A 56293-nucleotide genomic window follows, 5' to 3' on the forward strand; every position below is an offset into this window, starting at 1 on the left:
TTATTACCCTGTTCTCAAACTTTGCTGCAATCGGCGGATTGCTGTATGGCGGTTTATACGCAGTACTCGTTATTACCGGCATGCATCATACTTTCCTTGCGGTTGACCTGCAGCTTGCAGCAGCGGGCGGAACATTTCTATGGCCAATGCTTGCACTTTCTAACATTGCACAAGGCTCTTCGGCTCTTGCCATGATGCTGGTTGCTAAAGATGAAAAGCAAAAAGGACTCGCCGGCACGGCAGCTTTATCTGCCTATCTCGGCGTAACGGAACCGGCTATGTTCGGAGTGAACTTACGATACCGTTATCCGTTTATCGCAGCGATTATTGCTTCTGCTATCGGCGGTTTAGTCATCAGCCTCAGCGGAGTAAAAGCCTTTTCAATCGGCATTGGCGGTCTTCCGGCTTTCCTTTCCATTTCAAAAGAATACTGGCTATCATTCGGAATCGGTGTACTCATCGCGCTCGTCGTTCCTTTTGTGCTAACCTATATTATGGCGAAAACGAAAAAAGCGAAGTAAAGTGAACCATCCATCAGAGGGGATTTCCTTATACCTGATGGATGGTTGAACGAATCCTGCTCAGTTTAGCCCAATCTATCCTGGGACAAGCAATTGTCCCTTTCCCTTTTTTAAATGCTTGGCCCAGTCAGGCGGGAACGTCCGATGGCATAAAGATAAAAATTACTTAATGGTGGTGCATGCAAATTGAAACATCCATGGTGGAAAAAATCAACGGTCTATCAAATTTATCCGAAAAGCTTCAATGATACATCAGGCAGCGGGACAGGCGACATCCAGGGGATTATTGAAAAATTGGATTATTTGAAGGAGCTTGGAGTGGATGTCGTTTGGCTGACCCCGATCTATTCATCTCCTCAAAAGGACAACGGCTACGATATTAGCGACTACTATAATATTCATCACGAGTACGGCACAATGGAAGATTTCGACCGCCTGCTTGCGGAAGCACATAAGCGGGGCTTAAAAATCATTATGGATATTGTTGTAAACCATACATCAACTGAGCATGAATGGTTCAAACAGGCATCCCAGTCTAAAGATAATCCATACCGTGATTATTATATTTGGAAAGAATCAAAAGAAGACGGAAGTTCTCCAACAAACTGGGTCTCCAAATTTGGGGGATCTGCATGGCAGCTGGACCAAAAAACAGGCGAAAACTATCTTCATCTTTTCGATGTTACACAGGCTGACCTGAACTGGGAAAATGAAAAACTTCGCAAAGATGTATACGACATGATGAACTTCTGGTTTGAAAAAGGAGTAGATGGCTTCCGTCTGGATGTCATCAATCTTATATCGAAAAATCAGGAATTCCCAGATGACGACGGCTCCATAGCACCGGGAGACGGCCGCAAATACTACACAGACGGACCGCGCGTTCATGAATTTATGCAGGAAATGAACCGTGAAGTTTTCTCAAAATATGACGCCATGACCGTTGGAGAAATGTCGTCTACGACGATTGACCACTGCGTCCGCTACTCTAACGATGAAGGAACAGAGCTCAGCATGACGTTTAACTTCCACCATCTAAAGGTTGATTATCCGAACGGAGAAAAATGGGCGCTGGCTGACTTTGATTTTCTAAAACTAAAAGACATCCTTTCTACGTGGCAGGTCAAAATGAACGAAGGCCGCGGCTGGAACGCACTGTTCTGGTGCAATCACGATCAGCCGAGAATCGTCTCGCGCTACGGAAATGATGGAGAGTATCGGAACGAATCCGCCAAGATGCTCGCCACCGTCATCCACATGATGCAGGGGACCCCGTATATTTACCAGGGGGAAGAATTCGGCATGACCAATCCGAAGTTTGATCACATCAGCCAATACCGAGACGTAGAGTCGCTGAACATGTACAAAATCATGCAGCAGGAAGGCCGGAGCGAAGAAGAGATTCTCGAAATCCTGAAAAGTAAATCAAGAGACAATTCCCGTACACCGGTACAATGGAATTCGGAGCAGCATTCAGGATTTACAACAGGCACCCCATGGATCCCTGTCGCCTCCAACTACAAGGAAATCAATGCAGACGCCGCTGTAAAAGATAAGGATTCCGTATTTTATCATTACAAAAAGCTAAACCAGCTGCGCAAGGAAACAGAAATTGTGACAGACGGAGACTATCAGCTGATCCTCGAAGATCATCCTGAAATTTTCGCTTATATCCGTAATGGAGAAGGCGAAAAACTGCTGAGCGTGAACAATTTCTACGCAAAAGAAACACAATTCGAATTGCCGGCCGATCTTTCTTTTGAGGGGTTTAAAGCGGAAATACTGATCAGCAACTATGAAGACAGTCCCGAAACGGCGGAGAAAATTTCATTGCGGCCATACGAATCCATCGTATATCATCTAACCAAACAGTAAAAAACAGAAAATGGTGAAGAGGATGGCAAAGACCAAATACCAAGTGGTATACCAGGAACTGCTGGAAACCATTCAAGAGGGCAGGCTCACCCCCGGTGACGTGCTCCCTTCCGAAAACGTCCTGTCCGACAAATACGCAGCATCGCGGGAAACAATCCGCAAAGCACTCAACCTTCTTGCCCAAAACGGCCACATTCAAAAAATAAAAGGGAAAGGCTCAGTCGTACTGGACACCCAGCGAATGAGCTTTCCCGTATCAGGCCTGGTCAGCTTCAAAGAACTCTCGAAAACATTTGATTCGCAAACCGTAACAAATGTCCATCAGCTCGCACTCATTAAAGCCGACGAACGAGTTTCAAAGCATCTGACATGCGGAGCAGACGGTGAAGTATGGAAAATCGTCCGCTCCAGAGAGATTCAAAGCGAAAAAATCATTTTGGACAAAGACTTTCTAGACAAGCGCATCGTCCCGACCCTAACAGAAGAAATTTGTGAAAACAGCATCTATGAATACCTTGAAGGCGAACTCGGCCTGAAAATCGGCTACGCCGAAAAAGAAATCACCGTAGAAGAGTGCACAAGTGAAGACCGTGCCTACCTCGATCTCCACGACTTCACCCACGTCGTCGTCGTGAAAAACTATGTATATCTGGAAGACACAACCCTATTCCAATACACAGAATCCCGTCACCGGCTCGATAAATTCCGGTTCGTTGATTTTGCCAGGCGGGGGCAGGTTTAAACGGGAAAAAGCCGGCAGATGCGCCGGCTTTTTTTGTTGGGCTGAAATGTTGACGCGGAACGGGGAAAGGGGTTTGTCAGACAAAGCAGGGAAATTGGGGAGAAAAACGAGGCTTGTCAGACAAAATCTTCAGGCGGGTAGCGGAAAAAACGAGGTTTGTCAGACAAAATAGTCAGACAAGAGTGAAGGAGCACCGAAAAAACTGGTTTTGTCAGACAAAATAGTCAGACAAAACCGTTCCCCTCCACTCCCCCTACAAGTACCTCCGGCCCAACGCTCGCATAATTGATCGATACACATGATACCCGCTCACTGATACTCCTGCTGTTCCTGCTCCCGGAAAGATGCTGTCGCCGCAAACCCATAGTCCTTTAACACCTGTCCGGTGGGATAGACTGTTGAACAGAGCGTGATTGAGGGTTTGGGGGAGGCCGCCGACCATGCCGTCCTTGCGTTTGGTGAATCGTTCCCATGCTTTGGGGGCGCCGAGTTCTTCTTTTACGATGCCTTTCCCGATTAGCGGGAGGGCTTTTTTTACGCCATCGATCATCTTGCTGCGGAGCTGCTCCTTATAGGCGTCGTATTTTTCCTTTGTATCCCACAAGGCCAAATCAGTGTGGGTGCTGACGTTCAGGGTGCGGTAGCCTTCGGGTGCGCGGAGCCGGTCTTCTTTGGAAGAAAGAGAGAGAAAGAGATGGGCTCCTTCTGCCATCTGTCCGTGTTCGTCGGTTAGGACCTGCTGGAAGAGCGGTGTTCCGTTTGGTATGATGTCCTCCTTTACCGCCAAGTACAGTGTCATCGTCCCCCATTGCCGGTCCTGTGCTTTTTTCTCATAGCGGCGGCCGATTTTCTTTTTAAGAGGTCCGTCCAGGAGATCCAGCAAATTTTGTACAGGCACGGTGGAAATGAAGTGAGGGGCAGTCCATTTTTCCCCTTTTTGATCCGTGGCTATGAACTGTCCGTCTTCACTTTGAGTAACCGACTGGATCCAAGTGCGTTTTTCCAAAATGGCTCCGGAGTTCTTCGCTGCGGAACTCAACACCTCAGCGAGCTGGTTCAATCCTCCCTCTACATAAAAAGCTCCTTCATGGTAAATCGTCAGGGCGTAGGCTCCCATGATGGCTGAGCAATTTGCGGTATCGGTTTGCATAGAGTCGATTAGCTGTGCGTCCAGGAGGTGGACAAACCCGATTACTTCATTGAGTTTGTGTTTTTTTAAGAGATCTCCCACGGTTTTGTAAAAGTAGGGAAGGACGTTAACACTGCTTGGTTTAAGTGAAAACAGCAAATCTCCAATATCCTTCAAGGAAGCAGGGGGCAATACCGGAAGTGTCCCGAGCAGCTTTTTTACCTCTGAACCGATTTTCCAGATTTCCTGATAAAAAGAATGGATTCGTCCGGAAGCTTCCGGGAATGCGGTCCTTAATTCCTCAAGGTGACGTACGCGGTCCTGCTTGTACTCGAGGTACCTGTCAGGAGTATGAATTCCCATTACAGTCTCGAGCGGCTGTGCGTTCGGGAAGGAGATTCCGAGTTTTTCAAACAGGCGGTGATGGATGCCGCCTTGTTCAAATCCCATTCCGAGTGTTGCTCCGGCAGGAAAGAGAAAGGGTCCGCGCTGAAATTTCCCGGCACATCCTCCCCATTCATTGGAGGCTTCCGCCACGGTAACTTCAAGTCCTCTTTCTGCTAAAAAGGCGGCTGCGGTCAAGCCGCTTATGCCTCCGCCTGCAATTAGTACGTCACATTTCATTGCGTCCGCCTCCGTTCAATCATCATACTTGCATTTTAGGTGGCTTCGCGCACTTAATCCACTATCCGCTCTCTTGGAAACTTATGAAAAATTAACAAGGACTCACATTTGGATTAACAATCCTCACATATAATTCAGTTGGTTAATAAGATATAAAAATTGTTTGAAAAGAGGGTGGGGGCATGGTGTGGATTGCTGTTTCGTCAGCTTTTTTCGTCCTGTGCTTAGCCGCGGTTTCGATTCCGTTTTATTTTAGCAACCTTATCATTTTCCCCCGCAAAGTGGAATATCATGAAACCTTTGCAATGGGAGTTAAAAGCGGAGAAATTAATGCGGTTCACTTTGAACAGATCGTGAAGGAAGAGCTGTTTATCGATTCAAAGCATGGATATCAAATCCACGGGATGTTTTTTCCTGTAGAGAATAGCAAGAAAGCGGTGATCATTGCACACGGTATTACCTGGTCTCTGTTTGGCAGCTTCAAATATGTCGAGATGTTTCATAAACGGGGATATCACGTGCTTTTATGCGATCACCGCTATCATGGCTTAAGCGGCGGAAATCATACGTCCTTCGGATTTTTTGAGAAGGATGATCTATGTGCATGGGTGGACTATCTCTATGAAAAGATTGGGAGCCATGCGTTTATCGGCCTGCTTGGTGAATCTCTTGGCGCCGCATCTTCCCTGCAGTATATAAAAGAGGACAGCCGGGTCGGGTTCTGTATTGCTGATTGCCCGTTCAGCGATCTGACTGCGCTTATGCGGCTCCGGCTTGCCCTGGATTTTAAAATCCGTTTTTCACCGCTCATTCTTTTAACGAGTTTTGTCACGAAGATTCGTTACGGCTGGGGATTTCGTGAGATTTCTCCGATTCGTGAGCTTGAGCAGGTGGAGACACCAATTCTCTTCATTCATGGAAAAGAAGACCGGTTCATCCCGCTTCAAATGTCGCTTGATCTTTTCAGGAAAAAAAAGAGGGGGAAAAAACATTTGTACCTGGTTCCAAAAGCCGGCCATGCCCAAGCATTTTTAACGGACCGAAAAAAGTATGAAGAACGGGTTTTTCATTTTTTAAAGGAAATTGAAATCATGCATTTAAAAAGGGATCCAGCTCAATAATTTTCCGATGCTTAAAAATGTAAACGTATACAAATAGCGGGCCGAATTATATCAATCCTCGTTTGTGCAGGGTTTGAATAGAACTTAATCAGGACGAGGAGATTTTTCTATGTATGATATAGGGATCGGTCTTTTAATTTAGGCTCTGTTAAAGTCTAATGTTGATTTTTAACACCTGTTGATTGGAGTGGAAGAGACTCCTGCGGGAGCAGCGGGACAGGTGAGACCCCGCATGCGCAAAGCGGCGAGGAGGCTCAAGCAGCCCGCCCCGCGGAAAGCAAGCGCCTGCTAACTGCAATCAACAACCAAGTTTAACAGAGCCTTAATTTAAGGATGGCGGGCATGCTTGAAGAGGTCAGGCCTCCGGGAATGTTGATTGAAGGAACGGATTTGCAGGTTCCCTTTCTCGCTGTTTTGGTCACCTTTTGGAATCCAATGAGCCCGTATACGTTTCTAAATTAAGGATGAATATCATCTGGGAGGATGAAGAACGGTTTAAGATGCATGATGATTGGCGAATCGCATTTAAGGAAGGACGAGAGGGAAAATCACCTTTTTTTTGACGAATATTGCCCATTTCTATGGAACAGGGGCCACCAATCTCGGTCATTCCGTTTACCGCGATAAAAAAATCATCAGCCGCATTCTTGGGGAGGAAAGGTACAAGCCTCCTTCTGCACAGCCAATATTCCAGCAGTTTATGCCGGATGGCACATCTTAATGTTTGGCTGCAGGTGAAAAGGGTAAATTTACTATAGAGCATAATCACTATGAAAACTTTGGAGGTTTTTATCAATGGGTAAAAAAGTTGCTGTATTACTGACAAATGATTTTGAAGATGTAGAGTACACAGATCCTGCGAAAGCCTTTAAAGAGGCAGGACATGAATTAACCGTTATCGAAATGGAAAAAGGAAAAACGCTTAAAGGGAAACAGGGAGAGGCGACTGTGACATCGGATGCATCCATCGACGACGTGAAGCCTGAAGACTTCGATGCATTGCTTCTGCCGGGAGGATTCTCTCCGGACCAGCTTCGTGCGGATGACCGTTTCGTTCAATTCTCCAAATCGTTTATGGACGATAAAAAACCGGTGTTTGCGATTTGCCACGGACCGCAGCTTCTAATCACAGCAAAATCGCTGGAAGGACGCGATGCCACAGGCTTCAAATCCATTCGAGTGGATATGGAGTACGCAGGAGTAAACTTCCATGACAAGGAAGTAGTTGTATGCGGCAATCAATTGGTAACTAGCCGTACACCTGATGATCTCCCTGCATTCAATCGCGAGGCATTGAACCTTTTAAAATAAGCCTTGTTGAGCTTGACAGAAAATTATCGCTGAAGGAGTTCAAATAGAGCGGATTCTTTCTGATCGCTGAATGAACAAATAAAAAGGCTTCCCGTTATTAACCGGGAAGCCTATTTTTGTGCATCCGTTTCTTTTTCATCCGCCTCATCGGCAAGTGGGTCGATGTGCTCGGAATCTTCAGGACGGATACCGGTTTTTAGGGCAAAAAAGATAAAGAAAATAGCGGCTATGAGAAACAAAAACAGGGCAGCTGTCAGAAGCCACCAGCTTGTAATCATCACCAATTCCCCCTTTGCCCTACTTATATGCAGGAAAAGAGTAGGTGATGCCAAAAGCCTATTTTTTCAGCTTGCCAAGCTCCTCAGTAATGGACTGCATTTCACTTGGGCTGAAGTTGTCTTTTTTCATTACATATTCATATAGCTCTTTCAGTTCTTCATACATTTCCCCGTCAAAGTGGTCGGGCTTGATTGCGCCAATGTTGATCATTCTTAATTTTGTTGTTATTTGATCGATCATATATTGTACATTTTCCGTTGATTTTTCAGTTAAATTCAAAGGTCTCTTCCTTTCTGGTTCACAGTTTTTCTTATTGTACCATGTGAGAAGGAAAAAGGAGATGGCTTGTCAAAATTTTAAAGAAGCTTATTATAGCGAGGAGAATCATAATGAAGATATCAAAAGCCTCTATAAAGGATGCAGCCGCAATAGCCACCCTGTTCAACGCCTACCGGATGTTCTACAGCCAGCCATCCGATTTGGAAGGGGCCTTCCAATTTCTAAAGGATCGGCTTGAAAAAGAGGAGTCGGTTATTTATTTAGCGGAAGATGACCATGGTGCGGCTGGTTTTGTTCAGCTGTATCCGTCCTTCACATCTGTTGGAATGAGAAGAATATGGATATTAAATGATTTGTACGTGGCGGAGCACGCCCGCAGTAAGGGAGTTGGGCAGAAGCTGATTGATCACGCAGTCGAGCTGTGCCGCGAGACTGGTGCCAAGGCAATGAACCTTGAGACCGCGGTTACGAATAGGAGCGCGCAAAGGCTGTATGAAAAAAATTCTTTCGTTAAGACAGAGGATTGTTTTTTCTATTCGTTAAAGATTTAACAGTAAAATTGGATTCTTTCTAAAAGTTGAGGTAAAGTTTTGAGTAGCGAAATACTTTGTAAAGGAGGCTGCTCATTGATACATGTTCTGTTTGTTTGCCTGGGGAACATTTGCCGTTCGCCAATGGCGGAGGCTGTGTTCAGAGGGCTGGTAAAGGAAGAAGGACTGGAAAGTAAAATATCGGTGGACTCAGCCGGTACAGGAGACTGGCATATCGGAAAGGCGCCGCACGAAGGAACGCAGGAAATCCTGAATCGGAATTCTATCTCTTTTGATGGGATGGCAGCGAGACAAGTGGTAAAAGAGGATTTATCCAAGTTTGATTACATCATCTGCATGGATGCCGAAAACCTGGGGAATGTACGCAGAATGGCAGGATATGATCAGACCGGACATATTGGCCGCTTGCTTGATTATGTAGAGGATGCGGAAGTGCTGGATGTACCGGATCCTTATTTTACAGGGAATTTTGATGAAGTGTATGAGCTTGTTGGAAAAGGCTGCAGGGGTCTGCTTGAGGAAATCAAGGAGAACAAGAAACTTTCATAATAGAAAAGGGGCATGCTAAATGGGAGAGAAGAATATACTTTTGCGTAACGTATGTATTGGGGCAGCAGCAGGTTTTGTGTTATCGATGTTTCACAAACCGACTAGGGAATCCATGATTGAAGAGGCGAGGGAAATCAGCGAAAAGGCGAGCTATTACTACCATAATCCATCCCTTTTATCTGAGGATCTGAAAGCGAAACTAAACGATGCAAAAGACATGGTTCAAAATGTTACAGATGATTTGCGTTTTGTGAATGAAAAAGTAAACGAATTGAAGGAAACCACTCCTGTCGTGATTGAAGCGATTAAAGAGGCAAAGGAGCGGATCATTTCCAGTAAAACAGACTGAAGCAGGTGATTTATGTGAGAGGCAGAAAAAATCCTACAATCATCACTGAACTCATCAGAAGATTCTCAAGGGATGAGGTGGCCGGACTGTCCGCAGAGCTGGCCTATTTTTTTCTGCTATCCTTATTTCCTTTCATGATCGCCTTAATTACCTTAATTGCGTTTGTCCCGTTGTCAGTTGAAGACTTGCTGAAATTCATCCGGCAGTACGCCCCTGCTGATACCATTCTGGTGATGGAAAGTGCCTTGTACCAGCTTTTGAATCAGGAAAGCGGGCTGCTTTTTACGTTCGGAATCCTGGCTGCCATCTGGTCGGCCTCGAACGGAATTGATTCCATCATGAGAGCATTCAATCGGGCGTTTGACGTTAGAGAGAACCGCTCTTACTTAAAATCAAGAGCCATTGCGATTCTGCTTGCTGTTGTCATGATGGCGGTCATTGTCATTGCGTTGCTTTTTCCTGTTTTTGGACAAGAAATCGGCTTGTTTATCTTTAAAGCATTTGGAATACCAGGGCTGTTTTTTACCGTGTGGAATATCATTCGCTGGGTCGTAAGTGCCATTATCATCTTTTTCATTTTTATCCTTCTTCATAAGCTCGCCCCGAACAAAAAAATGATGTGGAGACAGGCGTTTCCGGGTGCTCTATTTTCAACGGTGGGGTGGATTGGCGTTTCCTATTTGTTCTCAAATTATGTGAGCAATTTCGGCAATTACAGTGCCACATACGGGAGCATTGGCGGCATCATCGTTTTCATGATTTGGTTTTACCTTACCGGCATGATCATCATTATGAGCGGCGAATTGAATGCCATTTTGGTAAATAGAGACGGGAATAGGTGAAGCCCATCATGGCCACCTTATAAGGGAAGCAACCATGCTTCTTCAACCATGCACAGGGGGGATTTACAATGGCAAAGCAAACAAAATCAGGCGGAAGCCACACGAAGCAAAACTCCAAAAGCAAGCCGTCCAACAAAACGAGCTCCAGTGCAAACGGCCAGAATGGTTACCATTAAATGCAAGACAAGCTGATCCTAAGGGGTCGGCTTTTTTAATTTTTTGGCTATGTTGAAGCAGATGCTGATTTTTTAACACCTGAAGATTGGACCGGAAAGCGAACGCCTGCAGCGGAAATCAACAGGACCCTATTTTTTAGAAAAAAACTCCCTTTACATAAAGAGAACAAATGTTCTATAATAAAAGAACACATTAAATTTGCAATTTGGGTCTTAAAATATAAATAAAGCGGGTATACGTAGAGTAGAGTTAAAAACAAGGAGCTTGCCGTCAATCCCTATAGGTCATCATAACGTCGGGTTTTGTGAAAAAAGTTCAGTCTAAGGTAGCTGGACAAGATTGGAATTTAAAAGTATGGTAAGGATAGATGAACAAGCCTGCATTGCGGGAACGGCATTCCTTGTCAGATCAGCATAGTCTTCCGCTAAATGTCACGGAAATTTGTGAAATGGAGAGGCGATCGATAATGAAAACAGGGACTAGATTAAAAAGACTAGAAGCATTCGTTGAAAAGTATAAAAAGCTGGGCATGCGAATTGAAATCGCGAAGTCTCGAACGGAATGGTCGGATGAGACGAAAAGTTTAGTTGCCTTAAAGCCATAAAAAATCACCCTCCAACTGCCGGGTGATTTTTTTTTTTGCCTTTTATTCGCCCATTTCAATGTTCCGGCTGTAAACGTTCGAGTAAATATGCTCAACTTCTTCATCCGTCATGTACATAAACATTTCCCGGTCCATTTCTTTCATCGCTGCAATATACTCCACCATGTTTTTCCGTTCTTGTCTGCTCATTATCATCCGCTCCTTTTTTGTTATGATACAGATTATTATTTATATTTGTATTATATAACAGACAATTCAGAATGTTCAACTGTTTTTTTAAAAAAAGGCATTTTTCTTTGCTCATCGCAGTCTAAGCTGTCCGTATGGAAAGAAAGTTCTAAGAGCCTCTTTAATTGGATTTGTTTTAGCTGAATTCCACTGCAGATTGCTCCCTTTACGCGGGGCGGGCGTTGAGCCTCCGCGGCGCAAGCGCCTGTGGGGTCTCACCTGTCCCGCTGTTCCCGCAGGAGTCTCGCATCTTCCACTCCATTCAGCCTAACTCATACTTTTCGAAGTACTTATGAAAAGCATCAAACCCCCGGGAGGTTAGTACACAATGATGAATTTTATGGCGCAACTAATTTGTCCGACCGGCATACTAATTTAGCCGTTCCAGCCTGGAATTTATCGAAACAGGAATTATATCCCGCCAACCTCATAAAAAAACAGCCGCCTACTGTTTGCAGGCGACTGTTTTTTCCTCTTCATTTCTGTTGAACGCATAAACCGCAAAAACGATGAGCAGCAGGAAGGCAACGATATAAAAGAAGTTGCTGCCGGGGACGTATTCCATGTAGAGTCCTCCGATAACGGGTCCGCTGATGCTCCCAATGCTGAAGCAAATTCCGCATAGCAGATTTCCTGCAGGCAGGAGATGCTTGGGCAGCAGGTCAGCCATATAGGTGAGTCCTAGGGAGAATGTTGAACCGAGCACCATACCGGCAATAAAAAAACAGATGAGCAGCAGGATGAAGGATTCGGCAAAGCTGGCGGCAGCAAAGGATACAAATCCTAGGAACAAGACAATTGGAATTGTCCGCTTTCGTCCGAACTTATCACTGATAATTCCGAGCGGGAGCTGAAAGATGATGCCTCCTATCGCAAACGCCGGAAGAAGGATCGCCACATCTTCAGGGGAGAACCCCTGCCTCAATGCATAAACGGGATAGTTTCCGTTTAGCGAGGACTCAAGGAATCCGTATATGAACGGAGGAAAAAAGGCAATCCATGAAAGCTTCCATGCATCCTTGAAGCGTGCAGTGCTTCCGGAAGCGCCTGAAACCTGATGCTCCGGGAAGTCGTTTCTTAACAGAAAGGCAAGGCCCCAGATTATGAGACTGATGAATCCGCTGATTATAAAAGGCAGGTTTGGATTTACTGCCGCTGTACTGGTCAGGATAGGACCGGCGGCAAAACCGAGTCCAAAGCAAATTCCATACAGGGAAATGTTCTTCCCCCTGTTTTGATCAGAAGAAATGGATGTAATCCATGTTTGGGTTGAGAAGTGAAGCATATGATCACCGATTCCAACAAGCAGCCTCAGCACAAACCAAATCCAGAAGGATTGCAAAACCGGGAAGGCAAAAAGACTGGCCATTACCAGAAATCCGCCGATGATAATCATTTTTTTATAGCCGAGTTTTTGCAGAGGCTTTTCCATAAAAGGAGATGCCAGCAAGACTCCAATATAAAGTCCGGTCGCATGCAATCCGTTTAAAGAAGAGGGATAACCCTGCTGTTCAAAAAGGATGGCGATGACAGGAAGGAGCATGCCTTGAGAAAAACCGGAGACGGTCACGATGCTGATCAGAATGGCGAAACGCAATTTATTCATAAGTTAAACCCCGCTGTTGTAAATTTCTCACTTTTTTTAGCGTATCACCACCAATGGCTGCAGGCAACAAATTTCAGCATATTGGAGAAAAAGGATAAGATAAGAAAAAAGGAGGAATCGACCATGAATTTTAAAATGACGGAAAAAGGATTTGCATCGGATGTAGAGTTCGGGAATCTGCAGGTTTCAGGAGATGAGCAGCATGGTTTCAGGCCCTATCAGCTGATGATGGCATCCATAGCCGTATGCAGCGGAGGAGTGCTGCGGAAGATCCTGGAGAAGAAGCGGCTTAAAATTGAGGATATCCAGATTGAAGCGAACGCAGAAAGAAACGAAGCAGAAGCGAATAGGATTGAGAAGATCCACGTCCACTTTACGATTAAAGGGAAGAACCTGAAGGAGGACGCCATGACAAAAGCGATGGAGCTTACCCGTAAAAACTGTTCGATGGTCCGATCTGTGGAGGACAGCATTGAGATTAAGGAAACGTTTGAAATCGTTGAGTAGAAGAACGGTTTAATGTGGGACCGTTCTTTTTTTGGGTATTAACCAAACTGTTCAAGGCTAAATTGAAAAAGAACGGTCAAAGATGACCGTCCTCCTCAATCCATAGTAAGTGTTTCCGGATCTTCGCCGGCTTTTGAGAAATAGCAGAATTTTTCAGGTTCGAGCTTTAACAGCATAAAATCAGGGTCATCAGGGCTTTTGATCCAATCCTTTAGCTTCTCGTTCCAAAACTTTTCTTTGAGTGAAGAGGACTCTTCAACCGATGCATTTGCTTCAACCTCTGCGTACTCATCCCGGAAGCCTTTTCCTTCAAGCCCGAGCAATAGATGAACAGACGGATTTTCACGGATGTCCTCCGCTTTATGGGCTTTTTTGCTTGTAGCTGTGTAAAGGGTTAAACCATCATGGAAAAATAGCATAAAACGGGAGTATGGCTTGCCATTCCGAACCGTTGCCATCGATCCGATCTGATGGTTATCGAGCAGTTTAATAATTTTTTCTTCGAGCTGAGCAGACATTTTTTCATTCCTCCTTGCTTTCAAGGTTAATTTGCAACAAAAGCGGGGAAACATACATGAGGGTCAGCATTTGGAAATACATATTAACGAAAATAGAAAGTAAGGTGACGGTATGGTAAATCGTATATTTCTTATTGCAGTAATAGCTGGAATTCCGCTGTCCGTTCTTGGCAGTTTGCTCCACTGGCCTTCATTGATCATGTTCGCCGTCTATTGTTTGACGATCATAGCTCTTGCTGGCTATATGGGAAGAGCGACTGAAAGCCTGGCCATAGTAGCTGGTCCGAGAATTGGGGGGCTATTAAATGCGACATTCGGGAACGCAGTTGAGCTGATCATCTCAATATTTGCCCTGCAGGCAGGTTTAAACGGAGTCGTTCTCGCTTCACTAACTGGTTCCGTTATTGGAAACCTTCTTCTCGTTGGAGGGCTCTCATTCCTTGTAGGCGGACTAAAGTATAAGAGGCAGGAGTTCAACGTCTACGATGCGAGACACAACTCAGGGCTGCTGATTTTCTCAATCATTGTCGCCTTCGTTATTCCGGAGGTTTTCTCAATGGACATGGATGAGGGCAAAACTTTGACGTTCAGTGTCGGGATTTCCATCATTCTGATTTTACTTTATCTTTTTGCTCTGTTCTTCAAACTGGTGACACACCGCGGGGTGTATAGGCATAAAACAGACGAACAGGGTGAACACGAGGAACCGGAGTGGAGTGCGAAGAAAGCGACCATCGTCCTTCTTCTTGCAACCATCGCTGTTGCTTATGTTTCTGAAAATCTCGTGCACACATTTGAAGAAGTAGGAGAAACGCTAGGCTGGAGCGAGCTGTTTATCGGGATCATCATCGTTGCCATCGTCGGGAATGCAGCGGAGCACGCATCCGCAATTGTTATGGCTTATAAAAACAAGATGAACGTTGCCGTGGAAATTGCCGTAGGATCCACGCTTCAAATCGCCATGTTTGTAGCGCCGCTGCTTGTCTTGCTTTCACTTATGTTTGAAAATAGCTTAACACTTGTCTTTACGATGCCAGAGCTCATTTCTATGGTTACAGCCGTCTTTTTAACGATTATCCTGACTAATGACGGGGATACAAACTGGTTTGAAGGAGCGACCCTTCTCGCCGCGTACTTCATTATGGGGATTGGGTTTTACTTGTTATAAGGATGAGAGAACTCCTGGGTTTGGGAGTTCTCTTTTTTTAATACACAAGTCCAAATGTTCTTTATAAAAAAGCGCTGTTAAACTTAGCTGTTGGTTGCAGCTAGCAGGCGTTCGCTTTCCGCGGGGCGGGCTGCTTGAGCCTCCTCGCCGCTTTGCGCCTGGGGTCTCACCTGTCCCGCTGCTCCCGCAGGGTCTCACGCCTTCCGCTCCAATCAACAAACAGGTGTCAAAAAATCAACACCATGCTTTAACATAGCCTATAAAAAAAGCGGCTGACTCGATTTAGAGTCAGCCAAAAATTTTTAGGACGAAACCACAATCACACTTTAGGTTGCTTACTAACATCATATAATTTTAGATTAAATTTGTAAATATTCAGAAAAATTTTTTTTGAAAGAGGGCGACGCTTGTCCTCTTTAAATGCTTGTCATGATAAATAGATAAGAAGAGATGGTAAACAGCAGCCCCATAATTAAAACGTATACCGCAGGTGCATTTTTCCTGAACTGCAGGATGAGCATCGTCATAAAAGCAATAGCCAGCAGACCGAATAATAAACTGGATCCTCCGAATGCAAATCCAATCTCTGAGTCAGGCGAAAACAGCTTAAATAATGGGGAAATCCCATCGCTCGCTTTCGTAACCTCAATATTATGCGGCGGCTCCTGCTGCCCGAGGAGTCCCGTAACAGGAAATACGATCAGCAGAAACAGGCTCTCTGTTTTCGTCCATCTGCGAGGATCCCCATCGCTTCCCCTCTGAAGCCGTCTCTTCATATAAAAACCATTCAAAAATCCAAATACGAGAACCGGAATAACGATTAAATGTTTAATCAGTAAATACTGTCCGTAATTGAGTGCCCAAGTTTGCGGGTATTCAGCGACATTCATAAGCAGCGTCATCAGGAGAAATCCTGTGAAAATAACAAGGACAACCAGAATCATCGCTACTGGGTTAAACCATTTTAAGAAGGACAGCCAATTTCGGCTGTTTTTTGAGAACCAGCTGACCTGCAGCAAAATTCCGATCCATACACTCATCGTCAAAAAGTGAATGGCATGGTACAGGATCCCGTATCCGCTCAGTGAAGCGGTATGGCTGTTAACACTAATTGAAAAGATAAGAGAAATCACGAAAAATAAAGAAATGGTCCGATACTGGACATCATCAAAAATCGGTGCAAATGTAATAAATAAATAAAACATGATGATTAGGACAAGCGCTAGCGCCCACATCTGTCCAATCTGAAAATCCTTGATCACCTGAACAATCGCTCCGAAAAATCCTTTCGTTTCATAAAAGCGGGAAGCAAGCTCGAGCACAGGAGAAAATGAAAAAACAGCGACTCCAAGCGTCGCGAGCTGCATCCAGCGTTTCGGCACATGAATGTCCGGTTTCTTGGCTTCTGGTATGTAAGACATAAAGAGGGCGCCTATCAGAATGGAAAAGCTGAGATACAGCCCAACTTCAGAAAGCATAATCCAAACCATATTAGCGACGGCCTTTTCTTAACGAAAAAAAGATCGCAGCAACTGCAGCAATGGCAAGGATGGATCCGATGATGACCATGGTGCTGTCATTGGAAGGTGTTTCAGAGGCTGTTTTTTCTTTTGCAGCCGTTTCTTCTTTTTTCTCAGCAGCAGGCTCTTTCTTTTTGTCTTCGGCAGGTGGCTGTTCTTCCTGGACAGGGGCTGGAACGTTTAATGTAAACTCCAGGGAATCCTTGATCACATGGCCGTCTGCTCCAACAATATCCCAGCTAACCGTATAAGATCCGTTCTCCAACTGTTCCGGCAGCTGCCCGGTAAGTGTGCTGCCGTTGATCTGCACTTGTTCGACAGGAACCTCTGTCTTCCTGTCCTTCAGCACTTTAAATGTACTGGACTCCTCAACCTCTGTATTAAACGTAAGCTGAATCTCATCCAGTTTTTCCGTCACCGTCGAGCCCTTCTCTGGATTTGAGCTTTCCAATGTAGAATGTGCCAGAGCCCCGGTCTGATGAAAGGTGAATAAGGTAAAAAGAAAAAGAACGATGATTTTTTTCATAAAAAAGCTCCTTTCAGGTCACTGTTTATTTTACCAATATTTCGTGTCAAAACATGCATAAAGTGTGTTGAATTGTTGAAAATCATCATTTTTTTGCGGAAGATGGATAATCCGCTCAACCCCTGAAAAAACTATGAGAAAAGAAGCTGGAAGGGGACCCACCCATGAAAATGAAACGAATCACCATTTGTGTAGCTGTGCTATTATCCGTTTGTTTTTCAAGCATCTACATGACGGAAGCGAAAACGAAAATCCCATCATCTGTACTGGACATATCCAAGGAAAATACGTATCCTAATCCGGCGCAGAACCTTCCATATCTGCAGCCGAGCGAGCTTGCAAGAGAGCTTTCCGAATCCTCAACCGTTCCAATTGAAAATCCGAATCTCATCAAGCAGCTGAATGAAACAACGATTTCCGATTCGCCGCTTGCAGTCGGATACCGTGCGACCATCTACCTTGGCCGATGGGCACTGAACTATGAATCCAGTGAAACAACGCCACACTGGGAATACCAGCGCATCAACTCGAACCTGTCCGACAACCGCGGAGGAAAAGCAGCCGCCCAAATCCATTACAAGCAAAACGACCAGAAAAAAATTAGAGGCGGCCTTACCTCTGAAGTCCCAATGGTCGAAGACGTGAAAAACATGATGCTGCTGAAAGCCATGAAGAAAACCAACCTGCCGCTCTCCTTCGAAACCATCATTGGATCCGGCACCAAAAAAGATCAAATCTACAACGTACCCGTTAAAAAAATGGGCTACCTATACGCATACGCACCGGCCATCAGCGAAAAAGGGAAAGTGACATACGGGGAAGTGTACCTGGAGCTCAAAGGAAACAAGCGAAAAATCAACGTAAAAAACATCACCTCACAGGGAATCGGCGCATGGATTCCGGTTCAAGATCACCTATCCTTTGGATACATGGTCTCGGATCGCCCGAGGTAATCAGTGGGAGGACACCGTTCAGGGGGCTGGACGGTGTTTTTTTGTGTGGTGAGGAGGCGGATTTACGGGCGGAAACGTGTCGATAGCGGGCAGGAGTTTGTCGATAGCGGGCAGGATTTTGTCGATAGCGGGCAGGATTTTGTCGATAGCGGGCAGAAACGTGTCGATAACGGGCAAAAGCGTGTCGATAACGGGCAAAACGGGGGATTGGGGGGGTTATGGGGGAGGGCGGATTTCGTATAGTACGGTGCGATCATCGATAACGGGCGAAAATTTGTCGATAACGGGCAAGAGTTTGTCGATAACGGGCAAAAGCGTGTCGATAACAGGCGAAAACTTGTCGATAGCGGGCAAAACTAGGAATTGGCGGTTCAATGGGAAGGGCGGATGTCGGATAGCAATCCGATCTTATGAGCCCCACCAAACAAAAAAACTGCAAAGCCCCCAGGCTTTACAGTTTGGCTTTCTTCATCGTGAAATCTTCATTTGCATAGTAGCTGTTTTTCACCAGAATATTCGGGCCGAGGCATTGTACGCTCGGGCAGTGGCAGCTTAATGACTTGGCGATTGCTGAACCAGACCACTTTTCATAGGCGCTTTGAAGAGTTGATGTCTGAATGTTGCCGAGTGGCGGAGTATCGCCGAAGTCCGTTACAATGACTTCTCCCGTGAAAATATTGACGTTCAAGCGGGACCGGCCATCCGGGTCATTCCGGACCGTTACGTTTTTTGAAGCACGCAGTCTCCTCATCAGCTCCAAATCCTCTTCAGAATCACTGCATGCATAAAACGGCAAGGTGCCGAACAGCATCCACACCTCTTCATTCCGGACGTCCAGCAGTTTGTGAATCGCTTGGCGAGTTTCTTCTAATGAAAGGGTTTCGAGTGCGCTCGCAAAGTCACTTGGGTACATAGGGTGTACCTCATGCCTTTGACACAGCATTTCCTCTGTAATCTGCTTGTGGATTTTTTCAAGATGTGGGAGTGTGCGCTTATTCAGCATTGTCTCCGCGGACACGGTTACACCTGCAGCGACAAGCGCACGGCTGTTTTCCACCATCCGGTCAAAATATTTCGCGCGCTGCTCAAAGGTCGGCTTTTTCTCCATCATCGCGAAGCCGCCTTCCGCAAAGTCCTCCATCGTACCCCAGTTATGGGAGATGTGCAGAACATCCAGATAAGGAATGATTTTCTCATACCTTGCCAGATCAAGCGTCAGGTTTGAATTGATCTGCGTCCGGACACCGCGCTCATGCGCATATTTCAAAAGCGGCACAACATAGTTGTTCACCGATTTCATTGACATCATCGGCTCGCCGCCCGTAATGCTGAACGACCGCAAATTTGGAATTTCATTCAAACGGCGGATCAGCAGGTCTAAAGGAAGCGCGTTCGGATCCTTCGGAGTCAGCGTATAGCCGACCGCACAATGCTCACATCTCATATTACAGAGAGTGGTTGTAGTAAATTCAACGTTCGTCAAGGTAGGCTTTCCATATTGTTCTATGTCCATATAAGCTTCCCACGGGTCGTAGGAAGGGGTAATAGGGGGTAAACTGTGAGTAGTGCTCATCGAAAAAAACTCCTTTAATAGACGTACATGTAGATAAAATCACAAAGTCCATCTTATCACGAAACCTTGTATTCGTGCAGTTGTCAATTCCCGAGAAATCCGCTACCATGAAAACGGTGAAAGGAGTGAATGCAAAAATGGGAAACGCCGCAAAAGATAAAGACTCACAAATAGACTATTTAAAAAACCGCCTGAATATGTTCATGGAGGTCATCGATTCTATGGATCCTGAATCAACGGATCTTGAAGATGTGGACCGCCTGATTCAGATGCTTGATGATTTGGAAGGTAAGTTTGACCGGTTTAAAAAGGATTGGGATCAGGAAGAAGAGTGAGGAGATCATCTGCGGGTGGTCTTTTTTTATGTAATCTTCTTTGAGGCTGTATATGGAGATTCGCAAATATACATACCAAGAAATCGGTGCAGATTTGATTGCTCTTGATGTAATGAATCGAACACGCTCCCTAACTCCAGGAAGTACTGGAGCTGGAGGAGCAGATGAAGAAAGAATTGATAGGACAATCTTTAGAAGGACCTGAGAAGGTTCTTTTTTTATAAGTTAATAAATTTTATAACCGTTGTGATTGGAAACCATATAACGAGCGGAAGGAGCCACAAAATGGCTGCTCTTGAGTAGCGGCTGTACAGCCAAAGGATAAACAAGCTTTCAATTATACCAATCACATCCCCAATAAAGATAGCTAATACGCTTTGATTAGCTGCAGCGGTATTTGGAAAAAAGGAAATAATGGATAATAGAAAAAAAGCGAAAACGACCATTGCCCCTCTTATATCCTCTTTGCCTCTTTGAAGCCAGACAAGCCATGTAGCTATGCCCCAAGTAGGGATTACAATCAGCCAGGCAATCCAAAAAAATGAATCTCCAGGGGCTGTATGAAGGTTTTCATTTGGAGGAGCATAGGCAAATCCAATTAAAGCTGCTGTCATGACAACAATTAATGTTCCGATCGAAAAGAGTATTCCCATCCATTTTTCTCGCTTCGTCAGTGTTTTAAGCATTTTTTCATCCCCTAATATACTATTTGGTATTTAGATACTTTTTGGTATCTAATAATCATATGGTATATTAATACTTAATAGTATGTCAATGAAAATTGGGAGGTCTTTACATGGTAAAACGATTAACCATGGAAGAAAAGCGCCGCCAAACGACCGAAAATTTGCTGGATGCTGCCGAGAAAATTTTTGCAAATAAAGGATTCGGCGGTGCTTCTGTAGATGAAATAGCAGAGGAGGCTGGCTATTCCAAAGGCGCGGTTTATTCAAACTTTACAAATAAAGAAAACCTATTTCTGGCCTTGTACGATCGAAGAGTTCAAAAACAGGGACAAGACTGGGAACAGGTTTTTTCAGGAATGATGAATTCTTTCGAACGATCCGAAAAGGTAAATGACTTGCTTCAGATGCAGGCTGATTCAGAAAAAGCACGACAATGGAACATGCTGATGATGGAATTTACTTTATTTGCAATGAGAAATGAAGGAATTAAAGAAAAATTTGTAAACTGTTATACAACCATCTTTTCTTCTATGAAAAAAGCGCTTGAATCTCATTTCCTGAAACAAGGACAAGAAGTGTCCTCAAATGAGTTAGATGACATCGTTCTTTCTTTATTTAGCCTTGAATCAGGGTTGAATGTGATTGAATCCATTGCCCCAGAACTGGTTTCCAATGGTTTTAGAATAAGAAATTACTCGAAATTTTTATAAATTGGATTCCAAGAGTCGCCTTACCAGGGGATAAAGAGGAGAAACACAGATGGGGAAAATAAGACGGATTATTTATTGGACATGGATGCTGGTTTCCATATTCATTTCACTAGCGGTTTGCAAGCTGACCATACCTGTCAGAAGCGACTATTTTCCAGATGCGGTGGACTATCTTTGCAGTCTTTTATTTCTGATTGGAGCTGCGATTTGCTGGAGCACGATTGTTTATGGAGCGGGAAACTATGTAAAGTCAGAAATCAACAAGGTCTTTTGGGGCTGCTCTTGTTTGCCCTGCTTGTCACTACATACGCTTACTTTTTCAGAGGGATGTATTCCCGGCCGACATATATTTTGCTGCCGTTTACCGGAACCCTTGTGATTGGATTTTTACACTACGGATTTACCTGCCTTGTAAATAGAAAACGAGCAAAGGGGAAAACAAAATGGAAATTCTAGAAATCAGCCAGCGTCCTGAACTTTTTGAAAAGGCTCTTCAAGTCTTCTGGGGAGAATGGGGAAGCGAAGAGAACCGTGCGTTTTACGAAGACTGCATGAAGCATTCGTGTAAAACCGATTCCGATCTTCCGAGGTTTTATATCGGACTCCAAAACGATGAAATCATCGGTACATACGCTTTGCTAAGAAATGACATAAACAGCCGTCAGGATTTGTATCCATGGCTTGCCTGTCTGTATGTGGATCCTGCTTACCGGGGGAAGGAACTCGGCAGGGAGCTTCTTGAGCATGGGCTGCAGGAAGCTTCTGAGAAAGGGTACAAGACACTTTACTTAACAACTGATATAGACGGCTATTATGAGAAATACGGGTGGACCCATTCGGGAGAGGCATATGGACCTGGCGGGGGATCGATTAAGGTTTATGCAAAAAAAGCGGTTAAAGAAAATTCTTCAGCCGATAAACGGGGTTCCCTTCGATCCCAAATTCGGCCTTTTACAGAGCAAGACCTCCCAATCATTCTTTCACACTCTTCTCAGGCAATGAGCGACGGAACTCTTGGTGAAGCCCGCCCGTCCGATGAAAAAGCGGGCTTGCTTGTTCAGTCACTCTTGGATAAAGGGTGCCGGTATTTAGTTGCTGAGGATGGAGATGTCTTTCAGGGATGGGTTTTGATTGGAGGGGGCAAGGATTCGCTTGCAGATCGAACGTATGGATTTATCTATGAACTCTATGTGCTTGAACCCCTCAGGGGAAATGGGCTTGGCAGGAAACTGATGGAAGAGGCTATTGCCCATCTTAAATTGGAAGGTCATACAGAAGTTCGATTGAGCGTATTTGCAGGGAATCAGGCGATACAGCTTTATAAAAAGATGGGATTTACGAATCGCACGTTATCGATGACTTGCAGCCTCAAGTAGTCAGTAACTACAGCAATCATGAAATACCTCCATTCAGCGGGGGTATTTTTTCTATTGATTATTATCGTTTCATATTATATTATCAAAAGTGATAATGGTAAGAGGTGAATGCCGTAATGAATCAAACATCTAAAGCGAAACTCCTTCTGCATCCGGTCAGAATGAAAATTGCGCAGGCTTTAATTAATGGGAGAGAGCTGTCTGCCCAGCAGCTTTCAGAACGGATTGACGGAGTTCCTCCTGCCACCTTGTACCGGCATATCAACAAGCTTTTAGAAGCGGAAATTATTGAAGTTGTTCAGGAAAATCCGATCCGTGGAACAGTGGAAAAGATTTATGCGCTAAAACAGACCGGGGCTGCGACGCCGGAGGATCTTGAGAAGATTTCGAAGGAAGAACATCTGGATTTATTCGCCGCGTTTACGAATCAGTTAGCCGGCATGTATGAAGACTATTTAAATCAGGAAGCATTTAATCTGATAGAGGATGGAGTCGGGTACCGGCTAGCGAGTGTTCATTTAACGGATGAAGAGTTTATTGAACTGATGGGGAAAATGGCCAGTCTGATGGTGGAAGCCATGGAGAAACAGCCGTCACCAGAACGGAGAACGAGGCATATTGCAACGATCACAATTCCTGATCCAGAAAAATAAAGGCAGAGGAGGCGGCTATATTGTCCAATATTATTGAAGTTGCAGGAGCGGCGAAATCATTTGGAAAAGAGTCCGTGCTGAAAAGTGTGGATTTCACCGTGAAAAAGGGTGAAATTCTTGGCCTGCTTGGACCGAACGGGGCAGGGAAGACGACTCTGATCCGGATTCTGAACGGGGTCATCACTCCAGATCAGGGAACGATACGGGTTGCTGGTTTTGACCCTGTAACAGAGGGCGATGAGATCAGGAAAATATCAGGCATTGTGACGGAAAACGCCGGTTTGTATCACGAGATGAGCGGTCTGGATAATTTGAAATTTTTCGCGGAGCTTTACAAGGTCCAGGATAAGAGTGAGATTGACCGGCTGCTGAAGCTGTTTGATATGGAGGAGTATCAGCATCGACCGGCTGGAACGTACAGTACGGGGATGAAGAAGAGGCTGGCCCTTGCGAAGGCGCTCCTTCATAAGCCGGAAATTTTGTTCCTGGATGAACCAACGAACGGACTCGACCCCGACGGGATCAACCTCGTTCTCTCCTACCTGAAAAAATACAACGAAGAAACAGGCACGACGATTATCATCTGCTCACACGTTTTGCATCAGCTGGAGACCATCTGTGATTCCTTTGCCTTTATGGAAAATCATACGATTGCAGAACAAGGTTCTTTATCGGAACTGACGGAGAAATATATAACCGAGCTATCGGTCGTGATTGAGACGGATTGGCCGGGAAGGAACGGAATGGACATCGTTAAAGATGGGTTTCTCCGCTGCCGGGTAAAATCAAAAAGGGAGATTTCCTCTCTTCTGAAGGAAATCCTACAAACCCATTCCGTCTATTCTGTCAGCATCGAAAACATCTCCGTTGAAACCATCTACTTTAAAATAAGGGAGGCCCATCATGGATAAGACCGTCATCGCAGCGATATTTAAGAAAGACATCACTCAGCTGATCCGGACGAAAAATCTGTTTATTACCCTCATCGTCATCCCGCTGATTTTCAGCACGGTTTTTCCAATCGTTATGTCCTGCTTCGTCCTGTTTGCCGACGTGGGAAGCATGATGGACCCCGCGATGCTTCAGCTCATTGATAAAATGCTGGTCGGGCTTCAAGCTGGTGTAATGCCGGAACTGAATCAGAAATTTTTCTACATCTTCACGAATTATCTGTATCCGTCTTTATTTTTACTCATCCCGATCATCACGTCCTCGGTCATCGCCGCCAACAGCTTTGCCGGAGAAAAGGAGCGCAGGACACTGGAAAGCCTCCTGTTTTCACCGATCACCATTAAAGAGCTTTTTGCAGGGAAAGTGCTAGCTTCCTTTATTCCATCGGTTGCCGTTTCGCTCATCAGCTTCATCATAAGCGGCATCATCATCAATGTGACCGGCTTCCTCCTGTTTGAAAAACTAATTTTCCCGTCAGGCAAATGGCTTGTGCTGATCCTTTGTCTGTCCCCGCTTGTCATGATCATGACAATTCTATTAAACGTCATCATTTCAGCAAAGGTGAAAACCTATCAGGAAGCACAAAATATCGGCGGAATCATTGTTCTTCCCGTAATCGGGATGCTCGTCGGGCAGCTAAGCGGCCTTTTCCTGCTTGGAATTGAGCTGATGCTGATGATCTCGGCTGCTGTCCTGCTGCTTAATGTTTTTCTGTTTTACTGGATTATGAAGTTTAATAATCGGAATTCGCTGTTTGAGAATCAGATAGGATGAGATAACATGGGGCTTATTCATTGGGAATAAGCCTTTTTGGTGATAATCTCTCCCTATCTCTTTGTTTCCTATAAATTAACACCTCTTGTATGATATATATAAATAAAAGAGTGAGATTGACAGGGGGCAAAAAAATGAAATTCGAATTCCTTGGCACAGGCGGGGCGATGACGATCCCGAGGCCTCTATGCCGATGTGCGGTTTGTGAGGAAGCAAGAGAGATTGGCGTCCCTTACAGCCGTTCCGGTCCGAGTCTTTTTGTACACGGGCTCAATCTATTATTCGATACGCCGGAAGACATTTATTTTCAGATTAACCGGTCCTCCATTCAATCGATTGAGGGGGTGTTTTATTCCCATTGGCATCCGGATCATGTGATGGGGAGACGGATTGTCGAGTCGCTGAATGCGGATTGGAGAAATCATCCCCCAAGCCACACGAAAACAAAGGTGTATTTGCCGAAGCAGGTAGCCGTGGATTTTCAGCGCTTCCTTGGCAGCGGGGATCACTTTGCGTTTTTCGAGCAGCAGGGATTTGTGGATCTTCGTGAATTAAAAGACGGCGATTCAGTGTGGGTAAAGGACACGATCATTACACCGTTCCGGCTGGCGGAAGACTATGTGTATGCCTTTTTACTTGAGAATTCCGAGCAAAAAGTCGTTATCGCTATGGATGAAACAAATAACTGGAAACCGGGTTCAGAGGTAAAGGGTGCCGACCTTGCCATCTTGCCGGCGGGCATTTTCGAGACGCATCCGCTAACCGGAGAACGATTGGTTCAAGCCGATCATCCTCTGTTAAAAGAGGAATGTACCTTTACAGAAACCATTGAAATCATAAAAGTACTTCAGGCTAAAAAAACCATGCTGACCCATATAGAAGAAATCAGCGGTTTGAGCCATGACGACCTGAAAGAGGTTGAAAAATTACTGGCGGCAGAGGGATTGAATGTAGAATTTGCATACGATACTCTCATCGTTCATACCGATCATCAATAAAAGAAAGCAGGCATGAGTTTGAGTGATCTATTTGATCTTGCAGCGGAGTTTCTTGAACTATTAATCGATTTTTTTCCAACGAAGAAAAATAGGGAGTTTAAAAGAAAATTCAAAGAGCTAAAAAAAATGAATTGGTTCAAACATAAATATGGCTCTGGCTTCATTACGTTAAATGACAGCTTTAGAGATTACATTTTGACACTCGATATGAAGCTTATTCATGTGGATGATGATTATATCATTAAGACAAAAACCGAACTTGATCAGCTTTTGAAACGTGAAAGATTGTGAATCATGTATCCCCTTACAATTCCAAAAATGAAGGAGTATAATAAATTTAGAGATTACCATACATAAGCACAAAGGGGAGAGTACGGTTGGAGAAATTTTATGAGAGCATGGTTGAGCTGATTGTGGAAACATCCACACGCCTTCCAAGGGATGTAAGAAGAGCGATTCAAAAAGCAAAATTAGGTGAAAACGCAGGGACGCGCGCAGCGATGTCGCTAAACACTATTACCGATAATATCGCAATGGCGGACGAAAATGTATCACCGATCTGCCAGGATACAGGCCTTCCAACCTTTAAGTTGAAGGTGCCGGTTGGCGCGAATCAGATCAAAATGAAGGAAGCGATCAAGCGGGCGATTGCGGAGGCGACGAAGACGGGGAAGCTCCGTCCGAACTCTGTAGACTCCTTAACAGGCGGCAATACAGGCGACAATCTTGGAGACGGGACACCGGTCATCAAGTTCGAGCAGTGGGAAAATGACTACATTGACGCGCGCCTCATCCTGAAGGGCGGCGGCTGTGAGAACAAAAATATCCAGTACAGCCTGCCTTGCGAGCTGGACGGGCTTGGCCGCGCAGGACGTGACCTGGACGGGATCCGCAAATGTGTGATGCACTCGGTTTACCAGGCTCAAGGCCAGGGCTGCAGTGCCGGATTTATCGGCGTCGGCATCGGAGGCGACCGGACGAGCGGGTATGAGCTTGCGAAGGAGCAGCTGTTCCGGAGCAATGAGGACGTCAACCCGATTCCTGAGCTTCGGGAGCTTGAAGAGTATGTACTGGAAAACGCCAATAAGCTTGGGATCGGCACGATGGGCTTCGGCGGCGAAACGACGCTGCTTGGGTGCAAGGCCGGCGCCATCAACCGCATTCCAGCGAGCTTCTTCGTTTCCGTTGCTTACAACTGCTGGGCCTTCAGACGCCTTGGCATGAAAATCAATCCTGAGACCGGCGAGATTGAGGAATGGCTGTATCAGGAAGGCGAAGAAATCGATTTTGCAAAAGAGGTAGCGGCCGCTGCAGAGGAGATCACTCCGGCTGAAGAAATTATTCTGGAAGCACCGATTACGGAAGAAAAAATCCGTTCCCTTAAAGTAGGGGACGTCGTGAAAATCATCGGCATGATGTACACAGGCCGCGACGCGATTCACAAGTACCTGTCCGAAAACGATGCACCAATCGATTTGAACGGCCAAATCATTTACCACTGCGGACCAGTAATGCTGAAGGACGAAAACGAGAAATGGCACGTAAAAGCAGCGGGGCCAACGACAAGCATCCGTGAGGAGCCTTACCAGGGTGACATCATGAAACGCTTCGGAATCCGTGCCGTCATCGGAAAAGGCGGAATGGGCGCCAAAACGCTGAAGGCACTTGAAGAGCACGGCGGCGTCTACCTAAACGCCATCGGAGGAGCAGCCCAGTATTACGCAGACTGCATCAAATCTGTAGAAGGCGTCGACCTTATGCAATTCGGAATTCCGGAAGCGATGTGGCACCTGAAGGTTCAAGACTTCAAAGCCGTAGTCACGATGGATTCCCATGGAAACAGCCTTCATAAAGACGTAGAACAGAGCTCACTTGAGAGATTGGCGCAATTTAAAGAGCCGGTTTTTAAATAAAACGGGGGTTGCGGGGGCTTAATGGGCCTGAACGGCTCTGCTCGTGTTCCGAAAAACTGCTATCTAGCAGGATATCGGCGAAATTTATAATATATCTACTTTCTGGGATATCGGCGAAAATTCCAATATATCAACGAAAACCATGATTTATCGATTTTTCGCAGAATTCGACAGAACTCAAATCCCATATCACAAGACAAAGGCAAGGATGCAGACGCATTCTTGCCTTTTATACAAGAAAGGAAGCGGAAAACGTGTCACCAAAACCACCATATCAGCTTCAGGCAGACTGCGAAAACTGCTTCGGCTTATGCTGTGTGGCACTGCCCTATGCGAAGTCAGCTGATTTTCCAATCAATAAAGATGGCGGAATCCCATGCCGTAACCTGCAGGCAGATTACCGCTGCAAGATCCATCAGAACTTGAGAGAAAAAGGGTTCAAGGGCTGTACGGTGTACGAATGCTTTGGGGCTGGCCAAAAAGTCTCTCAGGTTACATACGCCGGAAACGATTGGCGTGAAAACCCGGATACTGCGAAGGAAATGTTTGAGGTGTTCCCAATCATGCAGCAGCTACATGAAATGCTGGGCTATCTGCATGAAGCTCTGAAGCGTGAAGAAACGCAGCCAATCTACAAGGAGTTGCAGGCGGCTCTCGAACAGACAGCAGCCCTTACGGAACTCAATCCCGAATCCATCATCAGCCTCAATGTTCCGGCGCACCGGGCAATCGTAAATGAACTGCTCAAACGCACAAGTGAACTCGTCCGTAAAGACGCAGTCCGAAAAGAAAACACGAAACGGGGAAGCGACTATATCGGGGCGAAGCTAAAGGGAGCCGATCTCAAGGGGGCCAGCTTAAGAGGGGCCCTGCTCATTGCTGCCGATCTCCGGAACGCCGACATGAGACTGGCGGACATGATTGGAGCCGACTTGCGGGATGCCGATTTGAGCGGTGCGGATTTAAGAGGGAGTATTTTTCTTACACAGGTGCAGGTGAACTCGGCCAGGGGAGACCGGAAGACGAAGCTGCCGGAAGGATTAAGAAGTCCTGCCCATTGGACGTAAGACCTTTTCCTGTTCGCCTGTTACCATTAATATAACTGGCTCCAATAAAGCAACTGAAGAAAATTGGCTGCCCAATTTTATTACTAGTCCGGTTCAGGAAAATATTAGGGTGTATCTCTATAGATGTAGTAAACTAATACCGAAAGGGGCTGTCACGATGGAAGCGATATTCATATCAATCTGTGATCTTGTCAGTGCCATTGCCACTGCGTTTTCTGCTGGAAAGCTGTCTGAAGAAGAATAATGTTTTGGCAGGAAAAGGCCTGAAATCGGGCCTTTTTTCAATTTACATAGAGGTGAACAAATGACGATTACTTGGAAGGAAATCACGCTGCATAATCAAGAGGGCTTCAAGGAAGCGATGGCGATGTATGATCAGGCATTTCCGATTGAGATACGGGAGCCTCATAATGTGTTTCAAAATAGTATGCGTAACGGGTCGTACCGGTTTCTCATGGGCATGGAGGGAGAGGAAATCCTTTCGTTTGCCACCGGGCATTATTTAAAAGAAGTGAATGCCGGGTTCATTGTCTACCTCCTTGCGAATCCGCTTGTCCGAAGCCTGGGTATCGGTTCCCAGACCTTGCTGAAACTGGAGGAAAGGATAGAGGATGCACGTTCAGCGGGACATGATTCCATAGAGGCGATTATTTTGGAGACAGAGAAACCGGAGCTGGTTCATACGGAGGAAGAGAAAGAGGATTGCGTAAAAAGGACCCGTTTCTACAATAAGAACGGATACCAGGTGGCGGAGGAAATCCAATATGTGCAGCCTCCTCTTTTCGAAGGCCAGATTCCAGTTCCGCTAAATCTGTATGTAAAAAATCATCAGCAAGAAGCGATTTCCAAAGAGAGGATGCTAGAATACATCCAAGCGATGTACCTTAACAAATACGGCCTTGCCAACGGGGTTGATCAAGCGGTTCTGTCTGATTTACTGGCAAACATGCAATGAAAAAAGAAGCAAGCATGCCTTTTAAGCATCCTTGCCGGTTCTTTCTTTCGGTTTTAAAAACGATAGCCACATGACAGCTGCACTTAGCAACACAACCTGAGTCAGATCCCAGAAGGTTGATGTCCTTTTGACAATGGAGGAAGCGTCAAGGATCGGGATGAGTGCCAGATAGAGCCCGATGTAGGAGACAGGGATTGCGTTTGTCCATTCTGTTTCATGCCGTTTGGAGTAGAGACGATATCCTGCCATCATCAGAAGGAAACCAGTAATTCCGCATGCCGCAAGTAAAGGAATCGGAAGGTCAAAATGAAGATTCACCATGCTGCACCTCGCTTTTAATTTTGCTCCATCTTCGTTTTTTCCTTTTCTCCTTCATTTTATGCAGGAGATGGGACAACATTTATGTTTTTTTGTGTAAATGTTTTGAGCGAAGGCTGCACATCCTATAGGACAAAGCGTTCGAAAAGGAGTGTTCAGGATGGGAAAAAGATTGTGGGGTGCAGTGCTTGTGTTTATGCTTCTATTCCCAAATGCTGCCCAGGCCGTCTCCAATGCGCCGATGAACTGGGGATTTGAGAAAAGTAAAAACCATGAGCCGGCACAAATCGGAAAAGAGCGGGAACAGCTGCTGGCGAAATACAGTTCCTTCTACCTTGGAAATCCAGCAAAAAAGGATATCTATCTTACATTTGATAACGGATATGAAAATGGGTATACACCGCAGATACTGGATGTTCTACAAAAGCACCACGTTCCGGCGACATTCTTTGTGACCGGACATTATTTGGAAGACCAGCCGGCACTCGTTCAGCGCATGGCCAAGGAAGGCCATATTGTCGGAAATCATTCCTGGTTTCACCCGGATCTCACGACGGTCAGTGATGCCCGTTTGAAAGCGGAGCTGGATAACGTCAGCAAGCGCGTGAAAAAGCTGACCGGCCAGGATGCCCACTATCTTCGCCCGCCAAGAGGCGTTTTCAGTGAACGGGTACTGTCACTTGCCAACGAATACGGCTATCAAACCGTCTTCTGGTCACTTGCCTATGTGGACTGGAAAACCGATGCCCAGCGCGGCTGGCGCTATGCCTATGACAACATGATGAACCAGATTCATCCGGGAGCAATCATGCTGCTGCATACCGTGTCAAAGGACAATGCCGATGCCCTGGAAAAAGCGGTGATCGATTTAAAAAAGCAAGGGTACCGATTCCGGAGTCTCGATGATTTGATGATGGAGAAGTCGGACCTCCCGCTGTAATGTAAAAAGGGAATTTCATATTGAGGTTCCTTTTTTGTTTGTACCTACTAAAACGCGGGTAAAACGGACTAAACAGCTCGAAGAACCAGGAGGAGCCAATGGACGTTAAACCATACAAGATTGAAGGCAATAAAGAAATCAAACTTAAAGACTATCCGACATCGGAAGACCACGGTTTCAGCGAAGAGGAGCTGCGCGACCATCACATTCCCGAAAGTGTCAGCAAGCTGAAGGACCTGCACTGGCGGCTTCATGCCGATGAGAAAAAAGGGATCGTCGTTGTGCTGCAGGCGATGGACGCAGCGGGGAAGGATGAGGCGATCAGCTACATCTTTTCAAATCTGAACGCACAGGGCCTGAAGACGACCTCTTTTCAAAAGCCGTCTGATACAGAACGCAACCATGACTATCTGTGGAGGATCCGCGAAGGACTTCCCGAAAGAGGACAGGTCGGCATCCTGAATCGCTCGCATTACGAAGATGTCATCGCTCCAAGAGTGCATGATTTGCTCGAGGAGGGGACGATTCCGGATGACAAAGACGAGCATGAAGTCTGGGCGATGCGCTACCGTCAGATCAATGACTTTGAACGCTACCTTGTAGAGAACGGATTCGAAGTCGTCAAATTCTTCTTCAATATGTCCAAAGATGAACAGAAAAACAGACTGCTCGAGCGGATGAAAAATCCGAAAAAGAACTGGGAGTTTTCATTCAGCGATGTGGAAGAGCGGGAGCATTGGGACAGTTACCAGCACATCTTTGAAGACATGCTAAACAACACGTCTACGGAATATGCACCATGGCACATCCTGCCGGCAGATGATGAATGGTATTCACGCTACATCATCACCAAAACTATGGTCGAATGCCTTGAGAAAATAGATCCGCAATTTCCGGAAATTTCAGAGGAAAACCGGAAGAAGCTGAATGAGTATATTGAGAAGCTGGAGAATGAGTAAAAGGGAGAACGAAGTCCGTTCTCCCTTTTACTATTTCTTCATTACATAGTGATTATAATTCTCGCCGTCCAAAACAACCGTCCGAAGAAATTGGAAACCGCTTTTCTCAATCACCCGATTTGATGCAGGATTGTTCTCAAGCGCAACCGCATTCAGGATATCCGCCTTTTTTTCTTCAAACAAATAGCGGCTCAGTCCTTTTACAGCAAGCGTTGCATAACCCCGTCCTGTAAATTCCGCAGAAACCGCATACATAACTTCCCGGTTAGGAGCAGGCAGTTCGTCTTTTATCCCTGAGCAGCACCAGCCGATAAAGCGTCCGCTTTCTTTATGGATGATTCCTAGTTTCAGATGCCGGTCTGCCATTTCTGCAGCACTCAAGAAATCCTTGTTTGCCGGGATTTCATAATTCGTCACCCAATCCAGCCGCTGTTCCATAGTGGATTTCCAGTCGGGTAGGAAGGAGGCGACTACAGGTTCGTTTGAGATCCGATAGATGTCGGATGCATCTTCTACTGTAAATTCACGGAGAATGATTTCTCCCAAGTCTAATGAAAAGATGGTCATTTGGTATGCTCCTTGCTTGCGTATAGTAACTATCCTTCATTTTAACTGGAATGAAGGCTGAAGTGGGTATATTTTACACTTTTTGATTAAACAGACAAAAACAGCAGCCGTCCCTTATGGAACGCCTGCTGTTTCAATGTTTATTCAGGATAATATATCACCATGCTGAGCCTTACCGGTTTGTCCCCGGAATTATGATAGCTGTGGGGGCCGTCGGCTTTGAAGCGAATGGAATCTCCGGCTTTAATGGTATGCTCCTGCTGCTTAATCTGAATGGTTAATTCTCCATCAAATACCGTAACGAATTCTTCAGTGCCCGGATTGTGGGATTCGGAGTCCAAATAGCCTTCCGGATCGATTTCAACTCGATAGACCTCAAAGCGCCGTTCATCATCAAAAGGGAAGTAGGGAAAAATCCGGTATCGTCCATTATCGATGGAAAGCATGTTTACGCTGCTTTTCGTTACCACTTCTGTATCTGGCTGGGGTTCATGAATTAAAGAAGAAAACGAAACCTTCAATCCGTTTGCGATCTTCCAAACCGTTGTGATCGTAGGGCTCGATCCGCCCCGTTCAATCTGGCCAATCATTGTTTTACTGACTCCGGTTAGCTCCGCAACACGTTCCAGGCTGAGTTTTTTCTGCTCGCGTATCGTCTTTAAATTTTTAGCAAGGACTAAATTTAACTCCTCCACAAAAACACTCCTAAATAATGATGTACAATATAACGACCATAATGTACAATATAATTTAAATCGTTATATAGACCGTTTTAGTCATTTTAACACACATCTAGAGGGGGATGAAGATTTTGTCAGTGGTTTCTTTTTTGGTTTTTGCGTTTGTTACATCCTTTACCCCGGGTCCGAATAATATTATGGCCATGGCATTCGCCAATCAATATGGATTTAAAAGAACGCTGAAGTTTTGCCTCGGAGTCGGTGTCGGCTGCTTTCTGATTTTACTCGCCTGCAGTTCCTTTAACATGCTGCTCGGTACATATTTGCCAAAAGTAGAATTCTTCATGACAATCCTTGGTGCATCCTACATGCTTTATCTCGCTTTTAAAATCCTGAAAAGCAAACCGGACGGCAAAAATGATTCAGGAGATAAAAACATATCGTTTTCAGCAGGCATGATGCTCCAGTTCATCAACCCGAAGCTGATTCTTTACGGAATAACGGCTATCTCAACTTTCGTGCTTCCGTATTACTCGTCTCCATCAAGCTTCTTCATGTTCTCCCTGTTCCTTGCATTCCTCGGATTTGCAGCCACAATTTGCTGGGCGTTTTTCGGAGCGCTGTTCCAAAAGGTATTGCGTCAATACCGGACACAATTTAATGTACTGATGGCTTTGCTGCTAGTGTATAGTGCGGCGAGCATTTTGTTTTAAGGGCCTAATTCAGGTCCTTTTTTATTTATCAAGGTGACCAATTTGATGCCTGCCTTTGCATAGCATCATTTCTTGGACTTAGAATTGAATTCAATTCTAAAAAAGTGAAAATATTCTAAATGAAATGATTCCCTTTCCAGACATGGTATAATCTTTCAGGTATTAGACATCAGGAGGAATTACATTGATAAAATGGTTTAAAGTTTTTGGATGGGCTTGTTTAATAATGGGGGTATTTGCAACACTGGGAGCATCAGGCTTTATCGCACAATATAATGAAGCGATAGAAAGTACAAATCTATATGCAGATTATGGAGAGGAACAGCCTACAATTCATTTTATTTTTTCATTTATTCCTTTTTTCGTAATGGCATTTCAAGGCTGTTTCTTCTTTGCGATTGCAGAGGGATTAGGATATTTAAGACGAACGGCAGAAGGCGTAGAGAAGGCGGGCTAGTACCCTTCATTTGTGCTTTCTAACAGGGACTTCTTTGAAAATATAATTGAGGATGAAAAAGATTGCGAGCTTATTCGCAGTCTTTTTTCTTTATATAGTAAAGAGGTATTCGTACCGCGCTTTTTTAATAGACCACGTTGCCCCCTTTTAGAACAAACCCCAATCTATGCTATAATACAATCACCATTTCAGGCACGAAAAGAGGGATTCCGTATGTGGCAGGAACAGGTTCAGGTAACGCCTCCTTATGATTTTGACCGGGTATTGGAAAGACTGGCGATTGATCCGCTGAATACGCTTGATCTGGATGAGCGGTATGTGAAGGTTCCGCTCCGGCTGAACGGATTTGAGCCGCATGTGATCACGGTTCAGGCGACCGGGAGCAAGAAGAAGCCGGCTTTTACGGTGTCGGGTAAAACCAATGCGGTTAAAAGTGAGGCGCTGAAGGAAGTGCGCCGGATTTTTCAGTGGGACCGGGAGCTGTCGGCGATTGGTGAGCATTTCAAGTCATCCGCGATTGCGCAGATTTTCGAGGAGCACGAGGGTACACCGCTTGTCCTGGATTTCAGTCTGTACGGAAGCCTCATTAAATGCATCATCCACCAGCAGCTCAATATGGCGTTCGCGATGACGCTGACGATGCGGTTTGTGAAAACGTATGGGGAAGAGGTGGATGGCGTTTGGTTCCATCCCCATCCTGAGAAATCAGCGGCCATCCCCGTGACAGAACTCCGGGAGCTGCAGTTCAGCGGCCGGAAAGCGGAGTATATTACGGGCATTTCCGCGATGATTGCAAGCGGGGAGCTCGATTTGAACAAGCTTCATGACCAGACGGATGAAGAGATTATGAATGAACTCATTAAAATAAAAGGCATCGGACCGTGGACGGTACAGAATATCCTTCTGTTCGGACTCGGACGGCCGAATTTGTTCCCGATTGCAGACATCGGCATTCAAAATGCCCTGAAGCAGCATTTCAACCTGGACGCAAAGCCGACTAAGGAAGACATGCTGGCCTACAGCAAAGAGTGGGAGCCATACTTGAGCTACGCCTCCCTGTATTTATGGCGGAGCATTGAAAAAAGAACGGAGCGTTAACATGAGCAGCCATCAAAAGAATAAGCAAAACCAGAAGCCAAAACCGGCCCAGCAGCCATCCAACATTCACATGGAAATGGGACAGACCTTCCCATTAACGATAAAAAGACTCGGCATCAACGGAGAAGGAGTCGGCTATTTCAAAAAGCAGGTCGTCTTCGTAGCAGGCGCATTGCCGGGGGAAGAAGTCGTGGCAAGAGTTACGAAGATCCAGCCAAAGTTCGCGGAAGCGGAAATCAAAAAGATCCGGAAGGCTTCGCCGCACCGTGTAAAAGCCCCATGCCCGTACTTCGGCAAATGCGGAGGCTGCCAGCTTCAGCATCTTGACTACCAACAGCAGCTTAAGGAAAAGCGCGACATCCTCATTCAGGCCCTGGAGCGCCATACGAAGTTCGATGTATCCAAACTGGACATCCGTCCAACAATCGGCATGGACAACCCATGGGATTACCGGAACAAAAGCCAGTTCCAGGTCGGCCAGCAAAACGGAAAGCTTGTGGCCGGGCTTTACGGCCTGAACTCCCACCAGCTTGTCGCCATCGACCACTGCATGGTTCAGACACCAGCGACCGATAAAGTGACACAAGGCGTGAAACAGATTCTCCAGGATTTCAAGGCCGAGCCATATGACGAACGGAAGCGCACCGGTGTTGTCCGTAACATCGTCACGAGGGCGGGAATTGAAACAGGAGAGGTGCAGGTCGTTTTAGTCACGGAGAAAAACAACCTGCCAAGAAAAGACCTGATCGCCGATGAAATCATGAAGCGCCACCCGGAAGTGAAATCCGTCGTTCAAAACGTCAACCCGGGCAAAACGTCGATGATTTTTGGTGACAAGTCGACAAAGCTGAAAGGAAAAGGAACGATTGACGAGACAATGGGAGGCCTGTCCTTCGAGCTCTCACCAAGAGCCTTCTTCCAGCTCAATCCCGAGCAGACGAAAAAGCTATACAATGAAGTGAAAACAGCAGCCGCCCTGACCGGCAAAGAAAAAATCGCCGACGCCTACTGCGGAGTCGGAACAATCGGCCTATGGCTTGCCGACGGAGCAAAAGAAATCAGAGGCATGGACGTCATCGAAGCTTCCATCGAAGACGCCAACCAAAACGCCAAAAACCACGGCATCAACGCCACCTACGTAACCGGAACCGCCGAACACTGGCTCCCAAAATGGACCAAAGAAGGCTGGAAACCAGACGTCGTCGTCGTCGATCCGCCAAGAACCGGGTGTGACCGGGCATTGTTGGATACGATTAAGAAGGTAAAACCGAAGAAATTCATCTACGTCAGCTGTAATCCATCTACTCTTGCGAAGGATTTGGAGTATTTGGCGAAGGAGTACAAAGTGGAGTATATGCAGCCGGTGGATATGTTTCCGCAGACGGCGCATGTTGAGTGCGTATCGCAGATAGTTTTGAGGGAAAATTAACCAGGTGAAATTAAAAACCGATAAATAATTGTTGGGGTGCCGTTTCTGTCTATATCAATACGCTGTAACTAACCAATAAACTCCCTAACACATCACAATAAACATTTCCGATTTCTCTTCAAAGTGAGAAAAAAGATTTCGCAAAAAAGCGGGAGAAAACCAAGGCGATCCCTTACGGGGTCTGCCTTTTTCTTTTTAATGCCTTCGGAAAACTTTATTCTAACTCGAGTAAAAGAGGGAAAAAAAGCGGGAAAAAAGCGAGCGGAAAAATAAAAAATTGTAAAAAAAGGGGAGAAAGAGCGGGATTTCGGAAGACTTTATTCTGTCAGCGAACTGTGGAATGCGGGTTGGGGAGGGGAGAATCGGTGGAGATTATTGTGGAAGGACAACGCTCAACAAAGTGGTGTAATATCTCCTCCGTTACTTCATTAAGAGGCAAGAAGCGGTTTATTGTATTCCGAAGGTTTTCAATCCTACCTAGAAATTCATCATGTCGGAGTGAGGCTTCAAGCCCACTCCTTTTTATATCTAATTCATTAATTCGTCCTTGATATTCATCAGCAACTTCTCTGTATTCCTCTTAGGTGATTTGATTTTGCGCAAGCATCTCAAGATACCGTTTCTTTTTTTTATTAGAAACATTAATCTCATCCTTGATTTTACATTTGGGTGGCTTGTTTTTGTTTCTTTATAGCTACTGCCGCAAGGTTATTTAAATATTCCTTATCATTTCGAAAATGTGGATATTATACTTTTCAGCAATCTCCTTTATTTCGTATGAAAGCTTCCCATTCCTTGTTAGTAGCGATAGCTCTCGAAAGGATGACATCAAACTTATGCTTCTTTGCGTCCTCAATCAATTTCCGCAAGGTTTCCCGCTTTTTATCTTCTGTTCCTGATTCCACATCAATATAAAAACGAAACAAATCCCATCCTTTCTCCACGATAATGTTGTAAAATAACCGCTGCTGATTTTCCAATGAGATTTTCTCTTCTTCCTTATCAGTCGATACACGAATGTGTACTGCACATATCAATCATCTCAACTCCCATTCCATTTGTTGAGATGTAGTAATGTTTACCTGTGAACTAATATTGTCAGTTTTTTTATTATCTAATCTGTAATGCATACTTTTTATGTTGTTTATAGATATTTAGATAAAGTCAAACATGGTATAATTAGAAATTGTTGGAATACGGGTTGTAAGGCATTATCAAAATAGGAGGAAGATATGAAGAGGAAGCAAATGAATAATATATCCTGGAACTTTAAAAGTTGGGCTATTTTTATACTATTTGCAGGAATTATAAATGCAAGTGGACTTTCATTTAATTTAACAAATGAAATAGGATTTTTTAAATATGGGACGCGCTTTCTAAATATCGAATATTATATATGGCTTTGGGGCTACTTAATTTCATATTTTATAGCTTACATACTACACTTCTTAACATTTTGGTTGGTTAAAAAATCAAATAAAATACAAATACCAAACTTGCAACTCGAAGATAACTTTTATTGGATAGCAATATTTAAGTTTGTGAAGGATAAGGAGCAATCCAGTAAGAGTCCATCAATATTGAAAAACATATTATTAAGGGTAATTAGTCCGGATTATTCTTTTGCTTCCAGTTTTAAGGCAATCTTATGGAGTGAAAATTTAAATTCTAAATGTCCCAGAAGAAAAGACGAAGGGCATTATAATTCAATAAGTAAAAAGTATATCCAATGTGAAGAAGAACGTGGTAAATATAATTGTGAAATTCATCAGCAAAAAAATCGGCGGAAGGACTTCGTAATTTATTCAAACTGGGGTAATGTTGTTATAGCTAGTATTATCTGCATAATTGCAACTTTTAAAGTAGAGGGAGTATTTTATACGTTTCTCGTATTTCATTTATTATCAAGGATAATAGAAGTTGTATTTGCCTTTTACAAAGATGTGGTAGGGGCAAAAATGAATTATTCAAATTTAAGTATAGGGTACAAGTCTTCAAATTTAAAAAGAGGAAATAGGATATCACTCGCCTTACATAGTTATTTTGAATTTATATTATTATTCTGTTGTATTTATTATTTATCTGGTACCTACATAACAAATTCATTTAATAATGGCTCCATGACTTCATTTATTGATTATTTTTTATATAGCATGTCCGTTTCTGCTTATAACTTTTCTTTGGACTTAGGAACAACCACTTTTGGTAAAGTCATTCATGTCAGTCAAGTGTTCAGTAGTATGACACTTGTTATTTTATCGATAGCTACCTACATTGGAATGAAGGATGAAATGTCAGAATATGAAATTATTGAATGGCAGGAAGATGATTACATATAAGTAATAAAAATGTAGTTAGTAATGTCAGGTAAGGGGGGACTGAGTTGGTTAATTACCAATGGAAACGCGGTAATTTAGTAGAATATTTTGAAAGGCTTTGTAAAATAAAATCAATTCGAATTGCAACAGCTTACTTTTCTGAGTTTGGCTTAAACTTATTAAAAGATATAGTTATTAAAAATAAATTACCTAAATCAAAGGTCGTTATTTTTTTATCAACTGAGTTTAGTAACACTTCCCCTGCCTTTCTGTTGAAAGAATTAAGTAAAACCGCAAATGTCTTTATTGTGGACTCTTTACAATTACATGCCAAGGTTTACCTAGTGGAAAAGGAAGATGGGGATCTCGAATTTATTCACGGTTCTGCTAATTTAACTCAAGGTGGATTTCAAAGAAACTTAGAGTTTATGAGCTATCATGCAGGAGATAAACATAACTTAGATAGAATACTTCTGTTTTTTGATTATTGTAAGAATAATGCTAGTTTAGTAGATAGTACAATTATAGATTATTATAATGAAATTGATGCGGAACTATTAAAATTAAATAACTTACAAAAAAATATTAGGAAAAAGCTAAATCAAAGAATTACAAATGGGGATTTATTTGAGAGGGATGAGTATGATTTAACTAAGCATTATTTTACTTATGAAGATTATGAATCTCTATTCCATAGAAATGCTATTTCAAATAATAACGAAATTAAAGAAAGACGAAAATTAATTCGAGATAAATTGGCAAGCATACACAAGTTATTAAAAAAACATGTAAATTTATTAGATTTGCATGAACATTGGAAATTGAATAATTTAACATCCGGAATTGAACCAAATCATTTTAACCATAATCGAGTTTCTTGGATAGGTGTGCGTTATGGGAAAACAGAGCAGGAAGTAAAGCAGTTAAATGCGTTTTTACCTCCTTCAAGAGGAAGTTATACATCTGATGAATATATGGGATTTCAAAAACACGGTTGTATCCAATTTTGTTTAGTTGGCAATGGTTTTGAAATAGTTCTTTTTCATTCTGTCGCTAATGATGCTGTAGATAGAGGGACTATGCACGATATTATTAATAAACCTGATAAAGTTAAAATTGAGAGTATTATTAGAGAAGTCTCAATTTTAAAAGGAAAAGGATTTACATGGTTTGTAACGGATGCAAAGAATGATAAGGTAATAGCAAGTTTTTCATTTGATAAGAAAGACGCTAAAGATTTTATCAATTTTTATAAGAATTATGATAAGCCAGGGTTTGAATCTTATTGTAGTTATTTGCTATTACCTGATAGTGATATACTAAAAGACAGAATTACCCTTGCAAAGTTTACCCTAAAGAAAATTAAGCAGCTTTTACCACTGTATCAATTAATTACTTTTAGAAATAAAGTTACAACTAAGAGTTGAAAACAATACTACGAGGGAGAGGGATTTAACCTCCCTCTTCAGCAGTAATTACGGGTACAAATTTCCCAATAGCACGGGGACGGTTCTACTGCTTCGGAAGCAAAGAACCGTGCCCGCGCTTCGAAGAGAGGTGCTTTATGGGAGAATGGGCAAAACCTAATAATTTTTCTGCTGCCTTTAGATTAACTAGTTCTAAATATGCTGATGCCTTTGTAGATACAGGATCAATCAAATTCAACACTCCCCAATCGTGGATTGATTACTCCAAAAAATATGGAGATGGGCGAGGTGATGGCTGTGAAGGAACCCTGGCATTTTGTAATATTTTAGATGTTGAACGTATAGGCGAATTGGCAAAAGAATATGAGTCTAGCGACATCTTAAACCCTAATACCAGACCATTACTCAAGGAAATAAGCGGAAGACGACTATATTTGAAAGATAAACGAAGTTTAGAGTTGCCTTGCTTTTGTGTGTACATCATGAAAAACAGCTTGTTCCCTTGTCCTGATAGTGAGGGAAAGCACAGGGTGACCGCAGATATACCAGCGTCATATTTCAGAGACTTTTCAGATAACTCCTTGCCAGAAGCTATTGGTAGGTTACCGTTGGAAGACCAACCTGCATTGATAGTTATTTCCGACTTTGATGAATTTAAGAATAGATTGCATAAAGCATTAAGGGAACTTGGTTTGGAAGATACTGAAATATTAATTGGGAATGTATCATATTTTAATTTTGAGGAATACGGTTTTAATGGTTGGATGGATTTTGGCCGAAAATACCCTAAAGAATTATTGGTGAAAAACATCCGCTTTGCAGAGCAAAGAGAAGCACGAGTTATAATTAATACTATTAAAAAGGAAGTTATTGAACGTCTAAACATTGCTCCCATAGAGTTAGGTTGCATGAATGATATAGCACAAGTCCATAAAGGTTACTTGCACGAAGGTATGCATGTCGAAATGACAGTAGACATATATGAAGAATAAATGTAAGCACAGGAATGGTGCTACTGCTTCAGAAGCAAGAGAACAGTCCCCGCGCTTACGAGGGCTTTATATGAAAGTTGCCGGCTGAATTTTTACTTTAGATTAATAAGGAAATAGCGCTATTAAATAAGTAAATGGCTAATTGACTCTCTGTGATAAAAAACATTAGGTTTGGAAAGGAGCTTAAAACATGGGTAATATACCTATAAAACCTCTAGTCGATTCAATAAAGACTCACGGCCCCAAAGTTGGAAAATTTGTAAAGGATAACTGGCAGGTATTGGGGACGGGGATAACTCTTGCAACCAAAGCTGGAAAAAAAATTAACGACCATAACAACAATAAAAAAGAATCAAAACAGAAGCAAGGAAAAATACCTTACCGGAAAGTAAGATTTATTCAATATAAAACGGAAATTTTACATGATTTAGGTAACAAGAAGAGAAGCGAGCTTTTTCAATATAAATTGGAAGTGTCGCAATTCATACAACAAATAAATAACGAAGAACAAAATGAAGTAATCTTAAAAAAACCTCTTCATACTAAACGTGTTAGTGATTGGAATGAGATTCTCATTCAGATTGAAGATAAAATGAAGACAAAGGACTACCAAGAATATTTAATGATCTACAATAATCCTACCCATAAAAGTCCTTATTTTGAAGGTTTCGATGTACACTTAGATAAATTTAATACTCTTGTTAATAAGGAGAATACTCAACTACTGTATAAGTTTCTTCAATTAAATACTGGGAGAAGTATAGAAGAAATAAAAAGAGATTTCGCTTAATTTTAAGGGGGAACCCTTTATCTTAACCTAGGGAAAAATTGTTATTTGTGAATTGACTTTTATTATTTGGGTGAACACTCTACATCATTTCTTATTGGAAAATCTATATTCAGCAGTCCACACATGTGGAAAGCATCGCCATGTTGGTTAGAAAAGAGCAAAATTCATTAAAAAAACTCGTCAAATAGACGAGTTTTTTGATTTTATATAGAGATTGCTTGCGAAAATAATAATTCTGATGACGAAGAAAGAATTTAATCGAGGGTGTCCCCAAAAGATGTTTTATAACATTGTCTTGCCGTCAACGCTGAAAAGCCACGTCCTTTGCGGGAGTTGATCCAAATAAGCGTTTGTACTCTCTGCTAAACTGAGAAGGACTTTCATATCCGACTTTGAAAGCGGCTGAATTTGCATTTAACCCGTCCTGAATCATAAATGTACGGGCCTTGTGAAGGCGGACGTTTTTAATATACTGGAGCGGAGATGAATTTGTTATTGCCTTGAAGCTGCTGTGAAATGTGGAGTTGCTCATTTCCAAATCCTCAGCCATTTTGTCTATGTCAAATTTATCACTGTAGGACTCGTTAATTTTCTGAATCACCTTTGCTATTTGAAAGAAACGTCTGTTCCGGTGGACAAGTGACTGAAGGATCTCCCCGTTTTCACCCTGTAGCACACGGTAGATGATTTCTCTTTTAATCATTGGAGCCAGCACACTTGTATCCTGTGGGTCAGCAATTGCCTTTAAAAGTCTAATGGCTGCATCGTAAATATCATCATTCATTGGAGAGCTGTAAATGCCCTTCGGTAAAGCTTTAACTCCTTTTTTGCTATCCTCCATTGCCAACAGGATTTCCCCAATCTCAATTGGATCAATGTAAATACTTAACCCCAGAATGGGCTTATCACTCTCTGTTCTCCCTTCACATTCAGCCGGGAGAGGAACAGGTAGAACCAGGTAGTGTGAAGAATCATACGTATAGATGTCATCTCCCAGATAGACCACTTTTTCTCCTTGTGCAAGAATAATGATTTCGGAACTATATGAAAATGGGGTTCTGGAAAAAGAATCGTCGATCCTAAATAAAGAGAGCCCCGGTACAGATGTAGTTATATCCGTTTCCTTTGGAATAATTTGATTAAACAATGATATCATTTGATTTTGTTTCTCAGTCATTATTTCCTCCAATAATGCAATCGTTTGGAATATTGTATCATGATAATGTCGCTATCACACCGTTATTTTTGTTGTTTTGGAGTATTAGGCAACAATGCATAGGATTGTGTATTGTTAATGTCTATGGCGTTTATTAGACTTTAATTAACCTCAGTGAAATGAGAAATACGAATAGATTGGCTAATTTATTTTCTAATATAAGGAGAAAAATAATGACATCCATTAAAACACAGTTTCTTAATTTGAAGTCCCATCACTTAACTTATTCCGGCATTGATCCAGAGACTACATTAAAAGGAAGCGCCTTGGGCAAAACGATTTTTATTTCTGGTGCATCACAAGGCATCGGTCAGGCAACAGCTATAGCCTTTGCACATGCAGGCGCAAAAGCAGTTTATATTGTTTCCAGATCGGAAAGTGAGCTTATAAAGACGAAGGCTAAAGTAATGGAAGCAAACCCTGAAACCCAATGTTCTTATATGGTTTGCGATGTAACATACCCAGAACAGGTTAAAGCAGCGGTTGATGATTGTATCGCCCAGTTCGGAAGCATTGATGTCGCAGACGCCAATGCGGGTTACCTTGGCAAATGGAGTAAAATCGGAGAATCAGATATAGATAGTTGGTGGAAGTCGTGGGAAGTCAATGTAAAAGGGACTTATCATGTTGCCCGCTATTGCATCCCGCATCTTATAGAATCCGCCCGCAAATACTCCGCAAAAGGCGGAACTGGAGGACACTTGATCCTTATTTCATCTGTCGGCGCTCAGCTGCTGACTCCGGAAGCATCGGATTATCAGACTTCGAAACATGCAATCAACCGCCTTTGTGAGTTTATAAATGGCGATCATGGCGAAGATGGCATTAAATCATTTGCTATCCATCCAGGTGGTGTATCAACAGACCTTGCAAAAAATATGCCAGAGAATATGCATCCTTCTCTAGTGGACAAACCAGAATTGGCAGCTGGTTTCATCGTTTGGCTTTGTTCCGGGCAAGCTGATTGGGCTGCAGGTCGTTATTTAAGCAGCAACTGGGACGTAAAGGAATTGTTGGCAATGAAAGATGAGATACTCAAAGACGATCTATTGGTGAATCGTCTGAGAACAAAAGCTTAATCAATTAAACAAAAAAATATATATTTAGTAAGGAGATTAATGATGGAATTATCAAATTTGACACGAAACGAAATTGGTATGCCTCTTGCTGGCTTTGGAACTTACCAGTTGTCTGCAGATCAGGCAGAAACAAGTGTAGAAGAGGCTTTAAAAAAAGGTTTCAGACATATTGACTCAGCTGAAGGCTACAATAATGAAGAAGGAACCGGAAGAGGTATTAAAGAATCCGGAGTTCCTAGAAGTGAAATTTTCGTTACTACTAAACTTTTTCCAGGTTACAAGTCATGGGGAGCACCGGAAAAAACGTACGAGCAAACCATTGAGACACTGAAAAATCAGCTTAAATTATTGCAGCTTGACTATGTAGACCTTTACCTTATCCATGCCCCTTTGGCAGAGCTGAGGCTTGAGCAGTGGCGGGCACTGATGGAACTGAAGAAGTTGGGGCTTACAAGACATATTGGAGTATCAAACTATAATGAAGAAAAAATTAAAGAAATATTGAACGCCGGATTAGCAAAACCAGAGGCAAACCAGATTGAGTTTCACCCTATGAATACTCAAATGGAGCTGACCAAGTATATGAAAGAAAATTCAATCGTACCGATTGCGTATAGCTCCCTTGCTCCACTTTCCAACTGGCGATCAGTAGAAGGTCAAGGTGGAGAAGTTCTTGCCGATCTGAAGAAAGAAGGCCAAGTTGTCATCAAAGATATTGCAGCAAAACTAAATGTATCAGAAGCTAAACTGCTGCTGCGCTGGGGATTGCAGCATGAGTATAGTGTGTTGACCAGAAGTACTAAGGCGGAACGTATAAAAGAAAACCTAAACTTGTTTGACTTTGAAATTCCTAATAGCGACATGGAACTCCTAAACAAGCTTAACAAAAACCAACCTTTCGCGTGGGCGGCAAATGGTCTAAATCCTATGGAAGCAGCTCCATTGCTGAAATAAAAGAACTGCACAGTTAATTAGGGGATACTTCTCAGAATCTATTAACATTATTATCGTGAATATGTTTCCGAAACGGACGGCTTGAAAGACATTGTGCCACTTATTTTAAAAGATCCATATATATGATACGCCTCACCTACTCCCAATTGTGGTGAAGCCACGAGGCTAGAGTTATTATAATAGAGAGCAGATGATATAGATAATCTATATCATCTGCTTTTTTTTGTTCATTCCAGACCCCCGTCCCCAAGAGAACCGTCCCCGTACTACTGAAAGAGACTGTCTGAAAAGAATATATACGAATACTCCATAACCACCTCCAGACCGTGTCCAGTATGGTATGATTTTATTAATGTAAATTTTTGTCGGTTGAATAAAAGGTTAAGAGATAATAAAGATTCGAGAATAGCCACTATCGCCGTTCTGCCAGGGAGGATAAGAAATGAAAAATAAAACATTTGAAATGGTTTACCGGATAGGAGCGGAAGACGGTTTACCGGCATCGGCTTCCTATTCATCGGATACATTAGATCATGCCTTGGAGCAGTCCCATCAGACGCACGGGAATGTCAAAATAAAAGGTGTACATGAATTTGATGAAAATCAACAGTATGTACAAACCCACCGTTTCCATATGACGGATGAGGAATATGAGTTAGCGACTCATCGTTTCTCCACTGAAATGCCGCTTTTTGTTGAGGTAAAAAAAGAAAAGGAATGGCCGTTCTTTAAGAAACGTAAACTGCAAATAGGCATAGCCCTGGTTTTAGCTGCTGTCGTAAGTTTTTTTGGATACCGTTATGTGAATTCCGGGGTTGAGCCGTTGGTGAGAGAGAGTCTGGCCTCGGAGCTTGGGATAGAAGAAAAGATGATTGGAGCTCCTTATAAGGAAGACGTGAGGGATGTAACAAATAACGTGAGGAAATCTTTTGCCAAAAATGAATTGAAGGAGGCGCAAGCCTGGTCATATTCTTATCGAATAAAAGGCAAGACCTATCACATGGTGGGCTTAGAAATAAATTTGGAAGACTATGATAAATACCTTATTCTACTGAATGATGAACTGATTGCTTCATATGTGGAAGAATAAATTTTAGCGTGCTGTACAATGGATTTTACTATCTGACATAAAGGAAACTCTCTAAAAATGGAATAAAAACCAGTACATTTCAAAGCAGAAAAGGAGTGTGTATATGCTACAACTGCTTAGAAAAATGCATTTGAAAACAGCAGTGTTTTTAGGCGTAGTTTTTTACTCCTTAACACTCTTAATCCATGTTCTAATTATAACCGGCATTATTCCCTTCACATGGGTTAATGGCGGCCGGTCTGAATCCTTTGCTGCTCAGTTGCCAATATCTATTTTTAGCATCATGATTTGTATTTTTGGAGGAGTTTTTACGCTGCTTGCTGGCGAGGTGAGATTCAATCAATACAAAAGAGGAATTACCGGAATATGCTGGTTTTTTGTTGTCCTTTGGTCCGTTGGATTGATCCTGCAGTTGTTAGGGACACCTTTTGAAAAAATGGTTTGTTCGTTTATCTTGGTTCTTGGAGTGATTTCGAATTTGCGTATGGCGATTGAAAAAAGATAACCACCTGCGACTGCCAGGAAAGCCCGGCAGAATGATCCTGAAGCATAAGCTTGGTATTTTAAAGGGATTAAAGGAATAATGACTGTATAGAAGAAAAAAAGAAAACGAGGTACAAAAAATGATTGCGAAAACAGAAGAAGATTTCAACGGTTTGAAGGAAATCGGAAAAATTGTCGCGTCCATTCGGGATGAATTGGTGCAGCGAACGGTTCCCGGCATAACGACCAAGGAACTGGATGATTTGGCCGGGGAGCTTTTTGAAAAAGCAGGGGCCGTTTCAGCACCAAAAGGCGAATATGATTTTCCCGGGTTTACGTGCATTAGCGTGAATGAAGAAGTGGCACATGGGATTCCGGGTGAACGGGTGATCCAGGAAGGGGATCTCGTCAACATCGATGTATCTGCTTCCAAGAACGGTTATTTTGCAGATACAGGAATCTCATTTGTAGTGGGAAAAGGCGAAGAAGTGTTATCGAAATTATGTGACGTAGCGAAAAAGGCATTTGATGCAGGCCTTGAGAAAGCAAAACCTGGTTCCAAAAAAAGCAGAATTGGAAAAGCCGTATTCGAAACAGCTAGACAGCACGGGTTCACCGTTATCAAAAACCTTACAGGACATGGGATTGGACGCACCATCCATGAAGCCCCTGACCATATCTTGAATTTTAATGATCCGTGGGATAATGAGATATTAAAGGAAGGGATGGTCATTGCCTTCGAACCATTTATCTCAACCGCTGAAGAAGAAGTGTTCCAAATGGAAGATGACTGGACCTTTGCTACTAAAAAGAGTTATGTCGCCCAACTGGAACATACGATTATTCTGACGAAAAACGGTCCGGTTATTATAACCCTTTAATGATAAAGGGAGCTCTTGAAAACGAAACAAATTTTGCGTTAGAAAGCACGGGGGCGGTTCTGCTGCTTCAGAAGCAAGAGAGCCGTCCCTGTGCTTACCAAAATCAATCATCGCTAATTTACATGAGTCCCCGTGCTTACCATAACATTTGTTTACAATTACGTCCTCCTTACTCATTCCCAATTGATAACCACCCCCCAACCATGATATAAGTGTAAAGGAACAAAAAAATATAGTTTGTTAACAACTAAACTTTAAAGATGTACCCATATAGAGAGGAATGGAACGACAATGAGTAATAATTTCTGGCGTGATCTGCCACGTCCGTTTTTTGTGCTGGCACCGATGGAGGATGTGACGGATGTTGTGTTTCGTCATGTGGTGAGTGCGGCGGGGCGGCCGGATGTGTTTTTCACGGAGTTTACGAATTCGGATAGCTATTGTCATCCGGAGGGGATCAATAGTGTGCGCGGGCGTTTGACGTTTACGGAGGATGAGCAGCCGATGGTGGCGCATATTTGGGGGGATCGTCCCGATTATTTCCGTCAGATGAGTATTGGAATGGCGGAGATGGGGTTTAAGGGGATCGACATCAATATGGGCTGTCCTGTTCCGAATGTGGCACAAAGAGGAAAGGGCAGCGGTCTGATTTTGCGTCCGGATGTTGCGGCAGAGCTGATCCAGGCAGCAAAAACAGGCGGTCTTCCTGTCAGCGTGAAAACGCGTCTTGGCTTTAAGGAGATTGATGAGTGGAAGGAGTGGCTCGCGCATATTTTGAAGCAGGATATTGCGAACCTTTCCATTCATTTGCGTACAAGAGATGAAATGAGCCAGGTGGATGCGCATTGGGAGCTGATTCCGGAAATCAAAGCACTGCGTGACGAGATTGCGCCGGATACGATGCTCACCATCAATGGTGACATTCCTGACCGTCAAAAAGGATTAGAGCTTGCCGAAAAATACGGAATCGATGGCGTGATGATCGGGCGGGGTATTTTCAAAAATCCGTTTGCTTTTGAAAAAGAGCCGAAAGAGCACAGCAGTGATGAGTACCTTAATCTATTAAGGCTTCAGCTGGATCTGCAGGATCAATATGCAGAAACCGTGCCGCGCTCGGTAACAGGGCTTCACCGCTTTTTCAAAATTTATGTAAAGGGATTCCCTGGAGCGGCTGAATTGCGAAGCCAGCTGATGAACACAAAATCGACGGATGAAGTGCGGGCGTTGCTTGATAACTTTGGTAAAGAATAGGCACTACAGTTAAAATTGAATTATATCCACTGCATGAGGATATATGCTAAAGAAGAAGCAGGAAACCGTTACATGGTTCCTGCTTCTATTCGAATATTTCTCCCTAAGCTGATACGTCCGGATGACTTCCTCATCAGCACTTAGACGGCGCAGTTTCTCATCAGCTTTTGAAACCAATTGATCCAACTTAAACACCTCCATTAGATTTTGCTGATCCTCGTCTTCTGTTAAAAACAATAACCACCGATGCAACGGATCATTCATATCGGGTTTAGTCTTACTGAACTTCGGCAATTCAATGCACTGTATCTCAAGCAAATTTGTGAAGAGTTCACCGGTTTGGATGTTCTGAATTTTGTAGACGGAATGAAAATTTTGATGTACTTTAAATAAATTGTATCCCAGGATGTTGATCGCAATCGTCCGGTTGAGATCAGAATAGTTTTCACCCGCTTTAAGGTCTTCTGTATATAGTTTAGACCAGTAGAACAAAGTTCTTTCAACCATATTGTACTCATTGAGCAGCTGCACTTCGATTTTTTCACCAGAGCTGCAAACCGCTTTAATGTCCAAAATTCCTTGTTTGTCATCTATTTTGTCTTTACTAAAGTTTCTTCTACGATGTAAAGGTCTTCCACATCTGTTTGTATAATGGCATTCAGAAAACCAATCAAGATGTCTTTGTCTTTATTTTCTCCAAACAGTTTTTTAAAAACAAAATCATTCAATGGTTTTAATCGTCTCATCACACAGCTCCTTTCTCCTATTATACATCGGCTTATGATTGCTTCAAAGCTTGGAATCAGATAATGGATTGGTCTTTAAAACCCGGTATAAACAATGTTAGGTTTAAAGGAGTTGGTCTTTCCAAAGCCTGAGTTCAGAGTTTTTCCTTTATAACGATCCACTGTGTCCAATCAAAGCAGAATGCGGTCTTTTCTCTAAGTTATTAAAATTTGTGCGTAGCGTCAATTCTGATAATACTTCACATACTCATTCTTCATCACCAAGCTATGACAAGCATTTGATGGAAGATGCCAACATGATAATCACCTTCTTTTCTTGTTACAGTATTAGCAGCAGCAAAATAGAAATCAAAAAATTTATCCCTTTCCAGGATCCTTTCGATAAACCATCACCCCATCACGACTCTTAAAATCTCTGCCTTCCAGGGAATCGAGCACCATCTCATTAAACAAATCCTTCCTCATCGTGCTCAGCGGATCGATCGTGTCTTTAAACAACACAAGCTGATGTGAGTCCCAGCCTGAGGCAGATTGGGGCTTTTTTATGTAAAAAAAGAATGTATAAAATAGGTGTTTCCATCAAATTAATATAATATAAACATTACCTTGACACTCATAGTACTTTATTGCATAATACTGGTAAGGAGGAGGTGATGAGATGAGCAAGAGCAAAATCACATCCGACCTGCTGCGGGGCCATACGGATACGATGATTTTACGGGTCTTATCTGAAGCGGATCGTTATGGGTATGAGATCGTAAAGCTGATTGCTGAACGCTCTGGCGGGGAGTATGAATTAAAGGAAGCGACCATGTACTCAAGCGTCCGGCGGCTTGAAGCAGACGGTGACATCGAATGGTACTGGGGCGATGAATCACAGGGCGGACGGCGCAAATATTTCAGGATAACCGAAAAGGGCAAGTCAACTTACGCAAGCAACATCGACAATTGGGAGTATGCCAAGAAGGTTCTCGAAAAATTATTATAAGGGAGAAGTGACCGTATGAATGAGAAACTGAACCAATATGTGCAAGGTGTTTTCGCTCCATACAATGGAGTGAAGAGTGTGGATGAGCTGAAGGCGGATTTGCTGTCTGACCTTCAGGAGCGCTTTAGCGAACTCAAGAAAGAAGGAAAGGACGATGAAACAGCCCTGGCAATAACCATTGACAGCATCGGCGACATCGAACAAACGGTACTGGAGGTCGCGAATCTCTCGCGTTCACTGGAGCGTCAGGTGATTACACACCTGAGTGCGAGTAATCTGGCAAACAGTGACTTTGCAGGTGTTACCGCGCATAATGGGAAATTTACCTCCACTGCGCTGCGGGGGTCTGACTTTACCGGAGCGGATTTGACCGGCAGCACATTTAAATCAAGTGATGTTCGCGAAGCTAATTTTAACAGCGCCAATTTAACAGACTGCAACTTTTCGACTCTTGATTTGACGAGTGCAGCCTTCCAAAAAACGATCCTGGTCCGCACGAACTTCAGTAAGTCAGGGCTTGCCGGAGCAGCATTCAAAGATACAACGCTGACAGATGTTATGCTGACTTCATGCGACGTCAAAAAAACCACGTTTGAAAATTGTGTTTTTGATGGTGTGGACTTTACTTACTCCGACCTGACAGGACTGCGTTTTGACGGCCAGACGTTTATCGGCGTCAAGTTTGACAAGGCAGGGCTCGAAAATGTTTCGTTCAAAGGGGCTACTCTTAAGAATGTCTCTTTTAAGGGCGGTGTCCTTTCTAAGAAATATTACCGCGCCATAAAAACCGTCAATTTTGACGGCGCCATGATGGATAAACTGACCTTCGCTGCGCTTAAAGGGATTGAAGCCGACTTAACGAATGTGGCCATCATATAAGGAGGGAAAAACATGCTGAAGAATGCCATTCAAGTAAGAGGGCTTCAAAAATCCTATAAGGATCTTCACGTGTTAAAGGGTGTGGATTTCGAGGTTGAAAAGGGCAGTATTTTCGCTTTGCTTGGTTCCAATGGAGCGGGTAAGACAACGCTTGTCAGAATTCTGTCGACCCTGCTTAAATCAGACAGCGGAACGGCGGTCATCAACAGTTTTGATGTCGGGTCTGAGCCTGAAAAGGTAAAAAAATCGATTAGCGTGACAGGGCAATTCGCCGCAGTGGATGAGGTGCTGACCGGACGGGAGAATCTGATCATGATTGCCAAACTTCGTCACTTGGATCATCCCCGTGAGGCAGCGGAGGATATGCTGGAACGGTTCGGTTTGACAGAGGCTTCAAGCCGGAGAGCCTCCACTTATTCAGGCGGGATGCGCCGCAGGCTGGATATTGCCATGAGCATGATTGGAAACCCGCAGACTATTTTCCTCGACGAACCGACTACCGGGCTTGACCCTGAGGCGCGCATAGAGCTTTGGAAAATTGTGAGAGAGCTTGCGGAGAGCGGTACAACGGTTTTCCTGACGACTCAGTATTTAGAGGAAGCGGAGCACCTTGCCGATCGGATTGCCATTTTGCATGAAGGCAGAATTATTGCGAGCGGTACGCTTGAGGATTTGAAAAAGCTATTTCCGCCGGCTAAGGTCGAGTATGTGGAAAAACAGCCTTCATTGGAGGAAATCTTCCTCACCATCATTCGTAAAAAGGAGGAGAAGATAGGATGAATAAACATTTCTTCAGCGATATGGGGGTCATGCTTGGCCGATCCATGCGTCATATTTCCCGCAGTATGGACACCATCATTACCGTTACCATTACGCCAATTGCCTTATTGCTGCTGTTCGTCTATGTGTTTGGCGGAGCCATCCAAACCGGCACCGATCATTATGTGAATTACTTGATTCCGGGCATCCTGCTGATTGCGATTGCAAGCGGAATCTCCTATACCGCATACCGCCTGTTTTTGGATAAATCAAAGGGGATCTTTGAGCGTTTCCACACGATGCCGATAGCTCGTTCTACCGTGCTGTGGGGACACGTGCTCACGTCACTCGTTTCCAATGCCATATCTGTCGCTGTTATCATTCTGGTTGCTCTTCTTATGGGCTTCCGCTCATCCGCAGGGGTGCTGTCATGGCTCGCTGTAGTCGGTATTCTTATGCTGTTTACGCTCGCTTTGACCTGGATCGCTGCCATTGCCGGACTTTCCGCCAAATCGGTGGACGGTGTCAGCGCCTTCTCCTATCCGCTCATATTCCTGCCGTTCATCAGCTCTGCGTTTGTACCAACCGAGTCCATGCCATGGGCTGTACGCGTCTTTGCGGAACATCAGCCTGTTACCTCCATCGTAGAATCCATCCGTGCCCTATTATCCGCCCAGCCAGCAGGAAATGAAATATGGACCGCCTTAGCCTGGTGTGCGGGAATCACCGTCATCGCGTATTTCTTTGCCATGAAGGCGTATAAGAAGCGCTTATAAAAGCCTGCCGTATTTGAAGGGGGCCGACCGCTTCAACCATATTGCATTCATTGAGCAGCTGCACTTCGATGTTCACATTTTCACCAGAGCGGCAAACCGCTTTCATGTCCATATCAAGGATGAACGCGGTCCGCTCAATTCCTCAAGGATCAATCCTGATAACACTTCACATACTCATCCTTCATCACCAGGCTATGACAAGCCCGCCCGTTTTCATCATAAATTTCTTTATTCACATCTAACTTGATACTCCGGTCCGAATCGGGAGACTCTGGATTGTTATTCACAATATGGAGGGTATCTTCATCAATCCAATTCATTGAAAAATCATCTTTTGCATCACTATAGTAAATGGTTTTGATATTGCCTGCCTCATTATTCTCTGTGATTTCAACCCACACATTCACTCCCCCGGCCGCACCTCCATAGAGCTCATAAAAAGCATTCGCTGTGTATGTCTCTGAAGGGGAAGATATAGGTCCGGGTCCTTTTTGCATAGCCTGCCGGTCAATCTTATTAAAGGTGAAGAAATATGTCTGATACAGAATGACCCCGGCTACTAAAACGGCACCTGTCAAAGCGGCACCAAGCCATTTTTGGGGGAAGGGTTTCTTCTTGGTGATGGAAAGAGTGAGATTAAATAAAAACAGAATGATTAATAGAACAGTAGTAATAAATAGAAGGCAAAACAGCAAAAATCCAATCAGATTGATAATAGCAGTATCCTCCTGTTCAACGAATAGGTAAATCGTGTTATGTTTAGTTTATCAGAAAGTAATGGAAATTAACTGCCAAAAATTAAAATTGATAGATAATCAAAAGTCAGGTGATAGGGATGGTCATTAACTCTTCCGCGGTGAGGCATCCTTAATATAGTAGCGAGTTTTTTATTTGAAAAACAATGGAGAAACACATTCAGCCTGCCATGGAAACCGACCCGGTAGATCCGAGACTATAACAGTTATCCTGACACGTTTAAAAAGGGGAGTGAAAATCAAACATTGATTTTCACTCCCCTTTGTTTTGATTGAACGTGACTGTCTTCTGGCGTGCCTTTAACTAGGAGCCGCCGTCATCTCCTGCTTTTCCTTTTACAATCGCAGCAGCATTTTTTAAATGTGCTAGATCTTCATCGGTTCCTTCCGATAAACCGTCACCCCCTCATGACTCTTAAAATCTCTGCCCTCCAGGAAATCGAGCACCATCTCATTAAACAAATCCTTCCTCATCGTGCTCAGCGGATCGAACGCATCTTTAAACAACACAAGCACGGCATCCGGAATATGGGCGAAAAGGTTTTCGGAGCCTTTCTTTTCATCTACGCCCATCACTTTCTTTTCACCGCCCATCACGAGAGTTGGAGAGGTGATGCGGTGCAGCTGGTCCGTATGGTAAGGGAACTCTGAATTTTTCGCCAGGATAAACATGTCCTTGTCAAAGGTGAACGAGTTCCGCAGCACGTTTTTCGTATATTCGTCTTTTCCATAAACCTTCAGCATCTGGTTGATGATGGTTTCATAGGACAGCCTCTTAAAGATGGCGTTCGACAGCTTCAGCACCCAGCCTGATACCTTAGTGGGAATTTCGCTATATCCGTTCGACAGGACCAATTTATCTACATAATGGGGATAGTTCACTGCAAACAGCTGGGCTGTGACCGAACCATACGATAACCCCACCAATTGGATTTTCCGGAGATGCAGTTCATCCAATAGCATTTTAAGATCCTCTGCCATCACCCGTGCAGAGAACATATTGTCAGGGAACGTCTTTGTGGATTCCCCGTGGCCCCTTAAATCAGGCATAATCATTTGATACTTGGAGGAAAAGGCGTCAATTTGCGGCTCCCACATTCTCCAGCTGGCACCCAGTCCGTGAAGGAATACGACAGGCGGTCCCTCACCGCGGACTTCATAGTTTAACTGAACGTGATTCATTTCCACTTTAGGCATATAGGCTCCTCCAAAATAAACAGAATGACATCATAATCAACTATTATAATCTGGTAAAATATGAAAGGGAAGAGGGCTTGGAAAAAATAGGTGGAGTCCACATGGAGAATATAGAGGTAAAAAGGAAGGCCTTTCTTTTGAAAGCAGAGCTGAAAAATATATAGTCATCCCCGGAACACTGTTGAATCGGAATCAGAAAGTCCTGATCTTGTTACGTTATTCATCGAAGAAACGGGCTGGAGCGCTAAAAATAAGCAGAGGCAGGCAGAACCCTCTGCTTATTTTGCTGTGCAGGCCAAAAAGTTTACAAAAAATGAGAAACCCCGCTGCTTCTCTCCGTCTAATGAATGAAAGGGGGAAACCAATGAATGCCGGCAAAAAAATTTCCATTGATACAAAAGCTAATCATCCGGATGAGCGTGAGGACTATTTCAGACAAGTGATGGAGGTGTACGGGACCGACCTTTTAAAGTTGGCGTATTCCTACGTGAAAAACCAGGAGACAGCCAAGGATCTGGTCCAGAGCTCATTTGTCTCTTTTTATCTGAACCTCCCGTCCTTTAAAGGGGACTCCTCTATTA

General features: G+C 43.7%; 63 protein-coding genes and 2 pseudogenes (2 of these 65 running past the window's edge). 47 read left to right on the plus strand and 18 right to left on the minus strand.

The features are described from left to right. The 3 genes from treP to treR all read left to right on the plus strand — a co-directional run. Window positions 1-521: the 3' portion of a PTS system trehalose-specific EIIBC component gene (gene treP, locus J9317_RS03015; protein ID WP_211556415.1), read on the plus strand. Its footprint begins 877 nt before the window's first position; only the last 521 of its 1398 coding nucleotides appear in the window; the start codon falls outside the window, past its left edge; it ends in the stop codon at window positions 519-521. 186 nt (window positions 522-707) lie between these two features. Continuing rightward, a complete protein-coding gene (gene treC, locus J9317_RS03020; RefSeq protein WP_211556416.1) occupies window positions 708-2396 on the plus strand; it encodes an alpha,alpha-phosphotrehalase in 1689 nt (562 codons plus the stop codon). Window positions 2397-2418: 22 nt separating this feature from the next. After that, entirely contained in the window at window positions 2419-3138 is a 720-nt protein-coding gene (treR, locus tag J9317_RS03025; protein WP_211556417.1) for a trehalose operon repressor, read from the plus strand. A 253-nt stretch (window positions 3139-3391) separates the two neighbouring features. On the opposite strand, the gene J9317_RS03030 is transcribed toward treR, so the two are convergent. Beyond that, the gene (locus tag J9317_RS03030; protein ID WP_211556418.1) at window positions 3392-4891 is read right to left on the minus strand and encodes an FAD-dependent oxidoreductase; all 1500 of its coding nucleotides are present in this window, start codon (window positions 4889-4891) and stop codon (window positions 3392-3394) included. Between the two features lie 182 nt (window positions 4892-5073). Between J9317_RS03030 and J9317_RS03035 the strand changes: the two genes are divergently transcribed. From J9317_RS03035 to J9317_RS03045, 3 genes and pseudogenes are all read left to right on the plus strand, one after another. Continuing rightward, window positions 5074-6012 (plus strand): alpha/beta hydrolase, encoded by a 939-nt coding sequence (locus tag J9317_RS03035; RefSeq protein WP_211556419.1) that lies wholly within the window; start codon window positions 5074-5076, stop codon window positions 6010-6012. A 333-nt stretch (window positions 6013-6345) separates the two neighbouring features. Beyond that, a pseudogene (locus J9317_RS03040) lies at window positions 6346-6471 on the plus strand (SidA/IucD/PvdA family monooxygenase); the annotation flags it as partial. A gap of 336 nt (window positions 6472-6807) precedes the next feature. Beyond that, window positions 6808-7323 carry a type 1 glutamine amidotransferase domain-containing protein gene (locus tag J9317_RS03045; RefSeq protein ID WP_211556421.1) on the plus strand — a complete coding sequence of 172 codons (516 nt, stop codon included), beginning with the start codon at window positions 6808-6810 and terminating at the stop codon, window positions 7321-7323. Between the two features lie 110 nt (window positions 7324-7433). On the opposite strand, the gene J9317_RS03050 is transcribed toward J9317_RS03045, so the two are convergent. Together J9317_RS03050 and J9317_RS03055 are read right to left on the minus strand one after the other, a co-directional pair. Continuing rightward, on the minus strand, window positions 7434-7601 hold the full coding sequence (locus tag J9317_RS03050; RefSeq protein WP_211556422.1) for a hypothetical protein: 168 nt from the start codon (window positions 7599-7601) through the stop codon (window positions 7434-7436). Window positions 7602-7659: 58 nt separating this feature from the next. Further along, window positions 7660-7881: a DUF1128 domain-containing protein gene (locus tag J9317_RS03055; protein ID WP_035407236.1), complete on the minus strand. Its 222-nt coding sequence runs from the start codon at window positions 7879-7881 to the stop codon at window positions 7660-7662. Window positions 7882-7991: 110 nt separating this feature from the next. On the opposite strand from J9317_RS03055, the gene J9317_RS03060 reads away from it, so the two are divergent. From J9317_RS03060 to J9317_RS03080, 5 genes are all read left to right on the plus strand, one after another. Continuing rightward, window positions 7992-8432: a GNAT family N-acetyltransferase gene (locus J9317_RS03060; protein WP_211556423.1), complete on the plus strand. Its 441-nt coding sequence runs from the start codon at window positions 7992-7994 to the stop codon at window positions 8430-8432. 75 nt (window positions 8433-8507) lie between these two features. Next, a complete protein-coding gene (locus tag J9317_RS03065; RefSeq protein ID WP_211556424.1) occupies window positions 8508-8981 on the plus strand; it encodes a low molecular weight protein-tyrosine-phosphatase in 474 nt (157 codons plus the stop codon). Between the two features lie 19 nt (window positions 8982-9000). Further along, window positions 9001-9330 (plus strand): YtxH domain-containing protein, encoded by a 330-nt coding sequence (locus J9317_RS03070; protein WP_211556425.1) that lies wholly within the window; start codon window positions 9001-9003, stop codon window positions 9328-9330. 14 nt (window positions 9331-9344) lie between these two features. Continuing rightward, window positions 9345-10172 (plus strand): YihY/virulence factor BrkB family protein, encoded by an 828-nt coding sequence (locus J9317_RS03075; RefSeq protein ID WP_211556426.1) that lies wholly within the window; start codon window positions 9345-9347, stop codon window positions 10170-10172. Window positions 10173-10815: 643 nt separating this feature from the next. Next, entirely contained in the window at window positions 10816-10953 is a 138-nt protein-coding gene (locus J9317_RS03080; RefSeq protein ID WP_211556427.1) for a hypothetical protein, read from the plus strand. A 42-nt stretch (window positions 10954-10995) separates the two neighbouring features. On the opposite strand, the gene J9317_RS03085 is transcribed toward J9317_RS03080, so the two are convergent. After that, a complete protein-coding gene (locus J9317_RS03085; RefSeq protein WP_035407227.1) occupies window positions 10996-11142 on the minus strand; it encodes a BH0509 family protein in 147 nt (48 codons plus the stop codon). A 484-nt stretch (window positions 11143-11626) separates the two neighbouring features. After that, the gene (locus J9317_RS03090) at window positions 11627-12787 is read right to left on the minus strand and encodes an MFS transporter (RefSeq protein WP_211556428.1); all 1161 of its coding nucleotides are present in this window, start codon (window positions 12785-12787) and stop codon (window positions 11627-11629) included. A 123-nt stretch (window positions 12788-12910) separates the two neighbouring features. Between J9317_RS03090 and J9317_RS03095 the strand changes: the two genes are divergently transcribed. Beyond that, a complete protein-coding gene (locus tag J9317_RS03095) occupies window positions 12911-13294 on the plus strand; it encodes an OsmC family protein (RefSeq protein ID WP_211556429.1) in 384 nt (127 codons plus the stop codon). A gap of 95 nt (window positions 13295-13389) precedes the next feature. Here J9317_RS03095 and J9317_RS03100 read toward each other — a convergent pair whose 3' ends face one another. Further along, complete coding sequence (locus J9317_RS03100; RefSeq protein WP_211556430.1) at window positions 13390-13812, minus strand: pyridoxamine 5'-phosphate oxidase family protein; 423 nt, start codon at window positions 13810-13812, stop codon at window positions 13390-13392. 112 nt (window positions 13813-13924) lie between these two features. On the opposite strand from J9317_RS03100, the gene cax reads away from it, so the two are divergent. Beyond that, a complete protein-coding gene (gene cax, locus J9317_RS03105) occupies window positions 13925-14980 on the plus strand; it encodes a calcium/proton exchanger (RefSeq protein WP_211556431.1) in 1056 nt (351 codons plus the stop codon). Window positions 14981-15396: 416 nt separating this feature from the next. Here the strand turns inward: cax and J9317_RS03110 are convergent, their stop codons facing one another. Both J9317_RS03110 and J9317_RS03115 read right to left on the minus strand, forming a co-directional pair. Further along, window positions 15397-16401, minus strand: coding sequence for a copper resistance D family protein (locus J9317_RS03110; protein WP_211556432.1), 1005 nt, complete (start codon window positions 16399-16401; stop codon window positions 15397-15399). Window positions 16402-16471: 70 nt separating this feature from the next. Then, window positions 16472-17026 carry a copper resistance CopC family protein gene (locus J9317_RS03115; protein WP_211556433.1) on the minus strand — a complete coding sequence of 185 codons (555 nt, stop codon included), beginning with the start codon at window positions 17024-17026 and terminating at the stop codon, window positions 16472-16474. 164 nt (window positions 17027-17190) lie between these two features. Here J9317_RS03115 and J9317_RS03120 point away from each other — a divergent pair, with 164 nt between their 5' ends. Next, the gene (locus tag J9317_RS03120; protein WP_211556434.1) at window positions 17191-17979 is read left to right on the plus strand and encodes a YfkD famly protein; all 789 of its coding nucleotides are present in this window, start codon (window positions 17191-17193) and stop codon (window positions 17977-17979) included. A gap of 451 nt (window positions 17980-18430) precedes the next feature. Here J9317_RS03120 and yfkAB read toward each other — a convergent pair whose 3' ends face one another. Then, the gene (gene yfkAB / locus J9317_RS03125; protein WP_211556435.1) at window positions 18431-19552 is read right to left on the minus strand and encodes a radical SAM/CxCxxxxC motif protein YfkAB; all 1122 of its coding nucleotides are present in this window, start codon (window positions 19550-19552) and stop codon (window positions 18431-18433) included. A gap of 137 nt (window positions 19553-19689) precedes the next feature. On the opposite strand from yfkAB, the gene J9317_RS03130 reads away from it, so the two are divergent. Beyond that, the gene (locus J9317_RS03130) at window positions 19690-19887 is read left to right on the plus strand and encodes an SE1561 family protein (protein WP_035407202.1); all 198 of its coding nucleotides are present in this window, start codon (window positions 19690-19692) and stop codon (window positions 19885-19887) included. 52 nt (window positions 19888-19939) lie between these two features. Further along, window positions 19940-20092: a hypothetical protein gene (locus J9317_RS03135; RefSeq protein WP_211556436.1), complete on the plus strand. Its 153-nt coding sequence runs from the start codon at window positions 19940-19942 to the stop codon at window positions 20090-20092. A gap of 13 nt (window positions 20093-20105) precedes the next feature. Here the strand turns inward: J9317_RS03135 and J9317_RS03140 are convergent, their stop codons facing one another. After that, window positions 20106-20573 carry a tryptophan-rich sensory protein gene (locus J9317_RS03140; protein ID WP_211556437.1) on the minus strand — a complete coding sequence of 156 codons (468 nt, stop codon included), beginning with the start codon at window positions 20571-20573 and terminating at the stop codon, window positions 20106-20108. A gap of 110 nt (window positions 20574-20683) precedes the next feature. Between J9317_RS03140 and J9317_RS03145 the strand changes: the two genes are divergently transcribed. The 10 genes from J9317_RS03145 to J9317_RS03195 all read left to right on the plus strand — a co-directional run bounded on the left by J9317_RS03145 (window position 20684) and on the right by J9317_RS03195 (window position 29970). Further along, entirely contained in the window at window positions 20684-21283 is a 600-nt protein-coding gene (locus tag J9317_RS03145) for a TetR/AcrR family transcriptional regulator (RefSeq protein ID WP_211556438.1), read from the plus strand. Window positions 21284-21726: 443 nt separating this feature from the next. After that, entirely contained in the window at window positions 21727-22659 is a 933-nt protein-coding gene (locus J9317_RS20975; protein WP_431190666.1) for a GNAT family N-acetyltransferase, read from the plus strand. A gap of 116 nt (window positions 22660-22775) precedes the next feature. Further along, window positions 22776-23312: a helix-turn-helix domain-containing protein gene (locus tag J9317_RS03160; RefSeq protein WP_211556439.1), complete on the plus strand. Its 537-nt coding sequence runs from the start codon at window positions 22776-22778 to the stop codon at window positions 23310-23312. 20 nt (window positions 23313-23332) lie between these two features. After that, on the plus strand, window positions 23333-24223 hold the full coding sequence (locus tag J9317_RS03165; protein WP_211556440.1) for an ABC transporter ATP-binding protein: 891 nt from the start codon (window positions 23333-23335) through the stop codon (window positions 24221-24223). Continuing rightward, window positions 24216-25037, plus strand: a complete 822-nt coding sequence (locus J9317_RS03170) for an ABC transporter permease subunit (protein ID WP_211556441.1) — start codon at window positions 24216-24218, stop codon at window positions 25035-25037. The genes J9317_RS03165 and J9317_RS03170 overlap by 8 nt, the downstream gene beginning before the upstream one ends. A gap of 134 nt (window positions 25038-25171) precedes the next feature. Further along, entirely contained in the window at window positions 25172-26035 is an 864-nt protein-coding gene (locus J9317_RS03175; protein WP_211556442.1) for an MBL fold metallo-hydrolase, read from the plus strand. An 18-nt stretch (window positions 26036-26053) separates the two neighbouring features. After that, window positions 26054-26326, plus strand: coding sequence for a hypothetical protein (locus tag J9317_RS03180; protein WP_211556443.1), 273 nt, complete (start codon window positions 26054-26056; stop codon window positions 26324-26326). Window positions 26327-26412: 86 nt separating this feature from the next. Beyond that, window positions 26413-27948 (plus strand): fumarate hydratase, encoded by a 1536-nt coding sequence (locus J9317_RS03185; RefSeq protein ID WP_211556444.1) that lies wholly within the window; start codon window positions 26413-26415, stop codon window positions 27946-27948. 254 nt (window positions 27949-28202) lie between these two features. Continuing rightward, window positions 28203-29015 (plus strand): pentapeptide repeat-containing protein, encoded by an 813-nt coding sequence (locus J9317_RS03190; protein WP_211556445.1) that lies wholly within the window; start codon window positions 28203-28205, stop codon window positions 29013-29015. A gap of 304 nt (window positions 29016-29319) precedes the next feature. Beyond that, window positions 29320-29970: a GNAT family N-acetyltransferase gene (locus J9317_RS03195; protein ID WP_211556446.1), complete on the plus strand. Its 651-nt coding sequence runs from the start codon at window positions 29320-29322 to the stop codon at window positions 29968-29970. A 21-nt stretch (window positions 29971-29991) separates the two neighbouring features. Here J9317_RS03195 and J9317_RS03200 read toward each other — a convergent pair whose 3' ends face one another. Further along, window positions 29992-30291, minus strand: a complete 300-nt coding sequence (locus J9317_RS03200) for a hypothetical protein (RefSeq protein ID WP_211556447.1) — start codon at window positions 30289-30291, stop codon at window positions 29992-29994. A 157-nt stretch (window positions 30292-30448) separates the two neighbouring features. Here J9317_RS03200 and pdaA point away from each other — a divergent pair, with 157 nt between their 5' ends. Then, a complete protein-coding gene (pdaA, locus tag J9317_RS03205) occupies window positions 30449-31228 on the plus strand; it encodes a delta-lactam-biosynthetic de-N-acetylase (RefSeq protein ID WP_211556448.1) in 780 nt (259 codons plus the stop codon). Between the two features lie 98 nt (window positions 31229-31326). Beyond that, window positions 31327-32187 (plus strand): PPK2 family polyphosphate kinase, encoded by an 861-nt coding sequence (locus J9317_RS03210; RefSeq protein ID WP_211556449.1) that lies wholly within the window; start codon window positions 31327-31329, stop codon window positions 32185-32187. A gap of 30 nt (window positions 32188-32217) precedes the next feature. Here J9317_RS03210 and J9317_RS03215 read toward each other — a convergent pair whose 3' ends face one another. Both J9317_RS03215 and J9317_RS03220 read right to left on the minus strand, forming a co-directional pair. Next, window positions 32218-32754: a GNAT family N-acetyltransferase gene (locus J9317_RS03215; protein ID WP_211556450.1), complete on the minus strand. Its 537-nt coding sequence runs from the start codon at window positions 32752-32754 to the stop codon at window positions 32218-32220. A 140-nt stretch (window positions 32755-32894) separates the two neighbouring features. Continuing rightward, complete coding sequence (locus J9317_RS03220) at window positions 32895-33449, minus strand: helix-turn-helix domain-containing protein (protein WP_211556451.1); 555 nt, start codon at window positions 33447-33449, stop codon at window positions 32895-32897. A gap of 116 nt (window positions 33450-33565) precedes the next feature. On the opposite strand from J9317_RS03220, the gene J9317_RS03225 reads away from it, so the two are divergent. From J9317_RS03225 to rlmD, 4 genes are all read left to right on the plus strand, one after another. Further along, entirely contained in the window at window positions 33566-34147 is a 582-nt protein-coding gene (locus tag J9317_RS03225; protein WP_211556452.1) for a LysE family transporter, read from the plus strand. A gap of 184 nt (window positions 34148-34331) precedes the next feature. Then, window positions 34332-34604 carry a hypothetical protein gene (locus J9317_RS03230; RefSeq protein ID WP_211556453.1) on the plus strand — a complete coding sequence of 91 codons (273 nt, stop codon included), beginning with the start codon at window positions 34332-34334 and terminating at the stop codon, window positions 34602-34604. Between the two features lie 213 nt (window positions 34605-34817). Continuing rightward, on the plus strand, window positions 34818-35702 hold the full coding sequence (locus J9317_RS03235) for a DNA-3-methyladenine glycosylase family protein (RefSeq protein WP_211556454.1): 885 nt from the start codon (window positions 34818-34820) through the stop codon (window positions 35700-35702). 70 nt (window positions 35703-35772) lie between these two features. Continuing rightward, on the plus strand, window positions 35773-37131 hold the full coding sequence (gene rlmD, locus J9317_RS03240; RefSeq protein ID WP_249292328.1) for a 23S rRNA (uracil(1939)-C(5))-methyltransferase RlmD: 1359 nt from the start codon (window positions 35773-35775) through the stop codon (window positions 37129-37131). 755 nt (window positions 37132-37886) lie between these two features. On the opposite strand, the gene J9317_RS03245 is transcribed toward rlmD, so the two are convergent. After that, on the minus strand, window positions 37887-38168 hold the full coding sequence (locus J9317_RS03245) for a recombinase family protein (protein ID WP_211556456.1): 282 nt from the start codon (window positions 38166-38168) through the stop codon (window positions 37887-37889). Between the two features lie 195 nt (window positions 38169-38363). On the opposite strand from J9317_RS03245, the gene J9317_RS03250 reads away from it, so the two are divergent. From J9317_RS03250 to J9317_RS03265, 4 genes are all read left to right on the plus strand, one after another. Then, window positions 38364-39470 carry a hypothetical protein gene (locus J9317_RS03250; RefSeq protein WP_211556457.1) on the plus strand — a complete coding sequence of 369 codons (1107 nt, stop codon included), beginning with the start codon at window positions 38364-38366 and terminating at the stop codon, window positions 39468-39470. 44 nt (window positions 39471-39514) lie between these two features. After that, window positions 39515-40876 (plus strand): phospholipase D family protein, encoded by a 1362-nt coding sequence (locus J9317_RS03255; protein WP_211556458.1) that lies wholly within the window; start codon window positions 39515-39517, stop codon window positions 40874-40876. A 137-nt stretch (window positions 40877-41013) separates the two neighbouring features. Continuing rightward, window positions 41014-41868: a hypothetical protein gene (locus J9317_RS03260; protein ID WP_211556459.1), complete on the plus strand. Its 855-nt coding sequence runs from the start codon at window positions 41014-41016 to the stop codon at window positions 41866-41868. Window positions 41869-42058: 190 nt separating this feature from the next. Continuing rightward, the gene (locus tag J9317_RS03265; protein WP_211556460.1) at window positions 42059-42658 is read left to right on the plus strand and encodes a hypothetical protein; all 600 of its coding nucleotides are present in this window, start codon (window positions 42059-42061) and stop codon (window positions 42656-42658) included. A gap of 301 nt (window positions 42659-42959) precedes the next feature. On the opposite strand, the gene J9317_RS03270 is transcribed toward J9317_RS03265, so the two are convergent. Then, window positions 42960-43835, minus strand: coding sequence for an AraC family transcriptional regulator (locus J9317_RS03270; protein WP_211556461.1), 876 nt, complete (start codon window positions 43833-43835; stop codon window positions 42960-42962). A 212-nt stretch (window positions 43836-44047) separates the two neighbouring features. Here J9317_RS03270 and J9317_RS03275 point away from each other — a divergent pair, with 212 nt between their 5' ends. The 6 genes from J9317_RS03275 to J9317_RS03300 all read left to right on the plus strand — a co-directional run bounded on the left by J9317_RS03275 (window position 44048) and on the right by J9317_RS03300 (window position 49612). Further along, entirely contained in the window at window positions 44048-44953 is a 906-nt protein-coding gene (locus J9317_RS03275) for an SDR family oxidoreductase (RefSeq protein WP_211556462.1), read from the plus strand. Window positions 44954-44995: 42 nt separating this feature from the next. Then, window positions 44996-45907, plus strand: a complete 912-nt coding sequence (locus J9317_RS03280) for an aldo/keto reductase family protein (protein ID WP_211556463.1) — start codon at window positions 44996-44998, stop codon at window positions 45905-45907. Window positions 45908-46349: 442 nt separating this feature from the next. Further along, window positions 46350-46997: a hypothetical protein gene (locus J9317_RS03285; RefSeq protein ID WP_211556464.1), complete on the plus strand. Its 648-nt coding sequence runs from the start codon at window positions 46350-46352 to the stop codon at window positions 46995-46997. Between the two features lie 103 nt (window positions 46998-47100). After that, a complete protein-coding gene (locus J9317_RS03290; protein ID WP_211556465.1) occupies window positions 47101-47502 on the plus strand; it encodes a hypothetical protein in 402 nt (133 codons plus the stop codon). A 118-nt stretch (window positions 47503-47620) separates the two neighbouring features. Next, window positions 47621-48361: a type I methionyl aminopeptidase gene (map, locus tag J9317_RS03295; protein ID WP_211556466.1), complete on the plus strand. Its 741-nt coding sequence runs from the start codon at window positions 47621-47623 to the stop codon at window positions 48359-48361. 291 nt (window positions 48362-48652) lie between these two features. Then, window positions 48653-49612, plus strand: coding sequence for a tRNA dihydrouridine synthase (locus J9317_RS03300; protein ID WP_211556467.1), 960 nt, complete (start codon window positions 48653-48655; stop codon window positions 49610-49612). 9 nt (window positions 49613-49621) lie between these two features. Here J9317_RS03300 and J9317_RS03305 read toward each other — a convergent pair. Next, window positions 49622-50358 (minus strand): annotated as a pseudogene (locus tag J9317_RS03305) (Rpn family recombination-promoting nuclease/putative transposase). Between the two features lie 658 nt (window positions 50359-51016). Here J9317_RS03305 and J9317_RS03315 point away from each other — a divergent pair. From J9317_RS03315 to J9317_RS03330, 4 genes are read left to right on the plus strand one after another with little or no spacing between them, the layout of a single operon-like run. Then, window positions 51017-51346 (plus strand): PadR family transcriptional regulator, encoded by a 330-nt coding sequence (locus J9317_RS03315; protein ID WP_123913849.1) that lies wholly within the window; start codon window positions 51017-51019, stop codon window positions 51344-51346. Between the two features lie 15 nt (window positions 51347-51361). Continuing rightward, a complete protein-coding gene (locus J9317_RS03320) occupies window positions 51362-52225 on the plus strand; it encodes a pentapeptide repeat-containing protein (RefSeq protein ID WP_211556470.1) in 864 nt (287 codons plus the stop codon). Between the two features lie 12 nt (window positions 52226-52237). Further along, window positions 52238-53005, plus strand: coding sequence for an ABC transporter ATP-binding protein (locus J9317_RS03325; RefSeq protein ID WP_211556471.1), 768 nt, complete (start codon window positions 52238-52240; stop codon window positions 53003-53005). Further along, entirely contained in the window at window positions 53002-53760 is a 759-nt protein-coding gene (locus tag J9317_RS03330) for an ABC transporter permease (RefSeq protein WP_211556472.1), read from the plus strand. Before J9317_RS03325 ends, J9317_RS03330 begins: the two co-directional genes overlap by 4 nt. A gap of 149 nt (window positions 53761-53909) precedes the next feature. Here J9317_RS03330 and J9317_RS03335 read toward each other — a convergent pair whose 3' ends face one another. Both J9317_RS03335 and J9317_RS03340 read right to left on the minus strand, forming a co-directional pair. Further along, window positions 53910-54455 (minus strand): DUF5412 family protein, encoded by a 546-nt coding sequence (locus J9317_RS03335; RefSeq protein WP_249291980.1) that lies wholly within the window; start codon window positions 54453-54455, stop codon window positions 53910-53912. A gap of 426 nt (window positions 54456-54881) precedes the next feature. Next, on the minus strand, window positions 54882-55712 hold the full coding sequence (locus J9317_RS03340; RefSeq protein ID WP_211556473.1) for an alpha/beta fold hydrolase: 831 nt from the start codon (window positions 55710-55712) through the stop codon (window positions 54882-54884). Window positions 55713-56076: 364 nt separating this feature from the next. On the opposite strand from J9317_RS03340, the gene J9317_RS03345 reads away from it, so the two are divergent. Continuing rightward, window positions 56077-56293, plus strand: the beginning of a protein-coding gene (locus J9317_RS03345; protein ID WP_211556474.1) for a sigma-70 family RNA polymerase sigma factor. 347 nt of this gene lie beyond the right edge of the window; 217 of the gene's 564 nt are visible here — the first part of the coding sequence; its start codon is at window positions 56077-56079; its stop codon lies beyond the right edge, outside the window.

Origin of the sequence: Metabacillus flavus (assembly GCF_018283675.1) — a bacterium.
Taxonomy (GTDB): Bacteria; Bacillota; Bacilli; order Bacillales; family Bacillaceae; genus Metabacillus_B; species Metabacillus_B flavus.

What these genes read in the sequence shown, in the direction of transcription:
- J9317_RS03070 (WP_211556425.1), top strand. Translation starts at nt 9,001, where the DNA reads ATGGGAGAGAAGAATATACTTTTGCGTAACGTATGTATTGGGGCAGCA.
- J9317_RS03320 (WP_211556470.1), top strand. Translation starts at nt 51,362, where the DNA reads ATGAATGAGAAACTGAACCAATATGTGCAAGGTGTTTTCGCTCCATAC.
- J9317_RS03270 (WP_211556461.1), bottom strand. Translation starts at nt 43,835, where the DNA reads ATGACTGAGAAACAAAATCAAATGATATCATTGTTTAATCAAATTATT.
- J9317_RS03315 (WP_123913849.1), top strand. Translation starts at nt 51,017, where the DNA reads ATGAGCAAGAGCAAAATCACATCCGACCTGCTGCGGGGCCATACGGAT.
- J9317_RS03095 (WP_211556429.1), top strand. Translation starts at nt 12,911, where the DNA reads ATGAATTTTAAAATGACGGAAAAAGGATTTGCATCGGATGTAGAGTTC.
- J9317_RS03235 (WP_211556454.1), top strand. Translation starts at nt 34,818, where the DNA reads ATGTGGCAGGAACAGGTTCAGGTAACGCCTCCTTATGATTTTGACCGG.
- map (WP_211556466.1), top strand. Translation starts at nt 47,621, where the DNA reads ATGATTGCGAAAACAGAAGAAGATTTCAACGGTTTGAAGGAAATCGGA.
- J9317_RS03110 (WP_211556432.1), bottom strand. Translation starts at nt 16,401, where the DNA reads ATGTCTTACATACCAGAAGCCAAGAAACCGGACATTCATGTGCCGAAA.
- J9317_RS03300 (WP_211556467.1), top strand. Translation starts at nt 48,653, where the DNA reads ATGAGTAATAATTTCTGGCGTGATCTGCCACGTCCGTTTTTTGTGCTG.
- pdaA (WP_211556448.1), top strand. Translation starts at nt 30,449, where the DNA reads ATGGGAAAAAGATTGTGGGGTGCAGTGCTTGTGTTTATGCTTCTATTC.
- J9317_RS03100 (WP_211556430.1), bottom strand. Translation starts at nt 13,812, where the DNA reads ATGTCTGCTCAGCTCGAAGAAAAAATTATTAAACTGCTCGATAACCAT.
- J9317_RS03045 (WP_211556421.1), top strand. Translation starts at nt 6,808, where the DNA reads ATGGGTAAAAAAGTTGCTGTATTACTGACAAATGATTTTGAAGATGTA.
- yfkAB (WP_211556435.1), bottom strand. Translation starts at nt 19,552, where the DNA reads ATGAGCACTACTCACAGTTTACCCCCTATTACCCCTTCCTACGACCCG.
- J9317_RS20975 (WP_431190666.1), top strand. Translation starts at nt 21,727, where the DNA reads ATGGAAATTCTAGAAATCAGCCAGCGTCCTGAACTTTTTGAAAAGGCT.
- J9317_RS03285 (WP_211556464.1), top strand. Translation starts at nt 46,350, where the DNA reads ATGAAAAATAAAACATTTGAAATGGTTTACCGGATAGGAGCGGAAGAC.
- J9317_RS03265 (WP_211556460.1), top strand. Translation starts at nt 42,059, where the DNA reads ATGGGTAATATACCTATAAAACCTCTAGTCGATTCAATAAAGACTCAC.
- J9317_RS03035 (WP_211556419.1), top strand. Translation starts at nt 5,074, where the DNA reads ATGGTGTGGATTGCTGTTTCGTCAGCTTTTTTCGTCCTGTGCTTAGCC.
- J9317_RS03090 (WP_211556428.1), bottom strand. Translation starts at nt 12,787, where the DNA reads ATGAATAAATTGCGTTTCGCCATTCTGATCAGCATCGTGACCGTCTCC.
- J9317_RS03060 (WP_211556423.1), top strand. Translation starts at nt 7,992, where the DNA reads ATGAAGATATCAAAAGCCTCTATAAAGGATGCAGCCGCAATAGCCACC.
- J9317_RS03275 (WP_211556462.1), top strand. Translation starts at nt 44,048, where the DNA reads ATGACATCCATTAAAACACAGTTTCTTAATTTGAAGTCCCATCACTTA.
- rlmD (WP_249292328.1), top strand. Translation starts at nt 35,773, where the DNA reads ATGGAAATGGGACAGACCTTCCCATTAACGATAAAAAGACTCGGCATC.
- J9317_RS03340 (WP_211556473.1), bottom strand. Translation starts at nt 55,712, where the DNA reads ATGCCTAAAGTGGAAATGAATCACGTTCAGTTAAACTATGAAGTCCGC.
- J9317_RS03160 (WP_211556439.1), top strand. Translation starts at nt 22,776, where the DNA reads ATGAATCAAACATCTAAAGCGAAACTCCTTCTGCATCCGGTCAGAATG.
- J9317_RS03030 (WP_211556418.1), bottom strand. Translation starts at nt 4,891, where the DNA reads ATGAAATGTGACGTACTAATTGCAGGCGGAGGCATAAGCGGCTTGACC.
- J9317_RS03260 (WP_211556459.1), top strand. Translation starts at nt 41,014, where the DNA reads ATGGGAGAATGGGCAAAACCTAATAATTTTTCTGCTGCCTTTAGATTA.
- treR (WP_211556417.1), top strand. Translation starts at nt 2,419, where the DNA reads ATGGCAAAGACCAAATACCAAGTGGTATACCAGGAACTGCTGGAAACC.
- J9317_RS03210 (WP_211556449.1), top strand. Translation starts at nt 31,327, where the DNA reads ATGGACGTTAAACCATACAAGATTGAAGGCAATAAAGAAATCAAACTT.
- J9317_RS03195 (WP_211556446.1), top strand. Translation starts at nt 29,320, where the DNA reads ATGACGATTACTTGGAAGGAAATCACGCTGCATAATCAAGAGGGCTTC.
- J9317_RS03325 (WP_211556471.1), top strand. Translation starts at nt 52,238, where the DNA reads ATGCTGAAGAATGCCATTCAAGTAAGAGGGCTTCAAAAATCCTATAAG.
- J9317_RS03330 (WP_211556472.1), top strand. Translation starts at nt 53,002, where the DNA reads ATGAATAAACATTTCTTCAGCGATATGGGGGTCATGCTTGGCCGATCC.
- J9317_RS03170 (WP_211556441.1), top strand. Translation starts at nt 24,216, where the DNA reads ATGGATAAGACCGTCATCGCAGCGATATTTAAGAAAGACATCACTCAG.
- J9317_RS03145 (WP_211556438.1), top strand. Translation starts at nt 20,684, where the DNA reads ATGGTAAAACGATTAACCATGGAAGAAAAGCGCCGCCAAACGACCGAA.
- J9317_RS03135 (WP_211556436.1), top strand. Translation starts at nt 19,940, where the DNA reads ATGGAGATTCGCAAATATACATACCAAGAAATCGGTGCAGATTTGATT.
- J9317_RS03120 (WP_211556434.1), top strand. Translation starts at nt 17,191, where the DNA reads ATGAAAATGAAACGAATCACCATTTGTGTAGCTGTGCTATTATCCGTT.
- cax (WP_211556431.1), top strand. Translation starts at nt 13,925, where the DNA reads ATGGTAAATCGTATATTTCTTATTGCAGTAATAGCTGGAATTCCGCTG.
- J9317_RS03140 (WP_211556437.1), bottom strand. Translation starts at nt 20,573, where the DNA reads ATGCTTAAAACACTGACGAAGCGAGAAAAATGGATGGGAATACTCTTT.
- J9317_RS03200 (WP_211556447.1), bottom strand. Translation starts at nt 30,291, where the DNA reads ATGGTGAATCTTCATTTTGACCTTCCGATTCCTTTACTTGCGGCATGC.
- J9317_RS03280 (WP_211556463.1), top strand. Translation starts at nt 44,996, where the DNA reads ATGGAATTATCAAATTTGACACGAAACGAAATTGGTATGCCTCTTGCT.
- J9317_RS03115 (WP_211556433.1), bottom strand. Translation starts at nt 17,026, where the DNA reads ATGAAAAAAATCATCGTTCTTTTTCTTTTTACCTTATTCACCTTTCAT.
- J9317_RS03175 (WP_211556442.1), top strand. Translation starts at nt 25,172, where the DNA reads ATGAAATTCGAATTCCTTGGCACAGGCGGGGCGATGACGATCCCGAGG.
- J9317_RS03085 (WP_035407227.1), bottom strand. Translation starts at nt 11,142, where the DNA reads ATGAGCAGACAAGAACGGAAAAACATGGTGGAGTATATTGCAGCGATG.
- J9317_RS03130 (WP_035407202.1), top strand. Translation starts at nt 19,690, where the DNA reads ATGGGAAACGCCGCAAAAGATAAAGACTCACAAATAGACTATTTAAAA.
- J9317_RS03250 (WP_211556457.1), top strand. Translation starts at nt 38,364, where the DNA reads ATGAAGAGGAAGCAAATGAATAATATATCCTGGAACTTTAAAAGTTGG.
- J9317_RS03215 (WP_211556450.1), bottom strand. Translation starts at nt 32,754, where the DNA reads ATGACCATCTTTTCATTAGACTTGGGAGAAATCATTCTCCGTGAATTT.
- J9317_RS03080 (WP_211556427.1), top strand. Translation starts at nt 10,816, where the DNA reads ATGAAAACAGGGACTAGATTAAAAAGACTAGAAGCATTCGTTGAAAAG.
- J9317_RS03290 (WP_211556465.1), top strand. Translation starts at nt 47,101, where the DNA reads ATGCTACAACTGCTTAGAAAAATGCATTTGAAAACAGCAGTGTTTTTA.
- J9317_RS03050 (WP_211556422.1), bottom strand. Translation starts at nt 7,601, where the DNA reads ATGATTACAAGCTGGTGGCTTCTGACAGCTGCCCTGTTTTTGTTTCTC.